Here is a 56,440-nt window from a genome sequence, read left to right on the forward strand (position 1 = left end):
GACGGGCCAGTCGCTGCCCGCCACCAGAGTGGCGCCCGCCCGCAGCAGACTCCCGAAGGGGTACTGCCAGGCGGCGCGCTCCGGACCCAGGAACGGAATGGTCAGCGTGTCCATCTGGGGCTCGTGCGCCGCCCACAGCGGCTGGATGTTCGCGAGGGCGCCGAGCGCCGCGAACCGGGGCAGGTCATCGGGGTGGACGACCTGGAGGTGGGCCAGGTGGTGCCGGTTGCCGCGCCGCCCGTTGACGGCCGCGGCCGCCTCGATCGCGTCGAGCGCCTCCCGCACGGCCCGGTCGCCGAGCGCGTGGAAGTGGACCTGGAAGTCGAGGGCGTCGAGCTCCGTCACGTAACCGCGCAGGGCGTCCGGGTCGACGAAGCTGAGACCGCTGTTCGCGGTGGCGCAGCCGCAGCCGTCCAGGTACGGAGTGGTCAGCGCGGCCGTGAAGTTCTCCGCGATGCCGTCCTGCATGATCTTCACGGACCCGGCCCGGAACCGTCCGTACGTCAGTTCCTTCCGGCGTCCCACCAGCTCGGGAATCTGCTCGGCACCACGCTCTCGGTCCCACCACAGCGCGCCGGTCACCCGGGCGGTCAGCGAACCGTCCTGCGCCGCGGCCAGATAGGCGGACGAAGGGTCCGCCATGCCGTTGAAGTCGCCGAGCAGCGCGTCCTGCCAGCCGGTGATGCCGAGCGAGTGCAGCAGCTTCTGCGCCCGCAGCAGACCCGCGAGCCGCTCCCCGGGAGTCCTGGGCGGCACGAGTCGTGCGACGAGTGCCGTGGCACCCTCCTGCAGCATCCCGCTGGGGAAGCCGTCCGCCTCCCGCTCCATCCGCCCGTCGGCCGGATCAGGGGTGGCGGCGGTGAGGCCCGCGAGTTCGAGGGCCCGGGTGTTGGCCCAGGCCCCGTGGTGGTCCCGGTTCGCGAGCAGCACCGGGCGGTCCGGCACCACGGAGTCCAGCAACTGGCGGGTCGGCAGTCCGCCCGCGAAGCTCTCCATCGACCAGCCGCCACCGGTGATCCACTCGCGCTCGGGGTGCGTCTGCGCGTACGCCCGGATCCGCTCCAGGTACACGTCGACGTCGACGGCCTCGGACAGATCGCACTCGGCCAGCTCGGCGCCCCCGCCCACCGCGTGGATGTGGGCGTCCTGGAAGCCGGGCAGCAGCAGCCTGCCCGCGAGGTCCACCACCTCTGTGCGGGGCCCGATCAGCTCCCGCACCTCGTCATGGCCGACGGCGGCGATCCGCGCCCCCGTCACCGCGAGCGACGTCGCCCGGGTACGGGCCGGATCCATGGTGAGGACGGGTCCTCCGGTGAAGACCAGATCGGCGTGAGGCATGCGGTGGCTCCCCTGCTGAGTGTGCGCCGGGCGGCTACGGGTGACGGGTCACGGACGGCGGGTCACGGGTGACGGACGCCATGGACGACGGGTCACGGACGGCGGGTCACGGGTGACGGACGCCATGGAAGCCCCACATCGTTTACACGTCAATGGTGTTGACGTAAGGTTCCGGCCATGTCCGAACGCGTGGTCCCCGAAGGCGACCGACGGCGCCGCCGCCCCACCCGGGAGGGCTCCGTCCTCTCCGAGCGCCTGATCATCGAGACCGCCCTGCGTCTCGTCGAACAGCACGGCGCGAAAGCGCTCTCGGTACGCAGGCTCGGGACCGCGCTCGGTGCCGACCCCACGGCCCTCTACCGCTACTTCCGCAACACCGACGCCCTGCTCCTCGCCCTCGCGGACGAGGTCATCGGCCGCGCCCAGGAGGGCTGGACGGCCACCGGCGAGTGGCGCGCCGATCTCCGCGCGATGGGCCTGCGCATCCACGCCGCGTACCTCGCCCAGCCCCAGGCCGCGCTGCTCGCAGCCCACCGCACCACGGGCCGTCCGCACGAGACCCGGGCCGTCGAGACGATCCTCGCCATCCTCCGCGGCGGCGGCTTCCCCGATGCCCTGGCGGTGCGGATCTACCACGCCTTCGTCGACCAGGCGCTCGCCTTCGCCGCCCAGGACGCCGCCGCGGCGGCCCTGCCTCCGTTGGCCGCGGCTGCCGACGCCGAGGTCTGGCACGCCGCGTACGGCCGTCTCCCCGCCGACACCCACCCGAACGTCGCGGCGACGTTCCCCCTCCTGGCCGCCGACATGCGCGACAGCGGCTACCCCTTCGCCCTGGAACTGACCCTCACGGGTGCGGCCGCGCTGCACCCGGACGCGGGGCGGTAGACGCCCGGCAGGCGGCTTGATGGCCCCGACGGGGCCTTATGTCAACACCATTGACCTTGTAGCCCCCCACCAGTTCTCATGACGGCACCCCGGAAGGGCCCCCTCGCGCGGGCTCCTCCGCCACCCGAAGGAAGCCGCCATGGACCCCCTCCTCTCGCTCCGGGACGCCGATCCGACCCCGTTCTGGCTCGACGACCCACGCCGTCCCGGGCCCACCCCCGCCCTCGTCGGCGGCGCCACCTGCGACCTGCTGGTCGTCGGCGGCGGATACACCGGCCTGTGGACCGCCCTGGTCGCCAAGGAGCGCGACCCCTCCGCCGATGTCGTCCTCATCGAGGCCGACGAGGCCGGCGGCGCCGCCTCCGGCCGCAACGGGGGCTTCTGCGAGTCGAGCCTCACCCACGGACTCGCCAACGGGCTCGCCCGCTGGCCCGACGAGATCGGCGTCCTCGAACGCCTCGGCCGCGAGAACCTCCGAGCCATGGAGGACACCTTCGCCCGCCACTCCATCGACTGCGACTGGGAACGCACCGGCTCCCTCGTCGTCGCCACCGAGCCCCACCAGGTCGCCTGGCTCGCCGAGGAGGCCGAGACCGCCGCCCGGTACGGCGCCACCACCACCCTCCTCGACGCCGACGCGGTCCGCGCCGAGATCGACTCCCCGACCTTCCTCGGCGCCGTCTGGAACAAGAGCGACACCGCCATGGTCAACCCGGCCCGGCTCGCCTGGGGCCTCAAACGGGCCTGCCTCGACCTCGGCGTCCGCATCCACGAGCACACCCCCGCGCTCTCCCTCGACGAGCACGGGGCCGTCGTCTCCGTCCGCACCCCCTACGGACGCGTCACCGCCGGCCGGGTCGCGCTCGCCACCAACGCGTACCCCTCCCTGGTCCGCCGCCACCGCCTCTACACCGTCCCCGTGTACGACTACGCGCTCATGACCGAGCCGCTCGACGAGCGCCGGCTCGCCGCGGTCGGCTGGCACAACCGGCAGGGCTGGGCGGACCCCGCCAACTCCTTCCACTACGTACGGATCTCCGCCGACAACCGCATCCTGTGGGGCGGCTACGACGTGGTGCACCAGCGCCGTGTCAGTCCCGATCACGACCGGCGCCCCGAGACGTACGCGACGCTCGCGCGGCACTTCTTCCGTACCTTCCCGCAGTTGGAGGGCATCCGCTTCAGCCACGCGTGGGGCGGCGCCATCGACACCAGCACCCGCTTCTGCGTCTTCTTCGACACCAGCCACCGCGGCAAGGTGGCCTACGCCGCCGGCTTCACCGGCCTCGGAGTCGGTGCCACCCGCTTCGGCGCCGAAGTGATGTTGGACCTGCTGGCCGGCGAGTACACCGAACGCACCGCCCTCGACCTCGTACGCCGCAAGCCGCTGCCCTTCCCACCCGACCCCATCCGTTCCCTCGGCATCGGCATCACCCAGCGCTCCCTGGCCCGCGCCGACCGCAACGAGGGCCGCCGCGACCTGTGGCTGCGAACCCTCGACCGCCTCGGTCTCGGCTTCGGCAGCTGACCACGCCTCACCGTTCGGGCGGTATCCGCCGCCCCGCAAGGGGACCTGCACGAGTACCGCCATTCCTCCGCACTCCCTGCCCCTGAGGTCGGATCCAGGCGGGCCCCAAGACGGCTTCCCGTCAGGTGAGTTCCGTAACCCGGGGCTCGCGCCACCCCGCCGTTCGATGACCAGTCGGGCGAGCCGGTCCAGGAGCAGCATCACCAGGGCGTTCGTGGCGCCGAGCTCGTCGAGGCTGACCCACTGGCCTTGGTTGTGATCCGAGCTCACCCCTCATCTCCGTTGCAGTCGTCGGTGGGAGTGGAGTAGTGAGCGTGGCGGCTGCCCATCGCGATAGTGAACACAGAGGCGAGGATGGTGAGCACGTCGGCGGCGGCAGAGAGGATGTCCATGAGGTGCGTCTGTCTCCCTTGATGGGTGGACCGCGATGTTGCGGTGCGGTTCAGATCGTGAGAGCGAGATGAGTTGTGCGGACCGTGCGGACCGAACATCGCAGGTAGATTCCACACAAGTTGGTGGTTGTTCCGAATGGGCCGAACGTGGCAGAACCGAGGATCAGCTCGGACAGGGGTGGGCAGGTGGCGGGGAAGAAGACGGGCCGCAAGTGGGGTGAGCTGAGGCCGGAGAACGTGGAGGCCAGGCAGCTTGCGCTGTTCTTGCGTGCGCGGGTGGATGAGTCTGGCAAGACACTGAGGATGCTCGCTCCGGAAGTCGGCAATGCAGAGTCGGTGATCAGCACCTACCTGGGTGGGAAGATCCCCACCCGGCGGTTCGTAACGGCGCTGATCGCAGCCACGGTGCCGGCCCAGTTACGGGAGAAGCGCCAGGCTGAGGCCGCCGATCTGTTGGCGGCCGCGCTTCATCCGCCGCGTCGCCCGGAGCGCCTGGGTGGCAGGGGTGAAGCGGTGGGAAACCTTGTGGATGTCGCCACGGCTCAGGCTCAGCATCTTGAGACGTACGCGCACCTGACCCGTGCGCTCGAGCAGCAGAACGAGCTGCGGCAAGCGGCGGCAAACTCCGAGAAGCTCGTATTGGTCCTGCATGGGATGATCGGCAGTCTCCAAGAGCGAGTCACCCGTCTCACTGACCAGCGCGATCGCTTGGACAAGGGAACCGAAGCCGTCGAGCGCAAGCTTGCGAGGGCGCTCGGGCAGCAGCATCGCGCCGAAAGCGAGCTTGGACGGGCCCGGGAGAAGCAGCGTCAGGCTGAGGAACTAGCTGCCCGTCTCCAGGAGAAGATCGACCGCCTCGCCGGCGAACTCGATCGGCTGCGCGCCGGCAAAGGTCCTGCGGGGCGCATCTCGGACTCTGCTGTACTGGCTGCCGGGGGGCTGGCAGGAAGCGAGGATTCTGACGGCGACGACATCGATGCTGCGCTCGCCCGGGCTGAAGCCGTCAATGACAGTGGTGGCCTCACACTTGAACGCATCTCCGACGAACTTGCCGACGAGGATGACGTTGCCGTTGCTTCGAGCCGTCCGGCGATCGTCTCACACGACACGGATGTCCCCGGCTCCCTCACTGCGCGCCACCATCGTGCCAACCAGATCGGGGAGGCTGGTGAGGCAGGGACTGCCCGGGATCTGCTCGTCGACGTGGTGGCCGACTGTACCCGAGTCCTGGGTCCTGATGACCTGACCACCCTGACCGCTCGTCATCACCACGCCTACTGGACTGGGGAGGCTGGTGAGGCAGGGACTGCCCGGGATCTGCTCGCCGACGTGGTGGCCGACTGCACCCGAGTCCTGGGTCCCGACAACCCCGGCACTCTCAGCGCTCGCGACCACCATGCCGTTCGGACTGGGGAGGCTGGTGAGACAGGAACTGCCTGGGATCTGCTCGCCGACGTGGTGGCCGACTGCACCCGAGTCCTGGGTCCCGATGACCCGACCACCCTGACCGCTCGCCAGCACCATGCCAACCAGACGGGCGAGACTGGTAACGCAGGAGCCGCCCGGGACCTGCTCGCCGATTTGATCGCTGATCGCTCCCGAGTCCTGGGTTCCGAGCACTCGGACACTCTTGCCGCCCGCCATCATCATGCCGATTGGGTAGGGGAGGTAGGTGATGCAGCGGTTGCCAGGGACCTCCTTGTCGATATCGTCGCCGATCGCTCACGAATCCTCGGTCCCAATGACTCTGCCACCCTTACATCCCGCCATCACCATGCCTATTGGACGGGCGAGGCCGGCGATGCGAGCGATGCCCGGGACCTTCTCGTCGATGTGATCGCCTGTCGCTCCCGTGTCTTGGGTCCCGATGATCCGGCCACGCTGATCGCTCGCCAGGACCACGCCAATCGGACGGGCGAGGCTGGTGACGCAGGAACTGCTCGGAGTCTGCTCGGTGACGTCGTAGCCGACTACACCCGGGTCTTGGGCCCGGAGCACCCCAGCACCCTTACCGCCCGGCATGGCCAAGCCTGTTGGACGGGCGAGGCCGGTGATGCGGGAATCGCTCGTGACCTCCTGCTTGCTGTCGTAGTGGACCGCTCCAGGATCCTGGGCCAGGACCACCCAGACACTGTCAGTGCTCGCCGCCATCACGCCTATTGGATCGCGATCGCCGGGACGACGGCCACCACTGGTGGCTTGGAACCCAACGGGCTTACCCGACGTCGATGGATCTGGTCCCCGATCACCTCGTGGCAGGCCAGACGGCTTGCCCGTTTGACGGGCGTCGACAGGAACGCTGCCTGGGTCAAGCTCCGTGTCACCACTCATCCCGAGGAAGCCGTTCTGGCTCAGTGGGTTGAGGAGCATCGGCGTTAAGAGGATGGCGGTCCGGCACCGACATGGTCACCCCGCCGGCTACAGCCAGTCGCGCTTCTTGAAGATGACGTACAGGCTGACGCAGACCACGGCCATCAGTAGGATTGCGAAGGGGTAGCCGGCCGCCCAGTGGAGTTCCGGCATGACCTCGAAGTTCATGCCGTAGATCGTTCCCACCAACGTGGGTGCAAACAAGATGGCGGCCCACGAGGAGATCTTCTTGAAGTCGTCACCCACACACCGCTGACCTGCGGAAATTGCCTACGCAGGAGGGTCTGACCCGCAGCGATCGACCTTTCTGAGTCTTTCACCCTGCTGCCCATTTATGCGGCCGCTTCCCCCCCCCGTCGCCCCCTAACGAGGCCTCATTCCCCCCAGATTCCCCCAGCAGAGGCAGTCCCTGGCGGCGGATTGCCGCTGGCGGGGACCGTGATCCCGGCGGCAGGGAGGGCTACGCAACGTCGGAATAGAGAACGGTACGACCTGGCGATCGCGGACGTCCATGCGTATCTCCGAGTCCGTTGAATGAGGAGGCTGTGGTGTCTGGGGCCGATGAGTCTGAGCGACCTGTTGCTGCCGCTGTTGTGGCGCACAAGGGGTGGCTGCTGCCGATCACTCGGCTGCCGGCTCCCTCGCACCGTTTCCGAATCCGGACTCCAGGTATTGACGCAGAGCTTCCCGCCCTCCCGGAACGAAGCGCCATTCATCAACGACTTCGCGCAGCTCGGCCACTGTCATCCAGTCCTGCCAGCCGATCTCACCTGAGTCCGGGATCAGTGCCTCCGGCACGACGGCCTCATGCACCCCGAGCCAGATGGGGCTAATCCCTTTCCGGCAAAGGAACTTGAACAGGAAGTGCACCGGCACACGAACACCCAGCTCTTCGGACAGCTCCCGGGCCGCTGCTTCCTCATACGACTCGCCCACGTCCACGGCGCCGCCGACCATCACGTCGTAGTAGCCCGGAAACCGGGGATGCGTCTCGGACCGCCGCAGCACCAAGATCCGTCCCGTTCGATCACGGCAGATCGTCGTTGCGATGCGATGCGGCCAGCCTTCACGCTCCGCCTCGCCTCGCTCGACGACACCCAACACACGGTCGCACTCATCGACATGCTCAACCAGTTCACTCACGGAGGCACAATCTCACCACCCGCTGACAACGCGACCCTGGGGTTGCTCGCCCTGCTTCGACAAGCCAGCCGTCTGCTCGGGCTGCCGCCAGCAGCGGCGCGTCGTCAGCCGGGACCGCCACGGCGACCCTCGTTGCGCGAAGTGCCCGGACACAACCGGCGATCCACTCGCCGAACTCACCAGACTCGTCACCACCGTCGATCCTGTGCTGACCGCCGACGCTGTTCGATCAGCCCTCGAACGCGCCACCGTCCGAACGGCTGGCCGGCGACGTCTGGCCTGGGCAGTCATCGCCCAGCCCGACCTGCTGACCGGTGCCGGCTACGAAGCCCCGACCCCCGCCATCCTGCGGTTCATCAGCGAACTCGTCCAAGCCGGGGCCACGACGGTGGTCAATCCTGCCTGCTTCCGCTGACAGGAGGTTAAGGCACTGTCGAAGCTGCTGGACGGCAAACGGGTCTGCCGCAACTGCTTCGCCCGCAACTCGGCCGTGCCCTGCATCCGCTGTGGAGCCGTCCGCGAGCCCGCCGCCCGGGATGCCGAGGGACACCCGCTCTGCCCCGACCGCCTCGTCAGTGACCCCGTCAACCTGGAGGAATGCCGCGGCTGCGGGCGCCGCCAGAAAGTCGCCGTCCGCCTTCCCGACGGACCCCGTTGCGCCACCTGCCGGCCAAGGACCGCCACCCAGTGCGGCATCCGTGGACGGATAGCGGTCTGTGAGGTTTCCCGAGTCACGGGCGAACTCTGGTGCAACCGGTGCCAGCTGCGGTGGACGCCCTGCAGCAGCTGCGGCACCGTCGACCACGACCGCGGCGGCACCCTGGGACGCGCCTTTGTGCGCGAAGTACACCAACCCGGATCCGGACTTCTGGGGCCGCTGCCCGGTCTGCCGCACCACGTGGCAGCTCGGCACCCGCCCCTGCCAGCGATGCGCCCTCGACCAGTTGGTACGCGACCTCCTTGGCGGCGACACCGGCACGATCCGGGAGGACCTCGTCCCTCTCTACGAGGCGTTGTCCGGAGCTGAACGCCCCACCAGCACCATGTTCTGGCTATCCGGCTCGAAGGTCAGCACCCTGCTCCGGCAGATCGGCCGCGACGAACGACCCGTTACCCACGAAACGCTCGACGAGCTGCCCGCGGGCAAGGTTCTCGCACATCTCCACAGCGGCATGGTCGCCATCGGAGCCCTGACGGCCCGCGACGAACGCCTCATCGCCCTGGAGAGCTGGATCACCGCGAGAGTCCAGGCCCGCACGGACACCACCGAACGCCGGATCCTGCACGGATACGCAAGCTGGCATCACCTGCGGCGACTCCGACGACGCCTCGGCAAGGAACACACCACCCATCTCCAAGCCCTGAACATCCGCCGCCACGTCACCGCAGCGGCCAACTTCCTCGGCTGGCTGACCGGCAACGGCTTGACGCTCGGTGACTGCACGCTGGGCATGGCGCTCCAGGCCAGCTCGTGAGCCAGCTCGCCTTTCCCGGGCCTCGTGTGTCGACAGAGGCCACCCCGCCCCGGCCGACACTATGTCTCCTCGAGGAGCGGGGCAGGCCGAGAGGGTCAGGCCGCCGACTGGGCGGTGATGCGTTCGGTGTACTGGTCGAGGCTGGACCAGTCCAGGTCGAGGTATGCCGCGCCCTCCTTTTCCAGGATCGGCCCGTACCGCTTCTCCAGCCGCCTGTACTCGTTGCTGCCTGAGTTCGGGTTCTTGTAGCCGGCCCAGGTGGCCAGGTCGGCCTTGTTCAGAGGCAGCCCCGCGATGTGGTGGGCCACGTAGATCCGTTCGGCGAGCTGGCGCGGTCCCTCGTTCTTGGGCAGGGAGGACAGGTCGATGTGCCGGCGGGACTGCTCATGAACCTCATGGCCGCCTGTCCCGGGTGCCAACTGGTCGTAGCGAGTGTCGGGCTCCCCGTGCTCGACACTGCCGTCTGCCGATGTGTCACCGTCGTTGGACCGTGCCTGGCTGTCAGGCGACGCGCTGTCAGCCGAGGGTTCCACCACGGCCTCGTCCCGAGCAGCCGCGCCGTCGCCTCCGGTGCCCTGCTGGGCTTCCCCTGCGAGAACCTCGGGCTCTTCGACATCCACCGGAACCGCTTCCCCTTCCGTCGCGGCCTCGGATCCACCCGGGGGTTGGTCGGCCACGGGCGGCACGACCGCGCGCTCTCCCTTCCCGCCTGCGGGCCTACCGGATCCGGCTGGTCTGGCGACAGGCTCAGCGGGCACCGGCACCGGCACCGGCGTGGGGGCGGGTACGCGGGCCGGGACGCGGGCCGCCTTCGGTCGGGTGGCATCCGTGGCGGGCGGCCGGGACCCAGGGTGCGCGGAACTCGCCGCCGCACCCTTCTCGTCCGTGCCCACTGCCTGCTTCGGGACGGATCCGACGGCGGCCGGGCGCTGCGCGGGGTCGGCCTTCTCCCGCGCCACACCGGCTACCGCTGCGAGGGGTGTGGCCGCCTCCGGGAGGGCACGAAGGGAGCCGACGACGCGTACGTTGTCGATTGTTGCGAGGAGCTCGGCGCGCCACGCCCTCCACATCCGTACAGGAGAGCCGATGGGCCAGGGCAGCCAGAGCAGCAGGCTGTAGGCCCGTTCCCGGTCGGCTTTGCGCCGTTTCTGCCGGCCCATGATGACCTGCTCGATCTTGAAGAGCAGCATCTCGAGCAGCACCGCGTAGACCAGCGGCGGGACCACGGCGAGGAAGGCTCCTCCGGGGCCCGACTCGGGGGCGTGCAGGAGGTTCATCTGCGCCGACGTGGCGACGAATCCGAACAGCAGGATCCGGGTGAGCGCGGAAGAACGCAGGGTCAGGGCCTCGAAGAACCGGATCAGGCTGAGGCTCAGCGCGCCGGCGTCCAGCAGCATCGCGAACGCGGTGGCCGCGTCCCAGTTCCCGCCGTTGTGGGTGTGGGCGTACTCTCGCTGCGCTCCGAAGCTGAGCCATGCGGCGATGCCCGCGAGGACGAACATCATCAGGCAGCCCACCGCGAGGGCGATCACGGCCAGGCGGCGCTGCAAGGAGTGGCGGCGCTGGAGCGCGAGCTGGGTGCGTTCCTCGGCCGTGGCGCCCTGCTCGCTGCGGCGGCGCCGCTGGCCGATCACCATGCCCGTGGCGACGACGGCGCCGATCCCCGCCACCGCGAGGCCGGCAGGCACTGCCCACTTCGACAGGTCCATCACCGGCCCCCTTCCTGGGCGTGCCGAGCCGGACCGGGACAGGGGGGAATGCGGTTCATGAGACGGCGGATCCAAGCGTGGGCTGGGGGCGTTCGCCCTTCAGGAGGGTGCGCAGCAGGCCCAAGGTCTCGGGCGAGGAGTCGCAACCCTCTTCGGCGTTGATACGGGCCAGTTGGTGGGCGGCACGTTGCAGACCTTCGTGGTCGCCCAACTCGTGACAGATGGTGAACAGGTCGCGGTACAGGAGCTCCGACTGGCTGTCGACGAGCATGCCCTTGGTGACGGCCTGGGCCGCGGCGCGGTAGTCACGCACGTGACGACGCCGCTCGGCGAGCTCGTGTGCGACGTCGACGATGGCGCTGATCATCTCCTGGATGTCGGCTTCGGCCCAGATGTACTTGGACGGGTCGACGTCGGAGAAGGGCCTTCCCCGGACCAGGGCGAGTGCCTGAGCCAGTGCGTTGTCGGCGTCCTGCCCGTCGTTGTGCATGCCCTGCCGGTACAGCTCCTTGAACTGATCCCAGTCGGAGGTGACTTGGTCGTTGAAGGAGTACACCCCGTTGCGGATGTGGGGCAGGTAGTAGGTGTGCGGGTCACTGGCAGGGAGGAGCGGGTCTCGGCCCAGCCAAACCCGGAGCTTGCTGATGGCCGAGTTGCGGGAGTCCGACCGGGTGCGGATACCGGGCCAGATCGCGTCGTCGAGGTCCTGGCGGCTCAGCCCGGGGTGGAGCACCAGCCACGCGGCGATCTCCTTCAGCGAGTTGGCGCGATTACTCTCCACCCGGCCGAGTGTGCCCACGAGGTCGACCGGGCCGAGGACCTGTACCTGAGGCGTGCCCGGAACGTTGGGGGGCGTGGAGAGCGCCGCCAGGACCGTGGAGGTGGCGGCGCTCGGCCGGGGCGCGATCCGCCGCTCCGCTGGTTCCGTCCCCGGCGTGTCGCTGCGGCCGAGTGCAGCCGGGGACAGCCCGGAGTCCGCCTCCTCGGCAAGGTCAGGATCTCCGTCGGAGTCGGAGTCGGAGTCGCTGTCCTCCCAGGCGTACGGGTCTTCGTCGTCGGCGCGCTCGGTCAGGACCTCGTTCAGCACGTCGTCGAATTCGGCGGACTCGGGATCCCCCCACACCCCGGCGCCCAGCGCGGAGGCGGACTCCTCCTCGGGTTCCTCCTCGAACAGGACGTGGCCGGAGGCGTCGTCGCGGCGCACCGTCGAGTCGGCGTCGGCGTCGGCGTCGGCGTCCTCGTCCTCGCCGTCCAGGTCGAACGGCTCCATCGCGTCGAAGGGTTCCATCACGTCGAAGGGCTCCGTCGCGTCGAAGGACGCCAACGCGGCTTCCTCCGCCGCCTCGACGGGCGGCTGCGCGAAGGAACCGGCGACGTCGGGAGCCAGCCCGCTGGTGTCCTCCTCGGTGCTCGTGGAGGGTGTAAACGCGGGTGTGGGGAACGAGAAGTCGGGAAGCGCGGTTGCCAGATCTCCTCCCGGAGCCGGAGCCGGAGCCCAAGCCGGAGGCGGCGTCGGAGCCACAGCGGCCATCGGTCCCGCGGTGGTCTCGGGAGAGAGGGCGGACTCTTCCGGCGCGGAGGCGGCGACCGAGCCGCGGGGACCGTTGTGGTCCAGCGGGCCGGTGTGCCCGGTCCACGGAGGCGGCGGCACGTCGTCGGTGCGGCTGGAGGTGGAAAGGAGCGTGACGAGCCGCCCGTAGGCGGTCTCGTCGAGGTACTGCAGCTTGACCGACAGGTCCAGGCCGGGCAGATCGACCAGACCGTCGGGGTGGGCGGGCAGGGTCCAGGAGCCGTGCAGGTCGAGTTCGCCGGCGGCCGCCGTGACGACCGCGACCGAGGTTCGCGGGCGGGAGGCCAGCACGTCTTCGAGTACGTCGGCCGCCTGGCCGGACAGGGGGGCGGTGGAGATGAGGATGCGGGGGACCCAGGAGTCCCCGGACGCCTGCTCGCTCAGCCGTGCGGAGCGCAGGTGGTCGTGACTGCCGTCGTCGAGGGCGGCGCGCTGGAAGGCGTCGTGGGCCTGGAGTTCGGCTGCCGCCACGTCCAGGTCCGTGTGGTGGTCGATCTGGTCGGGGTAGAGGGCTTGCAGGTCGCTTCCGGAACCGGCCAGCACGATCTGCGTGGTGGGCGCCAGCCGGGAGGACGCCAGTTCCACGGCGAGCGCTAGCATGACGCCGCGGACATCGGCCGGGCTTCCGGCCAGGCGGAGCAGGCCGACGGTCTCCAGGTCGACCAGCACCGCGTCGCCGTCCTCGGTCTCGCCGAGGCTGACCAGAGCCGGGTAGGGCGGGTTGAGTTCGGCGACCTCGCCCTCGGAGCGCAGGGAGGCGCCGGCCACCGGGCACCACCACACCCCCGGGTTGCCCTCCCGTTCGGCGAACGGAGCGACGGGCGGGGTGGCGGCGGCCAGGTGCAGCTCCACGCCGCGCGGGGTGATGCGCATGGCCTCGATCTCCGGCAACGGGCGGCCCATCGCTCGGCAGTTGAAGGCCAGAGTGCGCAGGACGCGGTCGGCCAGCGCGGTGCCGGTGATGTCGGAAGCCACCCGCAGCTGCGTCTCGAAGTCCGCTTCGGCCCCCGAGGGCATGGGGATGCGCCGCTTGGGACGGCGTCTGCGCTGCTGACGTGCCCGCCTGGTGGCGATGACGGCCAGTACCGCTGCGGCCAGGATGCTCCCGGCCGCGGCGACCGTCTTCACCGTCTGATCGCCGGTGTCGGACGTCTCCTGCGGGGCCGGGACCGGCGCCTGGTCGGTGGGTGTGCCGGTGGACGGATTCTCCGGCGTCTGCTGGGGCGCTGGCGTCTGCTGAGCTGCCGGGGGCTGCTGGGGTGCCGGCGCTTGCGCGGACGGCTGCTCGGAGGGGGTCTGAGGAAGGGCGGTCGGCTGTCCGCCGTCACCCTTGCCGTCCCCGTCGCCCTTGGGCCCGTCGTGCTGGCCGGCGCCCGTCTCTCCGCTGCCCGTCTCCCCGCCGCCCGGCTGGCCGCCGCCGTGGTCCTGCTCCGGCGCGGGCTGCTGCACGGGCGGAGGAGCCGGGGTGTCCGCGGTCGGTGCGGCGCTTCCGTCGTGGGGGGCGGGGAGCTTCAGTTGCCAGCCGGGGTGGATGTCGTCGGGGTCGGTGAAGGTCCGTCCGTCCGACTGCCGTACGCCTTCGTTGAGTTCGACGATCGCGGGATAGTCCGCATCGTCACCGAGCTCGACCTCGGCGATAGACGACAGGGTCTCGCCGGGCAGCACCTTATGGGTGGTGGTGGCCGCCGGCGCGGCGTCGGCCGGAGCCGTGGCCCCCTGCTGGGAGCCGGTTGCGCCGGTGTCGGCAGCTGTGGCGTTCGCGGGGAGCCGCAGGATCCAGCCCGGCTGCAACACGGTGGTGTCGGCGGTGATGAGGGTGCCGTCCGGCTGGGGGATGCCCTGGTTGACCTCGATGATGCGGTGCCATTCGATCCCGCCGCCGAGCCTCTTCTCGGCGATGTCCCACAGGGAGTCGCCCCTCACGACGTGGTGCACCGGCCCGTCGTACGTGGTGCCGGCCTTGACGGAGGTGGCGGAGGTCGCCGTGTTCGGGGTGACCGAGGCGACGGCGGCCACGGGCGCCGCGGTCGCGGGTACGGTCGAGGCGAACGCGGTCCCGGTCGGCAGCAGGATGAGGATGCCGCCCACCAGGGCGCCCGCGAGCTGCTGGGAGCCGCCGAGGAGCCGGATGCGCGGCGCGCTGCGGTGCCGCAGGGCCGCGCCCGTCTCCAGGACCACGGAGATGACGAACGTGATCCACCCGTACCAGCCGATCAGCGTGATCGCCCCGAGGAACAGGGACCCGCTGTCGGGGCTGGTCAGGGCCGTAACGACCTCGTCCAGGCTCGGCAGGTGATCGGGCAGCACTCCGACGGCGAGGAGCGCGTACGGCACGCCGGCCACGAGAACGGCGAGCGTGACGAGGGCGAGGAGCGCCCGCACGATCGTGAAGGTGGTGCTTCGTTTGTTCATCGCTGCTACCCCCGGTAGACCAGGCTTGCGCGGCCGTGACCTGTGACGGACCAGTTGCCGCTTCCGAGGAAGACGGGCTGGTAGTTCTCGTTGACGGTGACCTGCAGAGAGCCGCCGTCGTCGCTGACGCTGACCGATCCGGCCACGCCCGCGCTGCTCAGGTACGAGCGGGCGGCGGCGACCGCGGCGTTGCGGTCCACGCTCACCCCTCCGCCGGCGATGACCCTCCCGGCGTCGATCGCCTGTCCGCCGGCCCTGGCCGCCTCCTGTGCCACGCCCTCGGCATGGGTACGGGCACGCAGCTTGCCGCCGCCGTCCACGACGAGCGCGGCCACGGCGAGCAGCGCCACGATGGTGACGAGAAAGAAGAGGCTCATCGAGCCGCGGTCACGCAGCACGGCGCGCCGTAGGCGAGGTGCGAGGGCGGGATTCATGCGTTCTTCCTGGTCAGCCACGCTGGCGGTACGAGTCGATCGGCGAAGTGAAAGAACCGGTCAGGGTCTTGGCCCCGGGCAGCCCGGGAAGCGCGATGTCGGACAGGTTGACGACGCAGGTCACCGTCACGGTGGTGGAGGCCCGTTCACCGATCCGTGCGCTGAACCCCCCCGTACTGATGGACACCGACGTGCTGTTGCACCGCAGACCTTGTTGGCCCAGCACCCTGTTGGCCGTCGCCTGGCCGGCGCTGCTGGCGGCCCCCCCGTTGCGTTCCAGGGACGCGGCGCGGGCCGCGTTGCGTGCAGCCGTGTCCACGGCGTTGTGGGAGGAGGTGACGCGGCCGAATGCCACGACTAGCAACAGCACCATGATCAGGGCGGGGAAGAGCATCACCGCCTCGAGGGACAGGGACCCTCGTTCGCGCTCACCGCCCCGCAGCCGGAGCCTGAAGGTCTTCATCGTGCCTCCGTGAGGCGCTCCACGGGGGCATCCGCATGCTGGTTGATGGTGAGATCGAGGCCGGGGATCATGGTGGCGACGCTGCCGGTGACCGTGATCCGCACCGTCGTCGCCCCCTTGTTGCCGGTCACCTTGGTTCCGGAGATGCTGCCACCCGCCCGCGACAGGAAGTCGCGGGCCTGCGCGGCGCCGGTCTCGCCCGACGCGCCACGGACTCGCGCGGACTCGACACCCAACTGGGCGGCCGACATCGCGACGTTGCGCGCGTGCCACCACAGTCCGACGTGGACGACGAGCAGGATGATCAGCAATACCGCGGGGAAAATCATGAGCATCTCCAGGCTCATGGCACCGCGGTCCCGCGCGCCGCTCTGAGCGAGCGCGCGGAACCGACGTCCCACCGCCTTGCCAGGACGGATCACTTGATGGTTTTCGCCTTCTCGTTGACCTTGGTCAGGATCACGCCGGCGGCGATGGCCGCGACGACCACGAGACCGGCGACGATCATCATCGTCTCGATGGAAATCGCTCCGCGGTCGTCACGGGCCTCCTTGAGGCGCTCGATCCGGGCGCCGAAGTAGGCCTTGACGAAGGTCCAGGAAGGGTCGATGTGCATGGGGAATTTCCTTGTCTTGTAGGGAAGTCAACTGGCCATGATCCGCGAGAGCGCGGGATAGCCGATGTAGACGGTCATGATCAGTACGAGCATTGCTACGGGCATGACCATCTTTTCGCTGGCCGTGTTGGCCTGCGCTTTCGCCGCCGTGACGAGCGCGCCGGACAGGGAGCGCGCCTGTGCGCCGAGGGTGGCCCCGACGGCCGCGCCCTCCTCGCCGGCGATGGCGATGATGTCGGCCGGTGCACCGAGCTCGGGTACGTCGAGCTCGACGGAGAGCCGCTTGAGGCCCTCCCAGGGGCTGATGCCCTCGAGCTCGGCGCGGGTGATGGTGTCGCGGATCCTCGCGAACACCCAGCCGTCGCCGACCTGGGCAGCCTTCTTCAGGGCCTCGGTGGGTGCGGCGTCAGCTGCTCGCTCGAGCTGGACCAGGCGGAGGTACGCCTTGATCGCGTGGCGGAAGTCCTCGCGCGCTTCGGTGGCCTGCTGCTTGAGCTGCAGGTCCGGGATCAGCCAGAAGACCACGGCCAGCGCGAGGCCGGCGATCGCGGGTATCGCGAACGGGATGGGGAAGCCGACGGTGTTGGCCAGGCCCACGGCCAGGACGGGTAGCAGGAGCCCGTACAGCGCCAGCCCGAGTTTGCGCCCCAGGTGGGCGGCGGGGGAGCGGCCGACGAGTTCCAGCTGCTGGCGCGGCAGACGCAGTGTGCCCTCGCCCGCGGTGCGCAGGAGGAAGGCGCCCGCCTTCTCCAGCAGCGAGTCGGGGTCGCCGACGGGTCGGCGTTCGAGGTTCTCCAGGCGGCCGGCGTCCATACGGGACAGCACGTCCTTGAGGTCGGGCCGGCCGGGCAGCAGGCCGCGGGCGGCGACCACCAGTCCGAGACCGGTGACGGCCCCGCCTATGGCGGCGTAGGGGGAGAGGATCACGAGGACTCCTCCAGGCTGAGGGCTCCGCGGGTGCCGCCGGAGCGGTCGGCGGAGGACAGGAAGCGGGGGGCGGGATCGATGACGGCCATCTTCCTCATCCAGATCTTCACCAGGACGAAGCCCACCCCGACGCCCGCCAGGACCACATGGCCCATCACGGTGTTGTACGGCTCGACGTACCCGGTGGAGAGCATCGTGATCCCGAAGATGCCGAGGCAGAAGATCGTCACCCACCTGTCGTTGGTACGGGGCTTCTGCCGGTCCGCCTCCACCTCGCGGCGCATGAGGACCTCGTGGCTCAGGGCTTCGGCGAGTTCGCGCATGGCCCGGCTCAAGCCGGCGCCGCGGTCCTCGACGTGCAGGATCAGCAGCGCGACGACTTCGTCGACGGTGGCGTCGTCGAGGTCGTCCGCGAAGCTCCGGTAGGCGTCCTGCGGGAGCCAGCCGGCCGTCATGCGCGACACCAGGAGGGTCACCTCGGTGCTGATGGCCGCCGGGACCGTCTCCAGGCTCCGCTGGACCGAGGCCTCGAGGCTGACGCCGACGGTGTGGATGTCGGACATGCGCCGGATCCACTCCTCGACCCCCTCCAGTTTGGCGATCTGTTCCTTGCCGGATCCGGAGGTGTTGAGCAGCCAGGGGAGGCCGACGACGACCGCGACGGTGAGCAGGCCTCCCATCGGCCAGCCGGTGAAGAGCCACACGACCATGCCAAGGACGGCGGCCGCTCCCAGGCGCCAACTGCCGCCGGTCCACCAGGCGTTCTTCGCCTTCGCGTCCGTGCCCAGGAAGGCCCGGACCCGCTGTTCGGTGCGGCTGCGTCGCCGCACGGTCGTGGAGGGTGCCCAGCCGATGCCGCCCACGACGGCGAGTACGAGACCGCCGACCGCTGCCAGGCCCGCCAGGCCCGCGAGCAGGGAACCGAGGGTGAGCGTCATAGCGGCATCACCGTGTTCAGCGGCGCGCTCCAGGAACCCCACCGGTTCTGCAGGACCCTGCGGTCCAGTCCGGCACGGACCATGTCCTGCAGCCGACCCTGCGAGATGTTGCCGTGGGGGACGGCACGGGCTTCGCGGTAGCCGTCGTGCTCGCGGGGGGCGAACACCATTTGGTGGCTTGGACGGCCGCCCTCTCCGATGCCGGTGATCTCCATGACGTGACTGACGAACCTGTGCTTGCGTCCCGTCTTGCCGTCCGGGCCGACGAGCTCGGTCTCGTCGACGAGGCGCACGTAGACGACCAGATTGATGGCCTGGGCTATGAGCCGGTAGGCCAGGGCCTCGGTCATGCCGATGCCGGCCTCCAGACAGAGGGTCGCCAGACGTTCGATGGACAGCTGAGGGCTGCGGGCGTGGAGGGTCGCCATGGACCCGCCCTCGCCCTCGTTCATCGCATGCAGCATGGGCACGACTTCCTTGGAGCGGACCTCGCCCACCAGGACCCGCCTCAGGCTCATGCGCAGCAGCTGCGGGAACAGGTCGGATAGCGTCAGCTCGCCCTGGAGCTTGCCGTCCGGCCCCCGTTCACCGTTGGATTCGCGTCCCTCGTACGCGACGACCTCCGGGCCCTCGGGGTCCTCGTGGAGGTAGAGCTCGTACTCGCTCTCGAGGGTGCCGACCCTTTCGTTGCGGGGGATCTCGCGGGCCATGGCGCGCAGCAGCGAAGTCTTTCCGACGCCCTGTGATCCTACGATCACGATGTTCTGGCGTGCTTTGACTGCGGCGCGGAGGAAGTGGGCGAGGGTGGTGTCGATGGTGCCCCAGCGTACGAGGTCGTCCAGGCTCTGGCCGCGCGTGCGGTGGCGGCGGATGACGACCTGCGGGCTCGGCGTGACCCACGCCGAGGCTGCCAGACGGGAGCCGTCGGCCAGCCTCATGTTCAGGTTCGGGGTGGCCGGGGTGAGGGCCCTCTCGCCCTGCCCCTGCATGCGGCTGATGTGATTGATCAGCGAGATGAGGTCCTTGTCGCTCGCCGCGACGGGATCCCACTTCCGGGAAGGGCGGTCGGCGTAGTCGACGCGCACCTGGCTCCCGTTGATGATGATGTTCTCTACGTTGGGATCGTCCAGCAGCGGCTGGAGGCGGCCGGCCCTGAACAGCTCGTCGAACACGGCCTTCTTGAGCTGTGTCTCCTGGGCGAAGGTCAGCGGTGTGGTGGTGGCCGCGTACTTCGTCGCCCACTGGGAGACGACCTCGTTGATGATCGACTGGCCGTGCTGACGGCGGTCCTGATCGCTCATCCCGGCGTCGGCCGCGGCGGCTTCGCCGATCCGGAGACTGGCCCGGCCGCGCAGTTCGGTGATCACCTCGTGCCCGACGGGCAGGGTGCCGGGCACGGCTCCGTCCACGGCCGGTGCGGAGGGTGCCGGAACGTCGGTGGCCGTAGCGGTCTGGCTGGGTACGACGGCGAGCTTCGCCGGCGGGGGCGTCTGGCTCAGGGCCTGGGTGAACAGGTGCTCGAGGTGCGGAATCGCCGGGGATTCCGGGTGGGTCTCGGTCATGAGGCCCTCCCCGTCACCGTGGGCATGGTGGTCGGACGCAGTTGGATCCTGCGCCGCGTGACGAGTTCGTTGATGGGGCCGTGCGCGGTCCGGGCCGAGCGCAGCAGCGCCTTCGGCGTCCGCTTGAAGCGCCCGTGGGTGAGGACGTCGGCGGTCACGGGGTCCCAGGCGAGCATGGCGATCGCCGGTGTCTGCAGCTCCTGCTGCACGTTGCTGGAGGAGAACGGCCCTTCCTCGATGAGGAGCAGGCCGAGCGCGTCCGCGCCCGTGCCGTTGTGGGAGAGTTCCTCGCGCAGGATCCGTACGGCAGGCGCCGCGGAGGTGATCGACACCTGTGTCGTGCGCACGACGAGCAGGACGGCGTCGGCCTGCCGGATCAGCGGCGTCGGATAGGCCGTGGTGCTCAGCCGGGTCTCCGATTCCGGGACGAACCGTCCGCAGTCGATGATTACGTCGTAGCCGCTCTGGTCCATGACGCCCAGGAGCGTCGCGATCTGCTCCCAGGTGCGCGCGAGCGAAGGGGCCTGCGAAGGGTCGGTCAGGCCCGGGAGCAGCATCCGGTTGCCGGTGAGATCCCGGTCCAGGCTGACGAAGTGCTGGGCGAACTCGCGGGCCAGGGTGGACTGTCGGTCCGCAGCGGCCAGTCGGTGCATGCCGACGGCCGCACTGCCCTCGCCGCCGAGGTACCCGGCCCTGATCGTCCCGCCGGAGGGATCCGCCTCGACGAGAAGGGACGGCCTGGGGGAGGCCAGGGCCAAGGCGAGAGCCGCACAGGTGACGCCGGACGACTTCGCCGACACGAGTGCTATGACGGCCATTCAGCTCCTCGCCTTCAGCACGATGGTCGCGCTGCCGCGGGCGGCCCAAGTGGCCAGCGGAGCACTGTCGGTGGGAGCTACGGCCACGTCGACGACCTGCGCCCCGTTCGCGTCGGGGGCGGAGACGGCGACGACGACGGCGCTGATGCTGTCCGGTGTGGCCGGCTTCTGCCCGCTCTTGGCGTCGGCGCTGTCCTGGGGCGTGTAGACGACGACGACCGCGTCGCCCGCCCGAAGGTGCTGGGCAGGAAGCTGGCCGGGCTTGGCCAGGACTCCGACCGTGTCGCGGCCCTTGGCCACGTTGGCCCCCTCGGTGACCGAGGCTCCGGTGATCAGGGTGCCCTTGGGGAGATCGGCGGCCGCCCTCTTGCCCACGATGTCCTGGCTCCTGGTCACGGGGACCGGCTTGAGGGCCGGGTCGGGAGCGACCTCGGCGGCCACGAGGTCACCGGCCTTGACGACTTCGCCCGCCTTGACGTCGTGGGCCAGCGCGATGACGGCCACCCGGTTGCCGGCCTCGTTGACCTGCCAGACCGCCACGAGCGCACCAACTGCCGCTAGGGCCAGGCCGGCGCCCACCACGACGGGCCGGCGGCGCCGTCGTGGTGCCTCCTGGGTGATCGGAAGCGGACCTGCCGGAGCGGTCTGCTCGGCTCGCCCGGATGTGCTGGTTGTGATCGTCCTTGCCATCGTCTGGGTACGTTCCTTGGGCTAGTTGACGACCTGCAGCTCGCCGATGCGAGCCGTGGACGTGGAGGTGCGGGTGGTGTCCGGGATGGTGCCGGTCTCGCCGGTGCTGGCAGTCCAGCTCACGGTCCATGTGCTGGTGGCCGTGATCGTGTGGGTGCCGACCTTGGTGTAGCGGTGCCCACAGTCAGGGGAGTCGGCCTTGCCGAAGCTCTGTTGGTACGGGGTGCCCGGCTTGGTGCAGGTGATGGTTGTGCCGTCGCCCATCGACCAGGCGATGCCCTTCACCTTGGCGGTCACCGTGACGGACAGGCCGCCGGCGGAGACCGTCATCGTCTGCGGGCCCCAGGTCTGCGGGGACTGTGCGGTCCACAACCATACGGGGACCCCGACGAGGCCCTCGGAGCTGGCGGGCGGAGCCGTTCCGATCTGCGCCCCGTCCAGGCGCATGCGGTCGAAGGCCTGTTGGGCGAGCTGGGCCGGCGACGGGCCGCCACCGAGGGGGTCCGTGGCGTGCCACTGCAGGAAACCGCCGTTCTGGCCGTTGGGCAGTCCGTGGGTCTGGGCCAGGCACGCGTAGTAGTAGATCGCGCCGTCGGTGTGGCCCTGCCAGCTCGGGTCGGACTTCGGCGGCTGGGGATGCATCAGGCCGATGTAGCACATCTTCCGCTCGTCGAGGGTGCCGATGCCCTCGATGTGGCAGGGCCACTGGTAGTAGCTGGTGGCCCCCGTGGCACAGGTCTGGCCGCTGCCGGAACCGCCGCCGCCACCTCCGCTCCCTCCGCCGCCACCCGGCTCACCCGGATGACCCGGCACAGTGACACCGCCGCAGACGTACCGGGTGCAGTGGCCCACGTCCGGCTCCCCCTCGGCCCGGGCGTCGGACAGGGGTTGCAGCATCATCGCGATGACAGCGAGGAGCGGAAGAAGCACGGCCTGAAGGGCTCGCCGCCTCAGCATGAACGATCCTGCAGCTGGGTGGAGGTGATCATCCGCGACTGCGGCGGAGCCTGCGATGAGCGCAACGCCGGTGCGGCGCAAGTCGCCCTGAGCTAGGGGTGCCACGGGCAGAACCTCATAGGTGTTGTGGTCGGAAGAGACGTGCGTGGTGCATAGGGCGGTTCCGCAACGGAACCGGATGATCACATGTATGACGAACAGTCAGCTGACGCCAAAGCCGTCTCGGCGTGTTCTCGGTCTAGTTGACGACCTGCAGCTCGCCGATGCGAGCCGTGGACGTGGAGGTGCGGGTGGTGTCCGGGATGGTGCCGGTCTCGCCGGTGCTGGCAGTCCAGTCCACGGTCCATGTGCTGGTGGCCGTGATCGTGTGGGTGCCGACCTTGGTGTAGCGGTGCCCACAGTCAGGGGAGTCGGCCTTGCCGAAGCTCTGTTGGTACGGGGTGCCCGGCTTGGTGCAGGTGATGGTTGTGCCGTCGCCCATCGACCAGGCGATGCCCTTCACCTTGGCGGTCACCGTGACCGAGAAGTCGCCCGCGGCAGCGGTCGTCGACTGCGGGCCCCAGGTCTGTGGCGTCTGGGCCGTCCACAACCACACTGGCAGGCCGACGAGACCTTCCGCGCCGGCCGGTGGTGCGGAGCCGATTGCCGCGCCGTCCAGGCGCATCCTGCTGAATGCCTCCTGCGCCACCTGGGCTGCTGTCGGGCCCCTCTGGATGGGGTTGGAAGCCATCCAGCGCATCGTGCCGATCGTGCTGTGTGTCAGTGCGACGCAGACGAACGTGTAGATGGCGCCGTCAGTGTGACCCCGCCAGATGGGGTCGGCCTTCGGAGGTTGCGGGTTGGTGAGCTGTACGTAGCAACTGCTGCGGTCGTCGTAGTCGCCTACTCCGTCCACGTGGCACGGCCACTCACCGATGTGTGTCGCACCGGTGGCGCAGGTCTGGCCGTCGTTGATGGGCTCGCCGCCTCCGCGACCGCCTCCATTGCCACCACCGCTGCTGCCACCCGACCCACCCGTTTGGCCGGGCGCTTTGACGTGGTCACAGACGTACTGGTTGCAGTGACCTACGTCTCCGTTGCCTTCGGCTCGGGCGTCGGGCAGGGGCTGGAGCATCACGACGATGACGGCGAGGAGAGGGAGGAGTAAGGAATGTAGGGGCCGGGACCTCAGCATGAACGGTCCTGCGGCTGAGTAGAGGTGATCATCCACGTTCCTCCCACCGTACGGGCTTCGAAGTTGAAGACCGAACGCTTGCGCCTCTCGCTCGGCAAGGGCCGCTCGGCTCCGGTCTTCGCGTCGACGACCTTCCAGTTCGTGACGTCGAGGCAGTCGGTGAGGGAGGCCTTCTTCGGTTCCTGGTCGACGCTGATCGCCGTGACCTGAGGTGTGATGACCGGCGCGCCGGTCATGGCGTCGCCCCTGATCTTCATGCTGGCGACATCGGCGAGAGCCTGCGCGTAAGCGGAGTCGAACGCGTACTTCTCCAGGTCCGTGTCGCGGACATCGGCCTTCGCGAACGCCTTCACCTGGGCGTCCCAGAACTTGCGGTAGACCGCCTCCACCTCCGCCTTCACCGCGGCCTGCGGGTCCGTACTCGCGGACGGCGAGGCGGAAATCGTCGGCGCGGGCTTCTTTTCGGCCGGCCCGCTGGTGCAGCCGGCCAGTACCGCGACCGCGGCGGCGGCTGCGGCGAGCGCAAGGCCGGCGCGGCGCATGTCGCTCTGAGATAGGGGTGCCACTGGCAGAACCTCGTAGATGTTGTGGTCGGACGAGAAGGGGGTGGTCATGCGGCAGGCGGAGCCACAACGGGCTCCAGAGGGCATGCGTCTGAAGTGTCGTCAGCCTCGGGCGAGGCGGAGACAGGGGCGTGCGAACTGCACCGTGGACGGAGGTGGAGGCTCCATTGCGCTCCGTGTCCGTACGACGTGGCTACGCCGTGGTGGCTCTGAAGGACGAGGCCGGTCCGGCCTGGTCGTGCGCTGGCGCGGCGCGCTCATGGGCCGACCGGGCCCGAGTGGCAGCCGGACGGAGGGTCCGGCCCCTTTCGCATCGACCGGTGGACACGGCCCCCTGTGTCAGGTGTGCCGAAAGAAACGCTCGCGTGACTGCAACAGGCTTCATCATGCTCCCCCCTGCTCATGGTGTGGCCTGAGGTCAGGGCGGACACCAACTCGTCCATCTTCGAAAGAACTTGGCCGAAGAGTGACCATCCGATCATCGCCATCCGCTGTGTCCAATGTCAACTAGAATGATCGGTGCCACGGAACTCGCAGGCGCGGAGGGAATGTTGGTGAAAATTTCAACCAGGCGGAGTGTTCGCCCATCGATCGGTGGTGCCGGTCGTGAACCGTGTTGACCCGTGTTGACCCTTGCCGCCAAGCTCGCCTTCCTCCTGCGCCGACGCCCGGGGCCTGACGGGGAACCCCCCTCCAACCAGACCCTGTCCGAGGAGATCCGTGCGCTGCCCGGCCACAAACGCGGCGGTTCCATCGGCCAGTTGTCCAAACTGCGATGCGGAGACGACATCGACACCATCTGCGCTCTGCGGCCGTGCTCGGGGCCCCGGCCGCGTTCTTCCTGCCGGGGGCGGAAGATTACGATGTGCTCTCCGTCATAGAGGGGATCCGCAAGGCCTCTGACGTTGTCCGACATCTCGACGGTACCGGCAGCTCCACACCGTTTGACGGCCTCATACTCGGCGCGTGTGCCGCTCTGGGAGCGGTGGTGACCGCCGCCTGCCTGTATCGCGCCCGCATGACGCCGACCTTCCTCGGCTTGACTCTTCCCGTCCTCGGGGTAGTGGTGCGCAAGGCCGGCCGGCGACCCACCCGCACGTGACCTCTCGCCCGTCACGGGCCACACGTGCGCGGTCACCTGCGCCTCGGCCGGTTGGGGTCGAGCGGCAGGACCTTGCCGAGGGTGACAGCTGCGGAAGAGGCGGTTCTCGTCCCGCTGATGATGGGCGGAGAGCCGGAGCCCACGAGGACGTCATCGTCCGGCTGCGCAGCGAGCGCGGGGACGAACTGTCGCAGCCGCGGATCCAGGAGGCGCAGGTCGGTCAGGATGTCGCGGACCGGTCGCCGCTCCAGGTTCTCGTCGATCGCCCGACGCAGCAGCTCCTCGTTCCGGGGCCGGTGGTAGTCGGCGTAGAGCTCCTCGATCGAGGCGCCGCGCACACGGAACGGGTCCGTCGTGCCTCCGTCGAGGGTCACCGACATCACGTAGTCGTGGCGGTCGAGCCCGGTGATCGTTTCCGGCGACACCTTCTTGTCCCAGCGGTGGGTCACCAGGGCGGCTTCCTCGACGTCGGATGCCGCTGTGGAGAGGATCGACGGATCCTGCAGCAGGCCCTGGCGGGCTGTGGGGCTGAGGTGCTGCGCCGTCCGCGTCCTCGCCAGCAGCTTGACGTTGAACTTCCTCAGCTGCTCGGTGATCTGCGCCAGAGTGCCCTTGGATGCGCTGTCCACATGTGCCAGCTCATCGATGAAGGAGTAGAAGGGGCGGCGCAGTTCGGCAGGCGTGTCGCGCCGGGACAGGCCGGCCCGGAAGAGGTCGTAGATCAACAAGGAACTGATGACACGGTCGGCGTCACCCGTTCCGGAGGGACAGACAAAGACGATCTTGGACGTGTCCATGGCGTGGCGGACGTCGTAGGTCGATCGCGCCGCACCGAGGAATGCCTTGATCGCGTTCGACGAGGACAGCTGGTCGATGGCGGCCGTGACGACCGGAACGGCGTCCTTGGTGTACGTGGGGAAGGCGTTCGTCCAGAAGTCCCGCGTCTCCTTGGGGAGGTAGGGAAGCACCGCAGTACGCCATGCCGCATCGGTGAGGATGGTCCGGATCTGGAAGACCGTGGGTGCCAGTTCAGGCCGGCCGGCGCGGCAGACCTGCCACGACAGGGAGACCAGGGACTCCACCGCGCGGGTGAGTACCGTCTTGACGCGGCCTGCGGAGTCCGACCAGTTCAGAGGAGCCGCGAACCCGGTGACGACCGACTGGACGATGTCGGGGATCTCCGACTCGATCCGGTTCTCCATCGACAGGGGGTTCCAGGAAGCGACCGTCGTGTCCGGTTCGGCCGAGGTCAGGTCGATCTCCCAGATCCGGTCGGCCATCGCCTGGTGGGCGAGGTAGGGCCGCGCTCGTGCCCAGCCGTCACCGTGGGGGTCGAGGAGGAGGACACCGCACCCGTTGTGGGCCAGAGCGATCGCCTGGACGAGACTCATCTCCGTCTTGCCGGAGCCGGACTTGCCGAGGAAGAGGCCGAGGTGGAGGTACTTCAGCGGTACGCCGACTAGCCTTTCTCCTTCGCCGGGCCGGGCCACCCAGCCCAGGGGGAGCAGGTCGTGCTGGCCCGTCCACGTCGGCAGCGCGGCAGGCGGGGGCGGGACCTCTCCACCGGAGCGGCTGACGTGGGCCGCGCCGTCGTTCGGGGCCGGGGGCTTGAGGAGGCCGGCGATCTGCGGGGCGGTGCACCAGGAGTCGCGGCGCGGGGTGAACACCCCACTCTCGAATCGGCGGTCGAATCGGCGCTGGTGCATCCGGTCCCGGACTCGGGTGATGCCACGGGGGAGGCCGACGGGCAGGAGGCGTTCGTCGCCGGACCACGGCTTCAGGGCGGCGAGGACGTGAGCGAGGAGGCTCTGGGCCCGATCGGCGTCAGGGGCGCCCGTGCGGACGAGGAGCTGCACGGAGAAGACGGGCTCGTTACCGGGCGCGAGCTTGCTGCGGGCCGTCTTCCAGTCGGCCATGCGCCGGATGAGCGTGGCGCCGGTGTGCGGGCGCCGCCGGCTCTGGTCCTGGTCCTGGTCCTGGCCCTGGTTGCCCTTCATCTCGGTGGCGATCTCGGACAGCAATGACGACAGGTCGAATCCGAAGCGGTTGGTGCTCCGAGGCGTGCCGGGCTTCGCCGGCCCGCCGCCGGTGGAGAGCTGTTCCCGCGCCAGCAGGCGCCTGCGTCGGCGCCTGACCCGGGAGGGGGCGACAGGAACGAGGTCGAGGACGATGTCGGCACTCTCGCCGCGGTTCTCGCGTACGTCGGCGAGCGCGTCGGCCAGGGCCTCGAGCGGAACCGGAGGGTACGACCCTTCGCCCCGAGCGAGGTGGTCAAGGGGCAGGACGAGTTCGACCCGGGCGTAGTGCGTCCGTGGATCCGCATGCTCGCGAGGAGCCGCCTCGGGCTTGACGAAGTCGACCGCTGGAGCGGCGGTCGGGTCGGGCGCGGAGTTCATGATCTTCCCTTCTACCGTTCTGCCGTGCGTCGGGTGGTGGGCTCTGCGCCGGTACGGGGCGGAACACCGAGCTGAATCCGGGGACGTTCGCTCGAAGGGGTACCGCCGGCCTCCGAGGGCCGCATCTCGCACTGGGCGTAGCCCTGGTGGCGCAGAACGGACAGGGCCTTCGCCGGGCCTTCCACCCGCATGGTGAGCGGCCCGCCCGAGGTTGCGAAGTGGATCCGGATCGCGATGCTCCGGGGAGAGGTGAAGATCCAGCGCGAGACGCTCTTGTGGGCGCGGACGATATGGCGGGCGAAGCGCACCACATCGTCCGCCTCCGGGGCGAAGCCAGCGGTCGGGACCACTTCCAGTGCCGTTCGCTCGGCCAGCCGGGCCCGGGAGAGGAACCCGCGGGCCGCGGCTGCGGCGATGCACACGCCGATGACGGTGAGCGCGACCCACCAGATCGTGCTCAGGGCCCAGCCCGCCAGCCGCTCGGCATGGGCGGGAAGGTCCTGCACGATGCGGATCGCACCGTTGATGAGATCGGTCGTGGTCATCGTCCATCACCAGGCATCGCGGACGGGCCTTTCGTTTGGTGCGGGTGTCGGGATTCCGGCGGGTTTCGGCTGCCAGGCTCAGATGCTGACGCCGTGGCCGCGCAAGTAGTGCAGGGGATCGATGTCCGAGCCGTACTCGGGGCCCGTACGGATCTCGAAGTGCAGGTGTGCTCCGGTGACGTTTCCGGTGGCTCCGGACACTCCGATCTGCTGCCCGCCTTTTATCTGTTGGCCCTCACTGGCGGTCAGGGCGGACATGTGGGCGTACTGGGAGTACATGCCGTCCGCGTGTTTGATCACCACCTGGTTCCCGTATGCGTTGGACCAGCCGGCGGTGACCACGACACCGGGGCCGACCGAGCGGATCACTGTGCCGCTGGGCACGGGGAAGTCGACGCCGGTGTGATACCCGCTGGACCACATCGAGCCCGCAACGCCATAGGCGGTGCCGATCGAGTGGTCGGAGACCGGAGTGACCCAGCCACCCGAGCCCCCGCCCGTTGGCGGTTCCGTGTAGTCCGGACGTTTCATCGTCAGGATCCGGCCCTCCCAGAAGGAGAGCGGCTTGATACGGACTTCGGCGCCGGTATGCGGGGCATCGATGACCTCACCGCCCCCGATGTACATGGACACGTGCTCCGGTGACGAGGCGCTGCCTCCGGAGAACATCAGGTCACCGGGCCTGAGATCTTTCACGGACTGCACCACGCTCCCGATGTCCACCTGGTCGTAAGTGGTGCGCGGCAGGTTCACGCCCACCGAGCTCCAGGCGTACTTGACCAGGCTGGAGCAGTCGCACCCGCTCGCCCCGAGGAAGGGCGGCTTGCAGTCGCCGCCGAACACGTAGGGGGTATACAGCGCCTTCTTCGCTGTGGCGACCACCTGGGCGAGGCCACCGGTGACCTTGCCATCCGCAGCCGCCGCCCACTTCACGGCCCGCTCCCGGATCTCGCGGACGTAGTTCCTGGTCTCGTCGTACGGCGGAATGCCTCCGTACTTCCGTACCTTGCCGGCGCCGGCGTTGTAGGCGGCGAGCATGTTGTCCACGACGTCGCCCGGCACATCATGGATCTCCTTGGCCATCTTGCAGTCGTAGGACACCATCGAAGGGACGGCGTCCTTCGGCTCCAGAGGGTCCTTCTTGCCGTCGTTGTTGCCGTCGATGCCCTCGGCGTCCCAGGTGCTCGGAATGAACTGCGCGATGCCCAACGCGCCGGCTCCGCCATCGGGCGGGTTCGTGCGGAAGTTGGACTCCTGGTAGAGCTGGGCGGCTATCAAGCTGGGGGTGACCTCCGTGCAGCCGTACTTCGCCACCGCGTCGATGATGATGGGGCGGAGCCAGCTGGGGATGTCCTTGGTGTCCGAGAGCCCTCCTCCGAACCCCGCGTCCCCGAGATCACTGCTGTTGTCCTCGCCGATGGCGGAGGTGAGGGCCAGGACCGCGCTCAGGATGAGGCCCAGGCCCAGGAGCGGGAGGGTGAGGAGGGCGATCACCAGGCGCTTGGCGAACTTCGACTCGGTCTGTTCAGACATTGGGTAGCCCGACCACTCGCCAGACGCCGTCGTCACCGGGCTGGAGCTTGAGCGCGAGGTGCCGCTCGGCTTCGGTGGACGGGCCAGTGGCCGGCTGCTCGGTCACCTTGTAAAGGACCCGGGCGAACCCGGAGTTCTCGGTCGGGGCCGGCGCCCCGTCCGGAAGCGAGACCCGGAGCACCGTCGCCGTGACCCGGATCTGTCCGGCCTTCAAGCGGAGCCACTCCTGGGCGCCAGCGCTGCCGCTCGTGCGGGTGCTCAGATCCTTGGCGAGCTCGCCCGCGGCGTAGTCGGCGGCACGGCGCGACGCGTCGTCGTATGAGGTGTCCTGGCCGGGCCGAGCGTCGTGACCGGCCCACGCGAGGATGAAGGCACGGGCCGTCTCCTCCATCGGACCCGTCACCGGGCTGGGCGTCGCGGGAGAGTCGGGCTGCGAGGGCGCGCTCGTGGGGGTGGGAGCGGATGTGATGGCGGTGCTGCTGGTCGCGGCCGTGGCGGCTGTCGGACCGGGTGCGGCGCTTACGGGGCCGGTCGGTTCAGTGGGGTGGGCCGAGGTGGAGATCTTCGACGCGTCAGAGGCGGCTTGCTGGGTGCCGTCTCCGCCGAACAGGAGGACCGATCCGACGACGGCCAGTACCGCGGCGGCTATGAACAGCGCGATCGTGCCGCGCTGGACGCGCGCGGCATCGTTTTTGGGCATGGAAGTCCCCCCATCGGTGGTTGTGGTGAAGTGATCTGGGCGGGCGGGGCCGAGGGCCCCGCCCGTGCGGGCCTACGGTTGCTTCGGCTTTTTGGAGCCGGTGGGAGGAGCGGCTTGCGGCCTCGTCAGGGACGAGGGCGAGGCCGGCTTCTGCCCCTTGGCTGACCTTGACGGGGCAGCGGCGGGCGGTTGAGGCGCCGGGGTCGTGCCACGGTCCGCGGCCGTGGGCCCCGAGGCTGGTGCTCCCGCCTTGGAACCGCTTGGCGCCTTGGCGCCGGGCAGTTTCACCCCGACCGAACGGACCTGGAGCCCCGGCTGGACCGAGGGCTGTACCTCCGGCTTGGCGCCGGGTACCTCCGGACCGATCGCCTGGGCCCGGGGTCCGGGCGGGGCGTCGACCCTGGGGTTCGGCTCGATCGGAGCCAGGCCCAGACCCACCTGGGCCTTCGTCCCGGCCGTCGCGGCGAACTTCTTGGCCGTGGAGACGTTGCGCCCGTACTCGGCCCAGTACTCCCTGTTCTCTTGGATCTTCTTGATGCCCTTCTGCCCCTGGGTGGCCGCGAGTCGGCGGCCGACCTTGGCCGTTCGTGCGGCTGTCGCGGCTCCGACCCGTTTGGTTCTGGCGACACCGCGGGGAACGCTCACGGGCAAGCCGCCCGTGGCCTTCCAGACGCCCTTGGCCGTCTTCGCCCCGACCTTCGCCCCGACCTTCGTGGTGCCGGCGGCGACCTTGCCCGTCGCGATGGTGGCTCGCCCGGCCCTGGTCCTCGTGGCTGCGGACGCCAGGCGCTTCTTCAAGGCCTGCCGTGCAGCCTGCTTGGCCGCCATCTGCGCCGCCGTGCTTGCACCGCCCGTGCCGATGGCTGTCGCCGCCTGGGTCGCGAACCGTGCCACCTTCGCCAGACGGCCCACCTTGCCGTCGGCCTGGGGTTTCCCGACCAAGGCGCTGTGGGCGAGTTTGAGGCCCTTGCCGACCGGCTTGGCCACGCGCCCCGCTTCGCTGCGCGCGTCGCCCACCATCTGCTTCACGTTGGGATGGAGTCCCGTACTCGGGTTGTTGAAGACGGAACTGCCGGAGCCGCCGACGCGGGCACTGGCGAGCTTGCGGTTGAGGTTCTCCGCGATGTTCCCGGCGGTCTGCTTGATGCGCTTGTGGCCCGCCAGGCCGGCCAAGGCCGTGACGTCGATGACGATGAACTTGACGGCCAGGACGTCGCCCGTATCCGCCTTGATCAGGGCGAGGATGATCAGGATGAACATGGCCAGGAAGAGGATGGCAAGGGCCACGCTGAGGAGAGCCTTGGTGATGGCGGAGAACCAACGCCAGAGCGTGGCCCGTCCGCCGCCGGGCAGGATGCCGGCGCACAGCGCCCAGTGGCCGCGAATGGCCTCGAAGGCCAGCCAGCCCTGCGCGGTGAGGAACCCTCCGGTGACGAGGATCATGAGAATGGCAACGATGACGGCGGCGAGGGCGATGAACAGGGCGGAGAACGCCAGGTCCGCGGAGGCGCGCTTCGCCTTGGGGTCGTGGCTCGCACAGGCCGACTCGAACTTTTTTGAACTGGAAGTGAGTGCCTCGATGTAGTTCGTGTCGTAGATCGAGTCCATCTGCATGGCGGTCCAGTAGTTCATCCCCGTCGAGTTCAGATTGAACTCGGCGAGTTTGAACTGACGGAACGCCTTGTCGCAGGCTTCGTCGTCCTTGCCGTCGAAGGTCGTGCCGTAGACCATGAGCTGGTTCGGCCTGACGATGAAAGCGTCGACGAGCGCGTCGGTGATGGGACGGGAGACGGCGTCAGGATTTACGCAGGCATCCGTGGGGTCCTTGGACAGCACGGTGGTGGAGACTTCGAGCGAGAAGCACCTGGCCTTGCCGAGCAGTCCCTTCTCCGACAGGAGCATGGTGGAGCCGGTGGGCTGCGTTCCGGCACCCTCCTGGCCGAGGAGCACCTGGGCGGGCGAGACCAACACGGTGGTGGTCAGCGCGGCGATGACCAGGGAGAGGCCGATTTCGGCGAAGCCGCGCGAGCGTTCCTTGAAGAGGATCAGCCAGCCGCAGTAGAAGCCGGCAAACATCAGGAACAGACCGGGCAGCCCGAGTCGGTCGATGACCTGGGTCTTGATGGTCATGGAGATCCCGTCGACGGGTTTGACCAGTACCTTGGCCAGCCCGAAGTCCAGCGCCCACTTGATCAGCCAGCAGGTGAAGCCCACGACCCACTTCGCGACGCCGAAGAGCAGCTGCGCGACGATGTTCCAGATCTTGAGGTCGATGTCCTTCCAGCCGCCGGTGTCCGTCTTCACGGTGTAGGCGGAGATCGGGACGCCGTCCCTGTCGACGACGTTGAACGGCTGGAGCATGCCGCCGTCCTTCGGCTTGGGCGGGCCCTTCTTCAAAGGGGTGGCCGTCACCGTTGTCTCGGGGTTGGGAGAGGCCGAGGTCGTGGGCGTGGGCGTGGGTTCCGCGAACGCGGCCGGGGCCACCATCAGGGTGGTCAGAGCGAGCAGAAGGGCAATCAGAGCGATGCGGGCCGCTCCCGCCCACTTCCTCACGTGGCTCACGCGAAGGCTCCGTCCGCCTCGGGGGTGAACTCCTCGACTTCGAGCGCCTCTTCATCGTTCTGCCCCGGCGTGGTGTAGATCGCGGCGGCCACGTCCTCGTCTCCGGGGACGAGGACCTTGATCCCGGCGATCCGCTTGCGCAGGTCGCGGTAGAGGCCCTCACCGGCACGCAGGTGGCGTTCGGCGTCGCTCACGTTGAGGGGGCTGAGCTGCTCGGTGATGACCTTGAGCATCTCCGGGTCGGTGGGATCCAGGTCCAGGAAGTCCAGGCACCGGGCCGCGAGGGCCTTGCCGCGGTGGCGGAAGACGAAGATGTGGCTGAGCAGCGCCCGGATCTTGTCGCCGATCTCGGACTTGGGGCCTATGTCGTACGGGTCGTGCGAGCCGGCGAAGGCGCCGGCGTTGTGCTTTCGACCGTCGGCGATCAGCTCCAGCATGAGACTGGAGCCCTCCGCCGAGGAGGTCAGCCACCAGCATTCGTCGAGGAACACGCCGGCGAACTCGTTCGAGTCGGCGAAGGCGATCTCCCGGCACAGCGCCGTCATCAGGTACATCAGGCGCCAGCCGAAGCGCTTCTCGACCTCGAGCGACGGAAGCCGGTGCTCGGAGAGTTCCTCCTTGGTGGGCAGGCCCAGCTTGTCGACGGCGAAGACGATGGAGTCGGCCGCAGTGATCCGCACGACCGGCAGGCTGGGGTCGAAGATGACGCGCCCGAGGTCCTTCTTCGCCAGCGAGCGCAGCTTGCGGCTGAGCTCGGAGGCGGCGGCGCGCACGGCGTCGTCGTTCGCCTCGTGCGGGTCGGGGGTGCGGGCGCGTGCGGTGAGGGTCTCGGTCAGCGCCGTCATGCTGGGTTCGGTACCGAGGCGGGTGGCCTCGATCGCCTCGGCGAGGGTGATGCCTTCGACGCTCATCGAGCCGAGGTCGAGGAGCGGGGTGAGGAAGCTTTCGGTGTAGCGGGCGGCGCGTGGCCCGCGGAAGACCCGCAGGGGGTCCAGGCTGACTCCGGCGTTCTCGTCGACGTTGATGATCTGTGTGGTGCCCGGGCAGGCGAGGGCGAACCGCGACCATTCCTGCTGCGGGGTGCGGTCGACGACCAGTGCGCGGCCACGGGACTTCCGCTGCCCCGTCCGGTGCCCGGTGGTGAGGATGGAGTACATGGCGCACTTCATCGCGACGGACTTTCCGGATCCGAGCTCGCCGACGAAGGCGGCACTGGCGGACGCGTTGACCCGCGGCCCGTGGGAGAAGTCCACGAGGACCGGGCGCACCCCGCCGCCGTTGAGCTGGAGACCGAACAGCGAGCCCGCGTCATCGCCGAGGCCCGCGCCGCAGAAGGGCATGCTCATCGCGAAGTCCCGGGCGAGCAGGTACTGGGTGTAGTCGAGCATCGGCTTGGGCGTCTTGATGCCCGGGAGCATGCCGTGGAAGATCGCCACCTGGTCACCGGTCGGCCGGACGAGGGTGTAGTCGTTGCCGCCGAAGTGGTTGGCCAGCGAAGTGGCCCTCTCATCCGCTTCCTCGGCGCTCTCCCCCCACACACAGGTGGCGATGCTCGCGCGGATCTCGACCTCGGTCGCGGAGGCGGTCAGCCGGTCGCGGTACTCGTCGAGGGCCATGCTCGCCTTGTCGAGCGAGGCCGGCACTCCGGAGGTCTCGCCGTCGTACTCGCCACGCTGGTGGGCGAGCTCGCGCTGCTGGCGCCGGCTCTTCGGCTCCGCCTTGCTGCCGGATTCCACGTGCAGTCGCACGGCCCAGTCCACGGGGAAGTTGAAGTCGTCCAAGGCCGCCAAGTACTCGCTGCCGGGGAACCGGAAGGCCTCCGGCATCTCCGCGAGCATGCAGAACGCCTGGTAGGAGTCTCCGTACTCGGTGGTGGCGCGCAGGTAGCGGCGCCTGAAGGGATTGGTCGGGCCCTTGGAAGCCCGGTTGCCGCGGCCACCTTCGTCGAGGATGACCTGGGTGTGCGCGGTCACGGTGTGTCCGCGGCCGCGCAGCGCCCGCGGCGCGCCGTCCTCGGGAAGCAGCGGTTCGCTCAGGCCGCGCCGTGCGCTGTGGCCGTAGATCCACAGGATTTCCGCCTCGGTGGCCGGCCGCATCTTGATGGCGGAGGGCCAGCCGGCCGCGAGGCGGGTGGCCTGCTCCAGGCGCTGGCGCTCCTGCGACTCGGGTATGGGCCCGACGGGGAGCCCCAGTGCTCCCATCACTTCGGCCTGGACGGAGGAGATGACGGCCTGGGTGCTCTGCTTGACGTCGTGGTGGGCCAGGGGAACGGCGAGGAAGTCGACCCGGCCGGACAGTTCGAGGTCCTCGAGCTGGTCCAGCACCTTCAGCGCCAGGTCCACGTACTCGGGAGACTGGTCGAGGTCGACGCCGGCGGTCATACGGGTCACGACCGACGCGGCATCGACGCTCGGGCACAGGCTGAGCAGGAGGGCCTCGCCCCTAAGGGACTTGAAGAGCGCCTCTAGGGCGCCCAGCCTTTCGCGCTTCGTCGACTTGGAAGCGTGCGTGTAGTTCTCGGTGTCGACGCGCCACACCGCCCACACGGTGGCGGCGGTGGTCCAGATCAGGTGGCCGCTGATGTGACGAACGGGGAGACGCATGTTCCTCTGCTTTCTCTGCGGGTGTTGGGCGGGCTAGGCCTGCGTGTGGTCGTCGAGTGCCGCGAGGAGGGCCTGCAGTCCGGTTTTGGGCTGCTGTCGGCCTTCCGCCGCGGTCGGCACCGGGGACGGAGCCGGCGATGGGGCCGGCTGCGGGGTAGTCGGGCGGACCTTCTTCCGCGGGCGGACCTGCTTCCGCGGAGGGATGGGCTTCGACGTGGTGACCGGCGCAGGAGCCGGTGCCTTCGCCGGCTCCGGCTCCGGCGCGGGGCGCTTGGCGGACCGGACGCGCACCGTGCAGGAGCCGGACACCAGGCGGGGACGAGTGGGTCGTTGGGGAGTGCCGGCCAGCCGGCCCTGTGCGGGCGTGGAGGAGTAGACGAACAGGCTCCGCGCCGCCTTGGCAGGATCACGGCCGTCCAGCCGTGCGTACCGCAGCGCCCAGGCCAAGCCCCACGGGAGCACGGCCATGACGATGAAGTTGAAGGCGCCGAAGTGGGCCCACACGTCCTTCGTCATCACGAGGGCGCCGAAGGTGACCACCATCGTCATGACCTGGGTGATGGTGTACGGCCCTCCCGGGAGCCGACCGGCTCCCGGGAGCTTGCCGATGACCAGAGGGTGCTTGCGTGCTCGTGTGTACGAGTGCCCGATCAACTCCTCTTCGGGGGCACTCACACCAGCCGCCGTCCCTCACCGGTCGTGAGGGGGGCATCGCCCGCCACGTGGACCTCGGAGAACGAGGCGCCGTTGATCTCCGTACCGACTTTGTCCTTGAAGGTGTCGAGGCTGCCGATGCCCCACAGAACGAGGCAGGCCAGGACGAAGGCCACGAGGGTGCCCACGAACGAGCGGGTCTTCCACCAGGCCGTGATCACGGCGATGACCGCCATCAGGCTGGCCACGGAGAAGACGAGCCCGCGGATCTGGCCCGTCTTGACGCCGGCCCAGTCGAGGACCTGTCCCGCGAGAACGACGTTGTCGGGGTTGCTGAGGGTCTGCATGAGTGTTCCTTCTTCTTTCTTCAGGAGTTCGACGGCGACGGCTTCGCCGTCGTGGCGTCGGGGCTTGGGGTGGGCTGCGGCGCCACGGAGGGGGCGCTGCTCGGGCTGATGGCCGGGGCGTCGTCGACAGAGGCGACTTCCCAGCGGCCGGCACGGGACTTGAGGGTGAGCGCGTAGCTCAGCGAGACGGCGCTCCCGGCCTGGTCCGTGGCCTGGACCTGCACCAGCTGATGGAGTTCCGCGCCGTCGGCGGGCACCTTCTGCTGAACGGACTGGGCGGCGTCGTCCCGGACACCGGTGACCTGTACCGCGGAGTACGGAGCAGGGCTGATGGCCTGGAGGTTCAAGCCGGGGGAGGTGTAGCGGTCGAGTGCGGCCGCGCCGGTCAGGTAGGCCGACAAGAAACCTCTCGCGGTGTCGACCGACGGGTCCGCGCTGCTCGATCCGCGTTCGGACTGGTACGCCAGGGCTCCGGGTGTGATGGCCGCTGGCGCGGCGACCTGCGCGGGCAGCGAGGTGGCCGAGTAGCCCGTCACGGCCTTGGCCGACGTCGCGGCCCCGCCGGCGCCCGTCGTGCCGATGGCCTGGATCCCGACACGGAAGTACTGCACGCCCAAGCGCTTCGGCTTGCCCTTGTCGTCCTGCACGGTGACGTCGGACGCCACGGTGATCGACCAGTAGCCGGCCTGGACTTCCCGTGAGGCGATCACGGTCGACCGGGTGGCCGTCCGGGTGCCGGGCTTCGCCGCCAGTGCGACAGGGCCGGGGTAATACGGTGCAAGGTCCCGCTCGGTGCCCTGCCCCGCCTCCAGGAAGGCGGTGACGAACAACTGAGCGAATCCGGCCGGGCCGACCTGCGAGCCAGGAGAAGGGGCGGCGATCGGCTTGGGGGCGGCGTGCACCGCACCAGACGACCCGAGAAGGGCCATCACACCCAAGGCAGGACCGGACGCGATGAGCGCCCAGACACCGACGCGGACCAACCGGGCGATCCCGGCCAGGTGAGCGGTACTCGTCTTCCACCCGGTCTCATCCGGTTCGGCGTCCGCTTCTTCCTGCGGCTCCTCGACCTCGTCGTCCCAGACCTCAGCCTCGGCAACCCGCTTCTTGTCAGCCTTCCGAGGCCGGCGTACCCGCTTCACGAGAGCCTCCATGTGGGCTGCTTGCTCTGCGCGGCCTGCGCGATGAGAACCGTCGCGATGCGCTCCCGGAGCTCATCGGGCGTGCTGGCGAGCAGGACGTTCCAAGAGGCCAGGGCCGGTTCGGACTCGTCATCGAGGAAGGTGCGCATCTGTGCGTGCAGTTCACGGTCCATCGGCCGGGTCACCAGGGAGGCGGCGATGTGCGTCAGCCGGCGAGAGGACCGCACGACACGGGTCCAGTCGGTGTCGAGGAGTTGTCCGGCAGTGTCGGCGGAGGACATGGTGGTCACGTCGGTTCTCCTGGAATCGAGAGGGTGGAGGCGGGTCTCGGGCGGGCCCGCGGGTCTCGGGGGGCGGCGAGGTGCCGGGCGGTGCCGGCTCCCTCGCGGAGCGACTGGACGGCACGGCTCGTGTACTGCTGGAGCGGCTCGGTTCCGTGGACGAAGAACCGGCAGGCGGTCGTAGGAGGAGAACGCGACGATGACGCCTTGCGAAGCGGCGGCTCGGTTCGTCTTGCTGACCGTGGTGTAAGGCAGCGCGGACTCGGAGGAGTCGAGCGCCGGGGTGATCTGCGTGGTGGGCACGTCTGTGTCCGTCCTTTCGCACCGGCTGGTCTGGATGGCCCTCACACTCCAGGGACTCCCCTTGACCGCGGTCTGACGGAGTCGCCGCAGGGGGATGGCCCAGGGGAAACGGCCCGCTGCCGACAGACGGACCGCGTGGTCCAGGGGGAGACCGGTCAAGGGGTACGGGCGGGAGGACCAGGGGTGGGCGGGGCGCCGGATCCGGCCGGTGCGGAGAGCGCGGTGCAGTCGCGCCGGGCCGATGGCGTGCACTCTCGATGGGGGATGGGGGATGGGGGATGGGGGATGGGGGATGGCGGATGGGGGATGCCCCGATGCCTCGATGCGCGGGGCAAGCGGGTGAACGATGTGCCACGCGCGATGCGTTGTACCGGCATCGGGCAACCACCCGGCATGGGGCAACCCCGCGGGCCCGCACATCGGATGCGGTATCTCGTATGTGGCAACCCGGATGCGGGTGCGCGTCCCTGGGAGGCGCGTCATCCACACTGCCTACGGATCCACCGGCCTCCCGCTCGGGACGGCCGTCCCCTCCGGACTGCACGGGGTCACAGGGCGCTGCACCCCTGAACGCTGCTAGCCAAGTACCCGCACCCGTGCCCGTGCTCGACCTGTGACTGCGACTGGGACTGGGACTGGCCAAGCGGACGCAGTCCGCAGGCTGACACCCGCCCCGCCGGCAGCTGCGGATTGCGCCGCGACCTCACATGCCGGCCTCGCCCTGTTCCCCCTTTCCCCTGGACAAGGCCCTGGTCCAGGGGAAACAGGCCGAGGCCAGGGACCTGGTCCAGGGGGGGGCACCGACCCCTGGTCCAGGGGAGCCTCCAAGCGGAGAGGCCCTGGTCCAGGGGTCCAGAACTCGAGGTTCCCGGCGTCCCCGCCTGTTGCCCTCAGGGCGATGACCGGAGCGGAGTTGCTGGGGGGCCATCGGGTGGCGCCGCCGCCCGTCCCAGGAGAATGCGCGCTGCCAGGAGGTGCGGGTGGAGAGTGTGGCGCACACCCGGGTACGCGGGTACGGGGAGTGAGGCGCACCCGGAGCGAGGATGCGGGAGTGCGCCACACCGGATGGCACCGGGATGTCCTACGGTCCGCCACATCGTGACAGTGCACCCCACTCCGCCATCCGGATGCTCCCCACCACATTCACCCGATGCACCGCATCGATGCCGGGCAATGCTGAATGAGCGATGCGCTTCCACCGCTGGTGCGCGTTCAGTCCGCGGTGACGCGGATCTTGGCCTCGATGTCGTCGATACCGCGGGGCGGTGGTGGTGTCGGCTCCTGCTGGCCGGTTCGCGTGCGACATCTGGATCAATGTCGGCGGCGCTTGAATCGTGACCCACCCTGGCCGGTTGAAGAATGACCCCCGGTCCGTCAGTTGATGTTGTTCATTCCCCGGTGTTGGCGGGTGGAACCCGGCCGAGGTCGTGGCCGCGCATGCGGTAGCTGTCGCCCTTGAGGGAGATGACTTCGGCGTGGTGGACGAGGCGGTCGATCATCGCGGCGGCGACGGTGTCGTCACCGAAGACCTCTCCCCAGCGTCCGAAGGGCTTGTTACTGGTCACGATCACGGACGCGTGTTCGTATCGGCCTGAGATGAACTGGAAGAACAGGTTCGCGGCCTCGGGTTCGAACGGGATGTAGCCGACTTCGTCCACGATGATCGTGGGATCCGGCCGAGGCGGGTGAGTTCGGCGGCGAGTTTCCCGGCCTGATGGGCTTCGGCGAGGCGGGCGACCCATTGGGCGGCGGTGGCGAACGCGACCTGTGGCCGGCCTGGCAGGCCCGGATGCCGAGCCCGGTCGCAAGGTGCGTCTTGCCGGTGCCGGGCGTTATCAGCGGGGCGTGAGCCCCTCGATTCTCTGTCTGCGACGAGCGTCACCGTGAGCGTTCTCTGTCGTTGATGCATTGCTAGCAAGGGGAGTTCTTCAACGAGACGGAACGCCATCAGTGGCACTCAGCTTGGCGGTCCTGCCCTCAGGCGGACGGCGGACGTGGACCGTGGTCGACGAGAAGTACCGGACAGTCGCTCCGGTGGAGGAGTGGCTGGAGGCCCACCGGCTGTTGTGGTCGCCGAACACCGTCCGGGGCTATGCGACCTCGCTGGCCCAGTGGTGGACCTTCCTCGAACAGCGCGAGGAGACCGCGGCCTGGGCCGATGTCGGTGTCCCGGCGGTGGCTGGGTTCTTGTCCTGGCTGCGCAACGGCCGCACGGTCGAACACGCCTTGGTCGCCCCGGAGGACGCCCCGGCGCCGGAGACGCTGGAGGCCCGGCTGGCCGCGCTGATCTCCTTCTACTGCTGGCAGGAAGCAGTCTTCTCCGTCCCGGTCGCAGGCCGGCTCATGCGCGGGGCGCCTCACAGGGCACCGGCCCGTGGTCTGCTCGCGCACCTGGATGCCCGCTCCACACCTGGGCCGTCATCGCTGGTGAGAGTGCGTCGTCATCGCCATCGCGGGCGGCCGCCGCTGCTGTTGCCGTCCGAAATCCAGGCGGTCCTGGACGGCTGCGCGAAGCCGGAGGCCGGCGGTGAGTGGGCGGGCAACCTGCGGGATCGCCTGCTGTTCGCGCTGCTCGCGGAGACCGGCATGCGCCTCGGTGAGGTGCTCGGCCTGCGGATCGGGGACTTCGTCATGGGCCGCGGCAGCACTCCGTATGTTGAGGTCGTTCCGCGCGAGGACAACGCGAACGGGGCGAGGGTGAAGATGATGCGCCCGCGGCGCGTCTATGTCGGCGCCGACCTGGAGCGGTTGTTCGCCGACTACCTCGTCCATCTCGCCGTCCGTGCCGCCGGCGCCGGGCTGGAGATCAGCTCTCACTCGCCGCTGTTGGTGAATCTGGACCGGCCGCCGCTGCTGGCCGCGCTGAAGGAGGGGACGGTGCGGGACAAGACCGCCGCCCTACGCAAGAAGGGAATCGGTCCCGCATCCTGGACCCCGCACTGGTTCCGGCATGCTCACGCGACCGCGTTGTTGCTGGCCGGGACGCCGGAGTGGGTGGTCTCCCGCCGGCTCGGGCATGCGCACGTCCAGACCACGCTCGACCTCTATGGCTGGGTGCGGGAGGACGAGGCCTTGCGGGCCGCGGCGAACTGGAAGTCGTACGCCTCCGCCTGGCAGGTGAGCGATGCCCGGTGAACCGCGCCACCTCCACGCTCTCGCAGCCGAGGACCTGATCTGGCGGCTCTGGTCCGAGCTCCCTGCCCCCTGGAAGGGGCCGGTGATCGGTGACGGCATCGAGGACTGGAAGAGGATCACCGAGACCGGCGACCGCCGGATCGACCTGCGCGGACTGCCCGATCTGATGCCTGCCGAACTGGCCTGGATGGCACACTGGCAGGCCCTGGACGGAACCCGCTCCGCGGTACTGGGCACCAATCAGCTCGCGAACATTCTGCGCCGGGCAATTCGGGAGAATCATCCCTTCCCAGCCTCGATCCGGGCGATGGACACCGAGACGGCCCTGGCCTTGCAACGGTGGTTCCATGCCACCCGCTGGGGCCGACTCCCGCCCCACGGCAGCGTCGCCCGACTTCGAGTGATCTTCCGGTTCTCCCGACTGGCACTGCTGGCCCGCTGCACGGACGGAGCCTGGTGGCAGCTGGACGAATGGCACCCCCGCTGCGATCCCCGGATCCCGCTCGCCGAGCACGAACCCCAGGCCCACTACGGCTGTTCCCCCTCGACGATCGGCCACCGATGGCTGCGGGAGGCGGTCAAGTGGTATCTCGGCACCCAGCTCGAGGCCAGCGTCCTGCGCTGGTCCACGGTGAGTCAGGAACGCATGCGGTGCTTCACCCGGTTCAGCCGGTGGCTGGAGACCTTCACCAACCCGCTCGACGTCCTGGGCGTCCCCGCGCACGCGGTCGAGCCGGCCGCCGCCTTCCGCCGCTGGGACGCCGACCCCGCCAACCGGCACCTTCGCCGCTCCGAACAGCGATTCGCGAACCGGCCCGTCCATCCCCGGATGATTAACGACGATCTGCGGGCCGTCGCCGAGCTCTTCGCGTTCGTCGCGGCCAACCCCGCCGAGGCCCGCCAGATCCTCGGCCCCCACCCGTGGTCCCGGGTCACCGACGCTCACGCGGCCGGCTGGTTCCGCCAGGTCTCGCGGATCCCGCACCAGCGAGAACTCAACGACGAGCACTACGTCGACGACCACGCCCTCGCCCAGATCCCCGCTGCCCTGCCCCTGCTCGGGCTCGGCCGCGACGAACGGCTGACGTTCCCCCGCGGCGACGGACAGGAGGTCACCGCGCGAGGCTTCGACGACCCGCAGGCCATGCGCATGATCCTGCTGCAGATCCTGACCGGGCGACGCTCCAGCGAGGTCCGCACCTGCCGCTTCGACTGCCTCTCACCGGTCCCCGACCGGGCCGCCGACGCCGCCGAGGGCGAGGAGATCGCACGCTTCCACTATGCCCAGAGCGAGATCGATATCGCGCCGGACACCATCCTTGTCGACCAGGAAGTCGTCGCGGTCGTCGAAGAGCAACGGGTCTGGGTCCGCGAGCACTTCCCCGACATCACCCCGCGGCATCTGTTCCTCCAGCGGACCGGGAACCGCCAGGGCGACAAGCCCTACCCCTCCGGCACCTACAACTGGATGCTCCGCGAGTTCAGCAAGATCGTGGAGATCACCGACGGCAAAGGCAAGCCCGTCGGCCTGAGCCACACCCACCGTTTCCGGCACACCAAGCTGACCCGGCTCGCCGAACTCGGCTTGCCGGTCCACGTGTTGATGCGCTATGCCGGACACGCCACCCCGACGATGTCGATGCACTACGTCGCCGCCCGCCAGGAACACGCCGAGCAGGCATTCCTGGCCACCGCCAAACTCCGGGCCGACGGCAGCCGCGTCGCCTTCTCCCGCGACGACCACGACAGCCTCCACCTGTTCAACCGCGCCGACCGCTTCCTGCCGCACGGCTGGTGCATGCTGCCGCCGCTGCAGACCTGCGACAAAGGAAACGCCTGCCTGACCTGCTCGGTCTTCGTCACCGACGCCACCCACCAGCCCGCCCTCGAACGACAACTGGCCGAGACCGAAGCACTGATCAACCGCACCACCACCGCCTTCGAGGAGCGTCACGGCCGCCCGATGCCCGAGGACAACGTCTGGCTCCTCCAGCGACGAGCCGAACACGCGGCACTCACGAAACTGCTGGACACCCTCCAATCCACCCCCGACCGAGCCGTCCAGGGCGCCGGCTGCGGCGCCGCCCTCGCCGGCCCCGTTCCCGTCCGCCTCGACCTCGACCACCACCGAAGGAACCGGCCGTGACCGACTCTCGCACCAAGCGCACCCAGATCCTCGCGGCCGCCGCCAAGGCAAAGTCCCAGGCCAAAACGGAGGCCGCCGAGAAAGCGATCCGCGTCCTGGTCAAGCGCGGCGAACCCGTCACCTTCCAGGCCGTCCAGCGCGAAGGCGGCGTCTCACACGCCTTCCTCTATAACCACCCCGACCTGCGAGGCCGCATCGAACGCCTGCGTGCCCAGGCCCGCCCGATCCCCGCACCCGCCCCCGCGGCCGACACCGAAGGCACGCTTGTCCTCGCCCTCACCGACCAGCTAACGCGGCTCAAGAAGCAGCACCGCCAGGAGATCCAGGCCCTTCGCGAGGCCCTGGAACAGGCCCACGGCGAGAACCTCGACCTCCGCCGAGAACTCGCACGACGCGGCGGCGACCCTACATCACGACCCCAGATCATCGGGCCTCGCTGAGATCAGCCCGCGGTCATCAGCTTGATCAGCTCAGCGTCCGTGACATCCGATCGGAGCCGGACGTGGAAGTTGTATCCCTGATCGCAGAACACCAGGTCGAGGTCCGCCGGAGTGATCCTGCGGAATACCACCGCCAAGCGCACCGCTTCAGACTCCGCCGTGTCGAGATACAGGCAGGTGCCGTCTTCATGCAGATATGCCTCACCCGGACCGTCCTCCGACGAGAAGGACCAGCAGAGGCTCCGGGCCTCGCTGCAGGGCGTCAAGTCAGTCTCGACACCGGCCCATCCGTCTCGGATCGCAGCGGTCAGAGCCTCACGGTCGGCGCCCCAGCCACCCGCTTCACCATCAACAAGCACCATGAAAGTCGCCATGACCCGTGTCTACCACCCGCGACCGATACCCTGGACCGCAGCACTGTCAGGCCACGACGAACAGATCGCATCGACGTTCTGACCAGGCACGACGTCACCCTGTGCTGGACGATCCGCTGATAACGCCCGGTCCCAGGAAGATCACGTTCTCCTTCCCGACGACGAAATCGAGCGTCCCCAGGCGGGAGATCGACTCTCGTTTCACGGACCGCTGGTGGTCGAAGTCGAAGTCCTCGAGGGACTTCCTGGAGGGGAAGCGGGCGGCTCGAATGCGGCCTTCGGCGCCGTGTGAATCGCGGGCGGCGACCTCCCGCTGGAGGCAGGCGGCGAGGTATTCCTCGTGGGTCCAGCCTTCCGAGCGGGCCCGGTCGGCGAGCCGACCGACCGAGTCACGCAGGGCTGGCGTCTTCAAGGCCCGTGTCAGATAGGCGATCTCCGAGGTGACGTCGCGGCCGTTCTGCGTGGTCTTGTCGTTGCTGGTCGTGGTCATCAGGCTGCCCCTTCGCCCGTGGTCAGTCCGCCGTCGATGACGCCGAAGATGCGGTCATAGGAGTCCAGCGACCGTTCTTCAACGTCGGTCCCCTGGACGGGGACCGTCTTCTTGCTGGTCGCCGCCCTGCGGGCGGCAGCGGCTGCTGCCGCGTGATCGGGATCGGTGAGGGTTTGGTGGCGGGCCCAGCCGCGGGCATGGCGGGCGACCTCGACGCCGTCGCAGGTCACCAGGACCTGGTCCAGGTCGGCGGCCACCTCGATGCGGCGGCCGATCGCGAGGGGATGGACGGAGTAGTCGCAGGTGTCGAGGCGGACGTAGTGGTCCCGAGGCAGCCTCAGGGACGCTTTCCACCAGCCTGGCGGGGAGATCGGTGGCAGCTGGAGCATCCGCGAGCCGTCTGCCTCCAGCCGGTCCGACGGCCTGGCCTGCAAGGTCCGGTGGATCCGCCGGTTGGCCTTGGCGAGCCAGTCGGCCAGTTGGATGTTGAAGTCCGCAGGGCTCGCGAAGACCCTGCCGGGCAGGAACAAGGTCTCCAGATAGCCGTTGGCCCGCTCGACCAGACCCTTCGCTTCCGGATCACGGGGCTTGCAGAGGACGAACTTGATGCCCAGCAGGCCGGCGAACGCCGCGAAGTCATCCGTGAGCCGCGGGCCGCCGGGCTGCCAGGAACCGACGGCTCCCTCGTTGTCCCAGACCAGAGCCCTCGGAACGGCTCCCAGATCTGCCAGCAGTCGCCAGTGGCCCACGATCAGATCGGCCGCGTTCCTCGCGGGCAGCATCCGGGCGGTGATCCACCTCGAGTAGCCGGCCACCATCACCAGCACCGGCGGGTGGCCCACCTGCCCGAAGCCGAGCGGAATGTCGGGGGCCGGGAACCACAGATCACACTGGGCCACCTCGCCCGGCTCATAGACCGTCCGCGACGCCGGATCGACGGGCCGGTAAGCCGGCCGGAGTTTCCGGACCCGTTCCTTGAGCACCGTCATGCCCCGCTGCCAGCCGATTCGCTCGGCGATCACGGTCGACGGGATGTCCGGCCACTGTTCGAGCAGTTCACGGATCTGCGGCTCGACCACGTCGACGACCGAGCCCTTCGGCGCCCGCTGGTACTTCGGCGGCGCGTCATCGGCCAGCGCCCTGCGGACCGTGTTCCGCGAGATGCCCAACTTCCTCGCGATCGCCCGGATCGGCATCCCCTCGGCTCTGTGCAGCCGCCGGATCCCGAACTCTTCCTGGGCGACGGGGTTGCCCCTCAATGAGGAGCGGGCCTGATCGAGTTACATCGACATCGGATTACCCATGCGTGTGAGAGACGTACAGGTTGAGCCCGCTGTCGATGCCGATCTGGGTGGGTGTTGAGGTTGCTCCTGTTTGGCGGACAGGTTCGTTGTGTTGGTCAGGCTGCTGTGGCTTCGTACTCGGCTGGGCTTTGGTAGCCGAGACTGGAGTGGAGTCGCCGGTTGTTGTACCAGCCTTCGATGTACTCGAAGATCTCGCTTCTGGCGGCAGCACGAGTGTGCCAGCTGAGTTGGCTGACCAGCTCGTTCTTCAGGGTGGCGAAGAAGGATTCGGCGAGGGCGTTGTCCCAGCAGACGCCGGTGCGTCCGACGGAAAGCCTGACGTCAAGGTCGGCCGCGAGGCGGGCGAAAGCGTGACTGGTGTACTGGCTGCCGAGCGGTCCGCCGTCCTGGACTACGGCCCCCTGGTCAACCACGCTCAGATGTTGGCTGACCTGTTCTGGGGCGACATGCAACGACACCACCCCGCGATCTCCTCGCTCAACCTGCCCGACGAGGTCGCCCAGGCATGGAAGCAACGCGTCCGTGTTCTGCCCGACGGGCGCCCGCGCCGCACCGCCCACGCCGTGTTCCTGGCCGTCCGCTCTTTCTACTTGGACCTCTCACAGTGGTCGATGGAAGACCCCGGCCCGTTGGGCGGCCTGGGCCGCGCCCTGCCCGATCAGCGAGGCCGACATCAGCGGCTACATCAAGGAAACCCGGCACCGGCAGGCACGGATGCAGCAGCGCACCCGCACCCTGGTCCCCGTCCTGCCGCAGCTCGTCCGCGCTGCCGAGACCCGGCTGAAGCATGCCACGCTCCTGCTGCAGGCAGCCCGCTCCGCGACGCCGGGTGAGGAGTTCACCGTTGAGGGCTCGTGCTACCGGCGCACCGGCCGCAACAACAGCCACTGGCGCCCCACCGCGCTGTTCCTGGCCCCGGTCGACGAGCCCGGTCCCCGGTTCGATGCCGAATGCGAGGAGAACAACGCCTTCTGGACCTGGGCGAGCATCGAGGTCCTGCGACGCACCGGTGCCAGGATCGAGGAACTCCTGGAGCTCACCCACCTGAGTTTGCGTCAGTACCGGGCGCCCACTGTCGGCGTACTTCTCTGTGTGCACCGCCAAGTACAGAGATATGTGCACCGAGGTAGCTCCCGTTCTGCGGCCGGGTTCAGTCCCGTAACCTCTGTTCTCTCAAGGTCTGAGAGTGGTGAAGGGGGATCTCTTGGAGGAGAGCGAGGCACGGAGGCGTGCAGAAGAGTTCGGTCGGACCCTGACCGACCGTTGGGATGAGTGGGCCTTCAAACTTGGCCTGGTGGCGACCCCGACCAGCAGGGGCGTCTATGGCTTCACCTGGTATCCCACGGCGAAGGACGAGCAGGGGCGCCAGATCCGGGGTGGGGGGAACTGGCCCATCATCGTCGACCAGGACACCGGGGCATGCCGACTCGTGCACGGGATGAAGGAGATGGCCGCGCTCAGGGGCATGTCAGGAGTCGGCGTGGTCCGCTTCGACGACGCCAGCACTCGTCGGCGGCGCCGCAACGGCCGCTAGCTCATACGACGGAGCCGCCGGAGGAGCCGTCAATTCTCAGGCTGCGTCTGTGTCGCGTTCGATGGCGGCGAGTCGGTTCTTGAGGCGATAGCTGGGGCCGTTGATGGAGATGACGTCGCAGTGGTGGAGGAGGCGGTCGAGGATGGCGGTGGCCAGAACCTCGTCGCCGAACACCTGTCCCCATTCGCTGAAGGTCTTGTTCGAGGTCAGGATGATGGAGCCCTTTTCGTAGCGCTTTGAGATCACTTGGAAGACCAGGTTGGCTTCTGCGCGTTCGAGGGGCTGGTAGCCCACCTCGTCGACCACGAGAACCGCCGGTCGGAGGTAGCTGCCGAGCTTGCTGGTCAGCCGTCCGGCGGCCTCCGCGGTCTTCAGGTTGCGGACCATGTCGTCGAGGCTGGTGAAGTAGATCGAGTAGCCGGCCCGGCAGGCCGCGACCGCGAGAGCGACGGCGATGTGAGTCTTGCCCACTCCCGGCGGCCCGAGCAGGGCGGCGTTGGCCTTGGCCTCGACGAAGGAGAGGGTGGCAAGGTCCTTGATCTTGCGAGGGTCGAGCTCGGGCTGGAACGAGAAGTCGTAGTCGTCCAGCGTCTTGTGGTGCGGCAGCTTCGAGATCCTCAGACCGGTGCGGAAGCGGCGGTCCTCACGGACGGCCAGCTCTTCGGAGAGAACCAGGTCGATGAAGTCGAGGTAGCCCATCTTGGCCTCGTCAGCCCGCTGCGCATACTGAGTCAGGGCCTCGGCCAGGTGAGGCAGGCCCAGCTTGCCGGCCGTGTTGCGGATGCGGGTGGAGACCAGCTCGCTCAAGGCGATTCCTTTGCGCTCGGCTTGGTGGTGAAGGGGCGGGTGCCAGTCAGCTCGTCATAGACCGACAAAGGCCGGCGACCGACCTCGACCTGGGTGACCGCGGCCCGGTTCAGGAGGGCCGCCAGCGGCCCGGCCTGCGAGCCCGGAGCGTCATGGCGGCGGGGCCGGGGCAGGCCCCCGTCACCGGTGGTGATGCGGCGGCCGGCTCCCGTCGGCAGGCCGTCCCAGTGCCTCTCATTCACGATGCGGGCGCCACGACCGATCGCCCGCGGATGGGTCGCCAGCAGGGTTTCGCCACCGCGATCCGCAGCGGTGGCATGCAGCGTCACCTGGGACTTCGTGGCCCTGACTTCGACCAGCTGGCGGGGGCGGACCTTGCGGGCCGGCACCGAGTAGAGATTCGCGTCGAAGGCGACGAGGCAGTCCTTGCCCACATGGCGGAGATGCCGCTGAGTGACCACATAAGGCGTTTGCGGCAGCGGCCGCAGGGCCACATGGTCGCGGATCGCCCGCAGACCGATGACCTCGCCGTGGGTGCCGTGGACCTTCGCCCGTCGCAGCGGCACCCAGGCGGTGAACGCGGCGTCGAGTTCCTCGATGGAGGAGAAGGCGCGTCCGGCCAGGACGTGGTCTCGGACGATCAGCACCTGCCGCTCGACCCGGCCTTTGCCCGTGGGCCGGTAGGCGGCCAGCACGTCGGGATCGAAATCATAGTGCCCGGCGAAGGCGACGGCTTCCGGATGGAGGGGAACGGCTTCACCTGGTGCAACATGCCGGCGGACTACCGTTTTGGTGCGATCGTAGACGATCGACATCGGGACCCCGCCGAAGTGCGCGAATGCCTGGCGGTGGCAGTCGAAGAAGGTGGCCAGGTCCTGGCTGGTGGTGAAGCAGCAGAACGGATCTCGCGAGTAGGACAAGGTCATGTGGAACGAGTAGACCTTCGGGATGCCGACATGGGCGAGAATCTTTCCTTCATCGCCCCAGTCCACCTGTGCCTGGGCCCCGGGCACCACCTCGAACCTGCGGTGGAGCCCTGCCAGTTCACTCGGGCTGATGCGCAGTTCCTCCGCGATGCGGGGCCTGGCTTCCTGCAAGTACATCTTGATCCGCTGGTAGCTGCCTGTGAACCCGTACTCAGCCACCAGGCGCTCGTGGATCACCGCCCCTTTGAGTAGGACTTCGGCCCGCAGCATCGCGTCGATCAACGGCGCGACCTCATCCACCATCCGCCGGTACGGATGCCCGTTGGGAGCCCTTCGCGGCGGCGCGACCGGCGTCTCGCCCGACAGGTACTTGGCGACCGTACGCCGGTTCAGCCCGGTCTCCTTCGCGATCTCCCGCAGGCTCATCGCTCCGGACTCATACAGACCGCGAAACCGCCTCAGCTCCAACCAGCGATGCGGATCCAAGACCACTCTCGCCGCCCTCCACCGACCCCGAACAGGACGACAGAAGACTCACGCGACACCAACACAGCCGCATCAAGAACGGTGCACTTTCATCCGTACGCGGTGGTGCACGTTCACTTGTACGCCGACAGCTGGTGACGAGACAGTGCCGCTGCTGCAGATCAGCCCGTCCAAGACCGACCGCGAGCGCGTCATCCCCGCTGATCCGGGCCTGGTCTCCGTCCTGGCCCGGATCATTCGCCAGATCAAGGGCACGGGCGAGCGGGTGCCGCTGCTGACCCGGTACGACGGCTACGAGCGGATCTTCGGGCCGCCGCTGCCCCACCTGTTCCAGTGCTCCTCCCAGCACCGGCTGCAGGTCATCTCCCCCAACCGGATCCGCGAGCTCGGCTGAGGCCGTGGAGGAAGTGCAGCCTGCCGGGCTGGCACCGGACGTTCTGGACGACCAGCTGATCAGCCAGTTGGTGGACCGGGCCCAGGCGGACGGGATCAAGCTGACTGGGCAGGGTGGCCTGCTGCTGCTGACGAAGAAGATCCTCGAGTCCGCCCTCGAGGGCGAGATCACGGACCACCTCGGGCATGAGAAGCACGAGAAGGCCGGCACGGGAACACCCGCAACGGCACCCGCTCTGAGACGGTGGTCACCGACGGTCGGGCCGATCGACGGTATGAACGAGTGGCAGAACCATCCGCTCGACTCCGTCTACCCCGTCTTGTTCATCGACTGTGTGCACGTGAAGCTGCGTGACGGGCATCTGGTCCTTCACCGCCCGGTCGGCGATGTCGGTGCACTCGTTCGTGATCGACCCGGTCAACAGCAGCACTTCGATCACGGCACCTGTGCCGGCCGCGTCTCCGTGGGCCTTGACCGCCGCGGCCCATCAGGCGGCATGGATCGCGGTGAACTTGCTGGCCGAGCAGGCCTGTTTGAGTGCAACGGTACAGGGGGAGACCCCGGTCTGGAGATCAGGGCCCGAGGGCTTGTTCTGCTTGAGCCGGTTGGAGGAGCGCTCGATGACGTAACGGCGCCAAGGGGCGGCGCGGCCGATCCGGCAGGGTGTCTCGATGCGTCGTTGGCGTCCGCTGATCTGGTCGATGCGTTCGGGGATCGTGCAGCCGATGTGGTGTCTGCGCAGGTAGGTGCGGATCTTCCCGGACGAGTAGCCCTTGTGCGCGATGACCCGCTCGGGGCGCAGGCGGGTGAGCTCGGGCCCGGTGCTCGCGACGCGGATGAGGGCGATGACGTTCTCGGCCTGGGAGTAGTCGTTGAGCGTGCCGCGGCCAGTACGAAGGTCAGGGGACGGCCGGGTCCGTCGCAGGCGAGGTGGATCCCGCTGGTCAGCCCACCGAGGGAGTGTCCGAGGGTCCGTTCGGTCGAGCCCCCGCTTGGTGGCGGCGCGCCGGTGGGCCCGCACGATCGTGGAGTCGATGGAGACCAGTCAGTCCACTTCACCCCTGTTCTGGGCGGCGGCCAGGAGACGGTCGAAGGTGCCGTCGGCGGCCCAGCGGGGGTTGCCTCCGTAGACGGTCTGCCACTGTCTGCCATGGTCCGAACCGGTCGGGATGGTCCCGCCAGGGCACACAAGCAGGGAACTTGAGCACGATGTCTTCCAACACCTGCCGGTGATCGCGCGATCGCCCGCAGGCCTGGCCTACGGGCGGCAACAACGCTGCGATCACCGCCCACGCAGCATCAGACGACTCGACTCCCCTCACCACCGGACCAACGATCCGTTGATCGGCCGGAGGGGAAGGGACGAAGCCTTCCAGCGTGCGCACGCCGGGGGCGTGTCTCCCCTCCCTCCCGCGGCAGGGTGGCTGGCATGCGCTCTACGAGTGCAGGCCGGGTTGTGTGACATCGGAGTCGATGGGCTGGCGATCGCCCTTGTCCAGGGCTGAGATTGCCCTCACCTCGTCTGGTGACAGGTGGAAGTCGAAGATCTCGATGTTTCGGTGAATCCGTGTCCGATTACTGGAGTTGGGAATGGTGACGAGGCCGAGTTCGATGTGCCAACGCAGCACGATCTGCGCCGGAGACCTGTCGTAGCTTTCAGCCAGATCGCGGATCACAGAGGTTGAAAGGAGGGTGCCGCTCCGGTCGAGTGGGCTCCAGGACTCCGTGACTATTGCCTTGGCTTCGTGGTAGGCGCGGAGCGATGGCTGCGTGGTTTGCGGGTGGAGCTGGATCTGGTTGACCGAGGGCGTGACTCCGGTCTCGGCTATCAGCCGGTCGATGTGAGCAGGTTTGAAGTTGGAGACGCCGATCGCACGGACGCGTCCGCTGTCCAGCAGCGTCTTGAACGCCCGCCACGTATCGACGTAGAGATCCTTGCCCGGGACCGGCCAGTGAATGAGATACAGATCCAGATAGTCCAGTCCGAGTTCGTCGAGACTCATGTCGAACGCGCGCAGTGCGGCGCTGAATCCGTGATCCACTCCATGGAGTTTGGTCGTCACGAAGATGTCTTCGCGGGGCAGGTCGGAGTGTCGGATTGCTCGTCCCACCGCACGTTCGTTGCCGTAGCTCGAAGCTGTGTCGATGAGCCGGTAGCCGGCATGGAGTGCAGTGGTCACTGCATCCTCGGCGTCATGGTGTTCCAGGGGCCATGTGCCGAAGCCTAGTTGGGGCATGACGATTCCGGTGTTCAGAGACAAGGTGGGGGCTGTGGGTGCATTCATGCGTCCTCCAGTCAGCGTGGCGGTGAAGGCAAGATGATCGTGCCGGCGGGGCCGAAGGAGATGTCGGCTGGTGCAGGCGCCGCCCCACGGTACTTCGTGTCACGCGCACTTGCGCCGCCGCGGACTATGGGGCGATGAACGGGTCGTGAGGAGCAACGCCCAAGGACTGTGGGAACGGTGTCGAGGAAACACAAGTAGGGCGTACCTTCCGGAATGGCCCCGTGGTGGTCATCGAGTAGGCAGACGGTGGCAGCAGAAACGGCTCTTTGAGGGTGAGGTCGATGCCCGCAGAGTGGAGTTGGCCGGTCCACGGGAAGGGAACGGGGGATCGCCCGGTGGCTGCAACGGTGACCACCAGTCGCAGGCAGTGGGCACCACGCTCGATGCGGTCTGGGCGCACCGACGACACCGCGAGGCTGGTTGCCTTGTCCGGCGGCTACTGGAGTCGTCCAAGGTGTGAAGCAGCGCACACCTACTCTTGAGTCGACAGTAGCCTTGATCGCGACGACCGAGCCGGCGGTATAACGAGAGTGATATTCCGTCCAAAGGGTCCGGCGTACGCTGACGCGCCCAGATGAGATGAGGGGGTGGGATGCCGAAGCACGTTCGCTCTTGCGCCGACTGCGGATGTCGCTTGAGTCTGTACAACAATGATGTGCTCTGCTCCACATGTGCACGGGAGGCGCATCTCAGAGTGTTGTCGGGCCCTCAAGTTCCTGATGTGGTGTGGAGAGATAACGAGGTCCAAGCAGCCATTGCAGCATGTGACTTCGGACGTGCCAGTCGCCTCATTCGCGCAAGGAGCGGTCTCCGGCAGGGCGACATGGCCACTCTCACGGGCTTGAGCCAGGGCTTCTTGTCCATGCTCGAGTCCGGTGCCCGGCGTTTGACGAACCTCGACAGGGTCGCGAGGTTCCTCCAGGGCATCGGTGCACCCGACGCACTGCTTCCCTCACCGTTGAGGGAGCACGTCGCCCAGTCATTCCTCGAGACGCTCCCCGTTCCGGAATCTGCTCCGGTGTCTTTGCCGTGGACGGATGACGGTCGGGAATCCGACCTGCAGGACTTGGCGGCTCAGGCCGCTGCACAGTCCTTACGCTTCGCCGAAGCGACTCTGCGGAGCAACGTGACGGAAGCATCGTTGGAGGGGTTGGCCCTCAAGATTGCGACGATCGCAACCGACTACGTCCACACCCCCCTGCACCCGCTGTTCACGGATCTCCTGTCGACCAGGGACCACATCTTCTCGCTGCTCGGTGGCCGCCAGCCTCCTCGCCAGACCCGAGATCTGTATCTTCTTGCCGGCACCAGCTGCCTGCTGCTCGCTCACGCTTCACAAAACCTGGGCGACCGGGATGCCGCCATGGCTCAGATTCAGACGTCCTGGACGTTCGCGGAGCAAGCTGATCACAATGATCTGAAGGCGTGGACCAAGGGCACCGCCGCGCTGATTGCCGAGTGGTCTCCTCAGCAGCGGATGGCACTCGAATACACTCGGCAGGCTGCAGAATTCTCGCCCGTGGGCGAAACCCGGATCAGGATGGCCGCCATCGAAGCCCGGGCCGCAGCCCGGATCGGTGACCGGGACAGGGCCCTTTCTGCTCTCCACGCTCTGCAGGAGGCTCGAGAGCAGCAGACCCCTGCAGGCGACCTCGGGCAGTTTGGAGGAATCCTTACATTCCCGAATGCGAAGCAGGAATATTATATCGGTGGCACGTATGCGCTACTCGGTGAAAACGCACTGGCAGAACAGCATGCCACCGAAGCGATCGCCATCTATGAGAATGGGCCGAAGGAGGCCCGCTCGTATGGTGACGAGGCCTTGGCACATCTTGATGTCGTCACAGCCCGTATCGCTGGTGGGGAGCTCGAAGGGGCCGACGAGCATCTCCAGCCCATCCTCGAACTGCCCCAGGATCTGCGCATACGGCAAATCGATCATGCCGTGCACCGCGTAGCCACTCTCCTCGAAGCTCCACGGCTCGCCCGAAGTCGCACAGCGCGTCAACTCGCAGATGCAGCACGTAGCTACCAGTCGATCGACACCACACCGAAGGCTGCACTCAAATGACAGTAACGGTCTCCCCCGAGTCCGCCGCCCGCAAGGCTTGCCGGGACTCCGGGCTACCGGACCGGTCCCTCGCGCATCTGCACGAGCATGCCACCGCGGTGTACGTCCTCCCCACCGAGGGCATCGTGGTCCGAGTCAGCCCCGCCGCACACCGGAGACGACTCGAAACCGCAGTGGCGCTGACCCGCTGCCTCATCGCGAACGGTTTCCCCGCCACGGAGCCGGCCGACATCCCCCAGCCGGTAACGAACGGCCCGTACACCGTCACCTTCTGGAAGTTCTACCCGCAACGGGAGCAAGGCGTGCCGTCGGCCGGGGATCTCGGCGAGCTGTTGCGCGCATTGCACGATCTCCGACTTCCGCCGATTGAACTCCCTGGCTATCGGCCGCTCGCATCGTTCCAGGCGGCCCTAGAAGTCAGCAGGTGCCTGACGACTGATCTCCGTGACTGGCTGACCGGGAGGATGAACGAACTGCTCGACGCCTACGACCAGCTGGACTTTCCGCTGGGCTACGGCCACATCCACGGCGACGCATACCCCGGCAACGCTCTGCGGGACGGCACAACAGTCCGTCTGGGGGACTGGGACGAGGTGGCCCACGGCCCGCGCGAGATCGATCTCGCCAATACATTCCAGGGCGTTCGATTCGGTCGCTCGGAGCGAGAGCTGAAGCATTTCTCTGACAAGTACGGCTATGAAATTCGCGAATGGCCAGGTCTGCTCGTTCTGTGCGATATCCGTGACCTGCACACCCTGAACTCGTACATTCGGAGAGCCGACCGAGGGGATAAAGTGGCCACAGAAGAGCTTTCCCACCGTATCTCCACGCTTCAAAAGGGCGCCAATCGTGCTCGTTGGACGGCAAGATGAGCCCAAAGAGACCCCTTCCGGGGGTGGATTTCCTACCTTGGCAGCCTCGAAATCAGAAGGAATGTAGATGCCTCGCGAACTAGGCTGGCTCACATCACTGGCCCTGCAAACTGATCTATTGATCCTTGGTAGTGCGGCGCAGACGGATGTCACCGATGCGTGTATCTCCGTACGTACCCCCTCGTTGCCGCAACTCCGTATCGGAAACGCGGTCCTGTTTCCGCAACCGCCCGGTCCTGAAGATGTGACCACTTGGATCAGGCGCCTGGAGCTGGAAGTCGGAGAATCTGCTGCGAAGTACGGGCGCATCGCATGGGAAGGCGGTCCGCCAACGAAGGACGTCTACCAGGACTTCAAGAGCGCCGGCTTCGAACCGTACGACAGCCTGAGCATGCAAGCCACTGCCCTGCGGGCACGGCCCGGTGGGGCGATCCTCCCTGTGAGGGCGGCGCGGTCGGACTCGGAATGGGGTGACCTCCTCGACTTCCATCTCCAAGCGAACCAGGTCGTGAGCCCCGGCGATCGAGAGTTCCTCGCAGCCCGCCTGGACCTGTACCGCAGTGAATCGGAGGCTGGAAACGGGGCCTGGTTCACCGCGTACGCGGACGGCCGTGTAGTCGGTTGCTGCGGGATCGCCCTCGGTGACGACCTGGCTAGGTTGCAGGGGCTGGAGACATCAACCGGGTATCGGCGGGCAGGGCTTGGCCTGTCCCTTGTCAAGGCTGCCTCCGAATGGGCATATCGACATGCCGGAACCCGGCGCCTTGTCTCCGTCGTAGACCCGGGCTACCACGCGCGCAGGCTGTTCGAATCAGTCGGATTCCAGGACCAAGACCTTGCTTGTGGCGTCGTTCCCATCGCTTCTTTCGTGTCACCTGCGGTCTGACGCCACCCCTGAATGCCAACAAACCGGAGAGGAATAGAAATGGCACAAAAGATCACGGGAAGCAGCTTCAACGTCGTCCCGTTGAACCCGACGATCGGCGGTGAGGTCACCGGATTGGACCTCAGGAAGCCGATGGATGAGGAGGTGAGGGCTGCCCT

At 68.5% G+C, this 56,440-nt stretch carries 54 protein-coding genes and 2 pseudogenes (2 of these 56 only partly in view); 17 read left to right on the top strand and 39 right to left on the bottom strand.

What is annotated here, in order from left to right; all coding sequences use genetic code 11:
* Window positions 1-1,338, bottom strand: partial view of an amidohydrolase gene (locus ACIQ5Y_RS21225; protein WP_403882413.1) — the 5' portion only. It extends 297 nt beyond the left edge of the window; 1,338 of the gene's 1,635 nt are visible here — the first part of the coding sequence; it begins with the start codon at window positions 1,336-1,338; its stop codon lies beyond the left edge, outside the window.
* A gap of 177 nt (window positions 1,339-1,515) precedes the next feature.
* Here ACIQ5Y_RS21225 and ACIQ5Y_RS21230 point away from each other — a divergent pair, with 177 nt between their 5' ends.
* Together ACIQ5Y_RS21230 and ACIQ5Y_RS21235 are read left to right on the top strand one after the other, a co-directional pair.
* The gene (locus tag ACIQ5Y_RS21230) at window positions 1,516-2,223 is read left to right on the top strand and encodes a TetR/AcrR family transcriptional regulator (RefSeq protein ID WP_403882415.1); all 708 of its coding nucleotides are present in this window, start codon (window positions 1,516-1,518) and stop codon (window positions 2,221-2,223) included.
* Window positions 2,224-2,362: 139 nt separating this feature from the next.
* On the top strand, window positions 2,363-3,751 hold the full coding sequence (locus tag ACIQ5Y_RS21235; RefSeq protein ID WP_403882418.1) for an NAD(P)/FAD-dependent oxidoreductase: 1,389 nt from the start codon (window positions 2,363-2,365) through the stop codon (window positions 3,749-3,751).
* 266 nt (window positions 3,752-4,017) lie between these two features.
* Here the strand turns inward: ACIQ5Y_RS21235 and ACIQ5Y_RS21240 are convergent, their stop codons facing one another.
* The gene (locus tag ACIQ5Y_RS21240; RefSeq protein ID WP_403882421.1) at window positions 4,018-4,143 is read right to left on the bottom strand and encodes a hypothetical protein; all 126 of its coding nucleotides are present in this window, start codon (window positions 4,141-4,143) and stop codon (window positions 4,018-4,020) included.
* 186 nt (window positions 4,144-4,329) lie between these two features.
* Between ACIQ5Y_RS21240 and ACIQ5Y_RS21245 the strand changes: the two genes are divergently transcribed.
* Entirely contained in the window at window positions 4,330-6,522 is a 2,193-nt protein-coding gene (locus ACIQ5Y_RS21245) for a tetratricopeptide repeat protein (RefSeq protein ID WP_403882424.1), read from the top strand.
* Window positions 6,523-6,561: 39 nt separating this feature from the next.
* On the opposite strand, the pseudogene ACIQ5Y_RS21250 reads toward ACIQ5Y_RS21245, so the two are convergent.
* Together ACIQ5Y_RS21250 and ACIQ5Y_RS21255 are read right to left on the bottom strand one after the other, a co-directional pair.
* Window positions 6,562-6,753 (bottom strand): annotated as a pseudogene (locus ACIQ5Y_RS21250) (CorA family divalent cation transporter); the annotation flags it as partial.
* A gap of 381 nt (window positions 6,754-7,134) precedes the next feature.
* Entirely contained in the window at window positions 7,135-7,656 is a 522-nt protein-coding gene (locus ACIQ5Y_RS21255) for an NUDIX hydrolase (RefSeq protein WP_403882427.1), read from the bottom strand.
* Between the two features lie 205 nt (window positions 7,657-7,861).
* On the opposite strand from ACIQ5Y_RS21255, the gene ACIQ5Y_RS21260 reads away from it, so the two are divergent.
* Both ACIQ5Y_RS21260 and ACIQ5Y_RS21265 read left to right on the top strand, forming a co-directional pair.
* Window positions 7,862-8,071 carry a hypothetical protein gene (locus tag ACIQ5Y_RS21260; RefSeq protein WP_403882430.1) on the top strand — a complete coding sequence of 70 codons (210 nt, stop codon included), beginning with the start codon at window positions 7,862-7,864 and terminating at the stop codon, window positions 8,069-8,071.
* Window positions 8,072-8,489: 418 nt separating this feature from the next.
* Window positions 8,490-9,131, top strand: a complete 642-nt coding sequence (locus ACIQ5Y_RS21265; RefSeq protein ID WP_403882433.1) for a hypothetical protein — start codon at window positions 8,490-8,492, stop codon at window positions 9,129-9,131.
* A 95-nt stretch (window positions 9,132-9,226) separates the two neighbouring features.
* On the opposite strand, the gene ACIQ5Y_RS21270 is transcribed toward ACIQ5Y_RS21265, so the two are convergent.
* From ACIQ5Y_RS21270 to ACIQ5Y_RS21330, 13 genes are all read right to left on the bottom strand, one after another.
* Complete coding sequence (locus ACIQ5Y_RS21270; RefSeq protein WP_403882436.1) at window positions 9,227-10,840, bottom strand: DUF2637 domain-containing protein; 1,614 nt, start codon at window positions 10,838-10,840, stop codon at window positions 9,227-9,229.
* Between the two features lie 55 nt (window positions 10,841-10,895).
* Window positions 10,896-14,822 carry a LysM peptidoglycan-binding domain-containing protein gene (locus ACIQ5Y_RS21275; protein WP_403882439.1) on the bottom strand — a complete coding sequence of 1,309 codons (3,927 nt, stop codon included), beginning with the start codon at window positions 14,820-14,822 and terminating at the stop codon, window positions 10,896-10,898.
* Window positions 14,823-14,827: 5 nt separating this feature from the next.
* Entirely contained in the window at window positions 14,828-15,199 is a 372-nt protein-coding gene (locus tag ACIQ5Y_RS21280; RefSeq protein WP_403882442.1) for a pilus assembly protein TadG-related protein, read from the bottom strand.
* Between the two features lie 70 nt (window positions 15,200-15,269).
* Complete coding sequence (locus tag ACIQ5Y_RS21285) at window positions 15,270-15,719, bottom strand: TadE family protein (RefSeq protein WP_403882444.1); 450 nt, start codon at window positions 15,717-15,719, stop codon at window positions 15,270-15,272.
* The gene (locus ACIQ5Y_RS21290) at window positions 15,716-16,066 is read right to left on the bottom strand and encodes a TadE family protein (protein WP_403882447.1); all 351 of its coding nucleotides are present in this window, start codon (window positions 16,064-16,066) and stop codon (window positions 15,716-15,718) included. Before ACIQ5Y_RS21290 ends, ACIQ5Y_RS21285 begins: the two co-directional genes overlap by 4 nt.
* A gap of 71 nt (window positions 16,067-16,137) precedes the next feature.
* Window positions 16,138-16,335 (bottom strand): hypothetical protein, encoded by a 198-nt coding sequence (locus ACIQ5Y_RS21295; protein ID WP_403882450.1) that lies wholly within the window; start codon window positions 16,333-16,335, stop codon window positions 16,138-16,140.
* A gap of 27 nt (window positions 16,336-16,362) precedes the next feature.
* Window positions 16,363-17,262: a type II secretion system F family protein gene (locus ACIQ5Y_RS21300; RefSeq protein ID WP_403882454.1), complete on the bottom strand. Its 900-nt coding sequence runs from the start codon at window positions 17,260-17,262 to the stop codon at window positions 16,363-16,365.
* Window positions 17,259-18,200: a type II secretion system F family protein gene (locus ACIQ5Y_RS21305; protein WP_403882457.1), complete on the bottom strand. Its 942-nt coding sequence runs from the start codon at window positions 18,198-18,200 to the stop codon at window positions 17,259-17,261. Before ACIQ5Y_RS21305 ends, ACIQ5Y_RS21300 begins: the two co-directional genes overlap by 4 nt.
* Entirely contained in the window at window positions 18,197-19,762 is a 1,566-nt protein-coding gene (locus ACIQ5Y_RS21310; protein ID WP_403882460.1) for a CpaF family protein, read from the bottom strand. Before ACIQ5Y_RS21310 ends, ACIQ5Y_RS21305 begins: the two co-directional genes overlap by 4 nt.
* Entirely contained in the window at window positions 19,759-20,580 is an 822-nt protein-coding gene (locus ACIQ5Y_RS21315) for a hypothetical protein (RefSeq protein ID WP_403882463.1), read from the bottom strand. The genes ACIQ5Y_RS21310 and ACIQ5Y_RS21315 overlap by 4 nt, the downstream gene beginning before the upstream one ends.
* On the bottom strand, window positions 20,581-21,120 hold the full coding sequence (locus ACIQ5Y_RS21320) for an SAF domain-containing protein (protein ID WP_403882466.1): 540 nt from the start codon (window positions 21,118-21,120) through the stop codon (window positions 20,581-20,583).
* A gap of 171 nt (window positions 21,121-21,291) precedes the next feature.
* Complete coding sequence (locus tag ACIQ5Y_RS21325) at window positions 21,292-22,227, bottom strand: ATP-binding protein (protein WP_403882469.1); 936 nt, start codon at window positions 22,225-22,227, stop codon at window positions 21,292-21,294.
* 238 nt (window positions 22,228-22,465) lie between these two features.
* A complete protein-coding gene (locus tag ACIQ5Y_RS21330; RefSeq protein ID WP_403882471.1) occupies window positions 22,466-23,122 on the bottom strand; it encodes an ATP/GTP-binding protein in 657 nt (218 codons plus the stop codon).
* Between ACIQ5Y_RS21330 and ACIQ5Y_RS21335 the strand changes: the two genes are divergently transcribed.
* Entirely contained in the window at window positions 23,123-23,374 is a 252-nt protein-coding gene (locus tag ACIQ5Y_RS21335) for a hypothetical protein (protein ID WP_403882474.1), read from the top strand. It begins immediately after the preceding gene.
* Window positions 23,375-23,394: 20 nt separating this feature from the next.
* Here ACIQ5Y_RS21335 and ACIQ5Y_RS21340 read toward each other — a convergent pair whose 3' ends face one another.
* Window positions 23,395-24,015: a hypothetical protein gene (locus ACIQ5Y_RS21340; RefSeq protein WP_403882477.1), complete on the bottom strand. Its 621-nt coding sequence runs from the start codon at window positions 24,013-24,015 to the stop codon at window positions 23,395-23,397.
* Window positions 24,016-24,829: 814 nt separating this feature from the next.
* Between ACIQ5Y_RS21340 and ACIQ5Y_RS21345 the strand changes: the two genes are divergently transcribed.
* Window positions 24,830-25,066: a hypothetical protein gene (locus ACIQ5Y_RS21345; protein ID WP_403882480.1), complete on the top strand. Its 237-nt coding sequence runs from the start codon at window positions 24,830-24,832 to the stop codon at window positions 25,064-25,066.
* A gap of 32 nt (window positions 25,067-25,098) precedes the next feature.
* On the opposite strand, the gene ACIQ5Y_RS21350 is transcribed toward ACIQ5Y_RS21345, so the two are convergent.
* The 11 genes from ACIQ5Y_RS21350 to ACIQ5Y_RS21400 form a co-directional block, all read right to left on the bottom strand.
* Window positions 25,099-27,462, bottom strand: a complete 2,364-nt coding sequence (locus ACIQ5Y_RS21350; RefSeq protein ID WP_403882482.1) for an ATP/GTP-binding protein — start codon at window positions 27,460-27,462, stop codon at window positions 25,099-25,101.
* An 11-nt stretch (window positions 27,463-27,473) separates the two neighbouring features.
* A complete protein-coding gene (locus ACIQ5Y_RS21355; protein WP_403882485.1) occupies window positions 27,474-28,007 on the bottom strand; it encodes a hypothetical protein in 534 nt (177 codons plus the stop codon).
* Between the two features lie 78 nt (window positions 28,008-28,085).
* Window positions 28,086-29,540 carry a peptidoglycan DD-metalloendopeptidase family protein gene (locus ACIQ5Y_RS21360; RefSeq protein ID WP_403882488.1) on the bottom strand — a complete coding sequence of 485 codons (1,455 nt, stop codon included), beginning with the start codon at window positions 29,538-29,540 and terminating at the stop codon, window positions 28,086-28,088.
* Complete coding sequence (locus tag ACIQ5Y_RS21365; protein WP_403882491.1) at window positions 29,533-30,240, bottom strand: hypothetical protein; 708 nt, start codon at window positions 30,238-30,240, stop codon at window positions 29,533-29,535. Before ACIQ5Y_RS21365 ends, ACIQ5Y_RS21360 begins: the two co-directional genes overlap by 8 nt.
* Window positions 30,241-30,312: 72 nt before the next feature.
* Entirely contained in the window at window positions 30,313-32,802 is a 2,490-nt protein-coding gene (locus ACIQ5Y_RS21370; protein ID WP_403882493.1) for a hypothetical protein, read from the bottom strand.
* Window positions 32,799-35,405, bottom strand: coding sequence for an ATP-binding protein (locus tag ACIQ5Y_RS21375; protein WP_403882496.1), 2,607 nt, complete (start codon window positions 35,403-35,405; stop codon window positions 32,799-32,801). The genes ACIQ5Y_RS21370 and ACIQ5Y_RS21375 overlap by 4 nt, the downstream gene beginning before the upstream one ends.
* A 33-nt stretch (window positions 35,406-35,438) precedes the next feature.
* A complete protein-coding gene (locus ACIQ5Y_RS21380; protein WP_403882499.1) occupies window positions 35,439-36,080 on the bottom strand; it encodes a hypothetical protein in 642 nt (213 codons plus the stop codon).
* A complete protein-coding gene (locus ACIQ5Y_RS21385) occupies window positions 36,077-36,406 on the bottom strand; it encodes a hypothetical protein (RefSeq protein WP_403882502.1) in 330 nt (109 codons plus the stop codon). Before ACIQ5Y_RS21385 ends, ACIQ5Y_RS21380 begins: the two co-directional genes overlap by 4 nt.
* Window positions 36,407-36,426: 20 nt before the next feature.
* Window positions 36,427-37,548, bottom strand: coding sequence for a conjugal transfer protein (locus tag ACIQ5Y_RS21390; RefSeq protein ID WP_403882505.1), 1,122 nt, complete (start codon window positions 37,546-37,548; stop codon window positions 36,427-36,429).
* The gene (locus tag ACIQ5Y_RS21395) at window positions 37,545-37,829 is read right to left on the bottom strand and encodes a hypothetical protein (protein ID WP_403882671.1); all 285 of its coding nucleotides are present in this window, start codon (window positions 37,827-37,829) and stop codon (window positions 37,545-37,547) included. Before ACIQ5Y_RS21395 ends, ACIQ5Y_RS21390 begins: the two co-directional genes overlap by 4 nt.
* A gap of 1,691 nt (window positions 37,830-39,520) precedes the next feature.
* The gene (locus ACIQ5Y_RS21400) at window positions 39,521-39,790 is read right to left on the bottom strand and encodes an ATP-binding protein (protein WP_403882508.1); all 270 of its coding nucleotides are present in this window, start codon (window positions 39,788-39,790) and stop codon (window positions 39,521-39,523) included.
* A gap of 292 nt (window positions 39,791-40,082) precedes the next feature.
* Between ACIQ5Y_RS21400 and ACIQ5Y_RS21405 the strand changes: the two genes are divergently transcribed.
* The 3 genes from ACIQ5Y_RS21405 to ACIQ5Y_RS21415 are packed head-to-tail and all read left to right on the top strand — an operon-like array spanning window position 40,083 to window position 43,853.
* On the top strand, window positions 40,083-41,267 hold the full coding sequence (locus ACIQ5Y_RS21405) for a tyrosine-type recombinase/integrase (RefSeq protein ID WP_403882511.1): 1,185 nt from the start codon (window positions 40,083-40,085) through the stop codon (window positions 41,265-41,267).
* On the top strand, window positions 41,257-43,413 hold the full coding sequence (locus ACIQ5Y_RS21410) for a tyrosine-type recombinase/integrase (protein WP_403882514.1): 2,157 nt from the start codon (window positions 41,257-41,259) through the stop codon (window positions 43,411-43,413). The genes ACIQ5Y_RS21405 and ACIQ5Y_RS21410 overlap by 11 nt, the downstream gene beginning before the upstream one ends.
* Window positions 43,410-43,853 (top strand): DUF6262 family protein, encoded by a 444-nt coding sequence (locus ACIQ5Y_RS21415; RefSeq protein WP_403882516.1) that lies wholly within the window; start codon window positions 43,410-43,412, stop codon window positions 43,851-43,853. Before ACIQ5Y_RS21410 ends, ACIQ5Y_RS21415 begins: the two co-directional genes overlap by 4 nt.
* Window positions 43,854-43,855: 2 nt before the next feature.
* Here the strand turns inward: ACIQ5Y_RS21415 and ACIQ5Y_RS21420 are convergent, their stop codons facing one another.
* From ACIQ5Y_RS21420 to ACIQ5Y_RS21440, 5 genes are all read right to left on the bottom strand, one after another.
* Window positions 43,856-44,227, bottom strand: coding sequence for a hypothetical protein (locus ACIQ5Y_RS21420; RefSeq protein ID WP_403882518.1), 372 nt, complete (start codon window positions 44,225-44,227; stop codon window positions 43,856-43,858).
* A 94-nt stretch (window positions 44,228-44,321) separates the two neighbouring features.
* Entirely contained in the window at window positions 44,322-44,717 is a 396-nt protein-coding gene (locus ACIQ5Y_RS21425; protein WP_403882520.1) for an ATP-binding protein, read from the bottom strand.
* Entirely contained in the window at window positions 44,717-45,913 is a 1,197-nt protein-coding gene (gene istA / locus ACIQ5Y_RS21430; RefSeq protein WP_403882523.1) for an IS21 family transposase, read from the bottom strand. Before istA (ACIQ5Y_RS21430) ends, ACIQ5Y_RS21425 begins: the two co-directional genes overlap by 1 nt.
* Before the next feature lie 203 nt (window positions 45,914-46,116).
* Complete coding sequence (locus ACIQ5Y_RS21435) at window positions 46,117-46,581, bottom strand: transposase (RefSeq protein ID WP_403882526.1); 465 nt, start codon at window positions 46,579-46,581, stop codon at window positions 46,117-46,119.
* Between the two features lie 297 nt (window positions 46,582-46,878).
* Entirely contained in the window at window positions 46,879-47,061 is a 183-nt protein-coding gene (locus tag ACIQ5Y_RS21440) for a hypothetical protein (RefSeq protein ID WP_403882529.1), read from the bottom strand.
* A 254-nt stretch (window positions 47,062-47,315) separates the two neighbouring features.
* Between ACIQ5Y_RS21440 and ACIQ5Y_RS21445 the strand changes: the two genes are divergently transcribed.
* Window positions 47,316-47,555, top strand: a complete 240-nt coding sequence (locus ACIQ5Y_RS21445) for a hypothetical protein (protein WP_403882532.1) — start codon at window positions 47,316-47,318, stop codon at window positions 47,553-47,555.
* A gap of 36 nt (window positions 47,556-47,591) precedes the next feature.
* Here the strand turns inward: ACIQ5Y_RS21445 and istB are convergent, their stop codons facing one another.
* Together istB and istA (ACIQ5Y_RS21455) are read right to left on the bottom strand one after the other, a co-directional pair.
* Window positions 47,592-48,362: an IS21-like element helper ATPase IstB gene (gene istB, locus ACIQ5Y_RS21450; protein WP_403882535.1), complete on the bottom strand. Its 771-nt coding sequence runs from the start codon at window positions 48,360-48,362 to the stop codon at window positions 47,592-47,594.
* Window positions 48,359-49,780, bottom strand: coding sequence for an IS21 family transposase (gene istA / locus ACIQ5Y_RS21455; protein ID WP_403882538.1), 1,422 nt, complete (start codon window positions 49,778-49,780; stop codon window positions 48,359-48,361). Before istA (ACIQ5Y_RS21455) ends, istB begins: the two co-directional genes overlap by 4 nt.
* Window positions 49,781-49,919: 139 nt before the next feature.
* Between istA (ACIQ5Y_RS21455) and ACIQ5Y_RS21460 the strand changes: the two genes are divergently transcribed.
* Both ACIQ5Y_RS21460 and ACIQ5Y_RS21465 read left to right on the top strand, forming a co-directional pair.
* A complete protein-coding gene (locus ACIQ5Y_RS21460) occupies window positions 49,920-50,168 on the top strand; it encodes a hypothetical protein (RefSeq protein WP_403882541.1) in 249 nt (82 codons plus the stop codon).
* Between the two features lie 4 nt (window positions 50,169-50,172).
* Window positions 50,173-50,550: pseudogene (locus ACIQ5Y_RS21465) on the top strand (transposase); the annotation flags it as partial.
* Between the two features lie 105 nt (window positions 50,551-50,655).
* Here ACIQ5Y_RS21465 and ACIQ5Y_RS21470 read toward each other — a convergent pair.
* Genes ACIQ5Y_RS21470 through ACIQ5Y_RS21480 form a run of 3 tightly spaced genes read right to left on the bottom strand, consistent with a single transcriptional unit; the run spans window position 50,656 to window position 52,453 of the window.
* A complete protein-coding gene (locus ACIQ5Y_RS21470) occupies window positions 50,656-51,189 on the bottom strand; it encodes a hypothetical protein (protein WP_403882674.1) in 534 nt (177 codons plus the stop codon).
* Window positions 51,190-51,223: 34 nt separating this feature from the next.
* Window positions 51,224-51,553: a transposase gene (locus ACIQ5Y_RS21475; protein WP_403882544.1), complete on the bottom strand. Its 330-nt coding sequence runs from the start codon at window positions 51,551-51,553 to the stop codon at window positions 51,224-51,226.
* A 51-nt stretch (window positions 51,554-51,604) separates the two neighbouring features.
* Window positions 51,605-52,453, bottom strand: coding sequence for an aldo/keto reductase (locus ACIQ5Y_RS21480; protein WP_403882547.1), 849 nt, complete (start codon window positions 52,451-52,453; stop codon window positions 51,605-51,607).
* Between the two features lie 592 nt (window positions 52,454-53,045).
* On the opposite strand from ACIQ5Y_RS21480, the gene ACIQ5Y_RS21485 reads away from it, so the two are divergent.
* The 4 genes from ACIQ5Y_RS21485 to ACIQ5Y_RS21500 form a co-directional block, all read left to right on the top strand.
* The gene (locus ACIQ5Y_RS21485; protein WP_403882550.1) at window positions 53,046-54,524 is read left to right on the top strand and encodes a helix-turn-helix domain-containing protein; all 1,479 of its coding nucleotides are present in this window, start codon (window positions 53,046-53,048) and stop codon (window positions 54,522-54,524) included.
* Window positions 54,521-55,396, top strand: a complete 876-nt coding sequence (locus ACIQ5Y_RS21490) for a phosphotransferase (RefSeq protein ID WP_403882553.1) — start codon at window positions 54,521-54,523, stop codon at window positions 55,394-55,396. The genes ACIQ5Y_RS21485 and ACIQ5Y_RS21490 overlap by 4 nt, the downstream gene beginning before the upstream one ends.
* Before the next feature lie 67 nt (window positions 55,397-55,463).
* Window positions 55,464-56,282 carry a GNAT family N-acetyltransferase gene (locus ACIQ5Y_RS21495; protein WP_403882555.1) on the top strand — a complete coding sequence of 273 codons (819 nt, stop codon included), beginning with the start codon at window positions 55,464-55,466 and terminating at the stop codon, window positions 56,280-56,282.
* Window positions 56,283-56,321: 39 nt separating this feature from the next.
* A protein-coding gene (locus tag ACIQ5Y_RS21500; RefSeq protein ID WP_403882557.1) for a TauD/TfdA dioxygenase family protein crosses the window boundary here: on the top strand, window positions 56,322-56,440 show its beginning. Its footprint extends 727 nt past the window's final position; 119 of the gene's 846 nt are visible here — the first part of the coding sequence; the start codon lies at window positions 56,322-56,324; the stop codon falls past the right edge of the window.

Source organism: Streptomyces sp. NPDC096339 (assembly GCF_044762985.1).
In the GTDB taxonomy this organism is placed as follows: Bacteria; Actinomycetota; Actinomycetes; order Streptomycetales; family Streptomycetaceae; genus Streptomyces.

Excerpts from the sequence above, each read along its gene's own strand:
- ACIQ5Y_RS21230 (WP_403882415.1), top strand. The coding sequence starts at position 1,516 with ATGTCCGAACGCGTGGTCCCCGAAGGCGACCGACGGCGCCGCCGCCCC.
- ACIQ5Y_RS21235 (WP_403882418.1), top strand. The coding sequence starts at position 2,363 with ATGGACCCCCTCCTCTCGCTCCGGGACGCCGATCCGACCCCGTTCTGG.
- ACIQ5Y_RS21240 (WP_403882421.1), bottom strand. The coding sequence starts at position 4,143 with ATGGACATCCTCTCTGCCGCCGCCGACGTGCTCACCATCCTCGCCTCT.
- ACIQ5Y_RS21270 (WP_403882436.1), bottom strand. The coding sequence starts at position 10,840 with ATGGACCTGTCGAAGTGGGCAGTGCCTGCCGGCCTCGCGGTGGCGGGG.
- ACIQ5Y_RS21275 (WP_403882439.1), bottom strand. The coding sequence starts at position 14,822 with ATGAACAAACGAAGCACCACCTTCACGATCGTGCGGGCGCTCCTCGCC.
- ACIQ5Y_RS21280 (WP_403882442.1), bottom strand. The coding sequence starts at position 15,199 with ATGAGCCTCTTCTTTCTCGTCACCATCGTGGCGCTGCTCGCCGTGGCC.
- ACIQ5Y_RS21285 (WP_403882444.1), bottom strand. The coding sequence starts at position 15,719 with ATGAAGACCTTCAGGCTCCGGCTGCGGGGCGGTGAGCGCGAACGAGGG.
- ACIQ5Y_RS21290 (WP_403882447.1), bottom strand. The coding sequence starts at position 16,066 with ATGAGCCTGGAGATGCTCATGATTTTCCCCGCGGTATTGCTGATCATC.
- ACIQ5Y_RS21295 (WP_403882450.1), bottom strand. The coding sequence starts at position 16,335 with ATGCACATCGACCCTTCCTGGACCTTCGTCAAGGCCTACTTCGGCGCC.
- ACIQ5Y_RS21305 (WP_403882457.1), bottom strand. The coding sequence starts at position 18,200 with ATGACGCTCACCCTCGGTTCCCTGCTCGCGGGCCTGGCGGGCCTGGCA.
- ACIQ5Y_RS21310 (WP_403882460.1), bottom strand. The coding sequence starts at position 19,762 with ATGACCGAGACCCACCCGGAATCCCCGGCGATTCCGCACCTCGAGCAC.
- ACIQ5Y_RS21315 (WP_403882463.1), bottom strand. The coding sequence starts at position 20,580 with ATGGCCGTCATAGCACTCGTGTCGGCGAAGTCGTCCGGCGTCACCTGT.
- ACIQ5Y_RS21325 (WP_403882469.1), bottom strand. The coding sequence starts at position 22,227 with ATGCTGAGGCGGCGAGCCCTTCAGGCCGTGCTTCTTCCGCTCCTCGCT.
- ACIQ5Y_RS21340 (WP_403882477.1), bottom strand. The coding sequence starts at position 24,015 with ATGACCACCCCCTTCTCGTCCGACCACAACATCTACGAGGTTCTGCCA.
- ACIQ5Y_RS21350 (WP_403882482.1), bottom strand. The coding sequence starts at position 27,462 with ATGAACTCCGCGCCCGACCCGACCGCCGCTCCAGCGGTCGACTTCGTC.
- ACIQ5Y_RS21355 (WP_403882485.1), bottom strand. The coding sequence starts at position 28,007 with ATGACCACGACCGATCTCATCAACGGTGCGATCCGCATCGTGCAGGAC.
- ACIQ5Y_RS21360 (WP_403882488.1), bottom strand. The coding sequence starts at position 29,540 with ATGTCTGAACAGACCGAGTCGAAGTTCGCCAAGCGCCTGGTGATCGCC.
- ACIQ5Y_RS21365 (WP_403882491.1), bottom strand. The coding sequence starts at position 30,240 with ATGCCCAAAAACGATGCCGCGCGCGTCCAGCGCGGCACGATCGCGCTG.
- ACIQ5Y_RS21375 (WP_403882496.1), bottom strand. The coding sequence starts at position 35,405 with ATGCGTCTCCCCGTTCGTCACATCAGCGGCCACCTGATCTGGACCACC.
- ACIQ5Y_RS21385 (WP_403882502.1), bottom strand. The coding sequence starts at position 36,406 with ATGCAGACCCTCAGCAACCCCGACAACGTCGTTCTCGCGGGACAGGTC.
- ACIQ5Y_RS21395 (WP_403882671.1), bottom strand. The coding sequence starts at position 37,829 with ATGTCCTCCGCCGACACTGCCGGACAACTCCTCGACACCGACTGGACC.
- ACIQ5Y_RS21410 (WP_403882514.1), top strand. The coding sequence starts at position 41,257 with ATGCCCGGTGAACCGCGCCACCTCCACGCTCTCGCAGCCGAGGACCTG.
- ACIQ5Y_RS21420 (WP_403882518.1), bottom strand. The coding sequence starts at position 44,227 with ATGGCGACTTTCATGGTGCTTGTTGATGGTGAAGCGGGTGGCTGGGGC.
- ACIQ5Y_RS21425 (WP_403882520.1), bottom strand. The coding sequence starts at position 44,717 with ATGACCACGACCAGCAACGACAAGACCACGCAGAACGGCCGCGACGTC.
- istA (WP_403882523.1), bottom strand. The coding sequence starts at position 45,913 with ATGCCGATCCGGGCGATCGCGAGGAAGTTGGGCATCTCGCGGAACACG.
- ACIQ5Y_RS21480 (WP_403882547.1), bottom strand. The coding sequence starts at position 52,453 with ATGAATGCACCCACAGCCCCCACCTTGTCTCTGAACACCGGAATCGTC.
- ACIQ5Y_RS21485 (WP_403882550.1), top strand. The coding sequence starts at position 53,046 with ATGCCGAAGCACGTTCGCTCTTGCGCCGACTGCGGATGTCGCTTGAGT.
- ACIQ5Y_RS21490 (WP_403882553.1), top strand. The coding sequence starts at position 54,521 with ATGACAGTAACGGTCTCCCCCGAGTCCGCCGCCCGCAAGGCTTGCCGG.
- ACIQ5Y_RS21495 (WP_403882555.1), top strand. The coding sequence starts at position 55,464 with ATGCCTCGCGAACTAGGCTGGCTCACATCACTGGCCCTGCAAACTGAT.